We start from the raw sequence: 44790 nt of genomic DNA on the forward strand, positions 1-44790 counted from the left end.
ACCGTATCGCCGGGCAAAACGTTGCGCCGGAAACGGCAATTCTCAATACCCACCAAAAACGGCCAGTAGTTTTCAGGGTCAGGTACCGTACTAAGCACCAAAATACCACCCGTTTGTGCCATTGATTCGAGCTGCATCACGCCCGGCATAACCGGATTTCCGGGAAAGTGTCCTGGAAAAAAAGGCTCGTTCATGGTAACGTTCTTGATACCCACTACGCTGTTTTCATCCAGTGCGATGATTTTGTCAATCATCTGAAATGGGTAGCGGTGGGGCAGCAACTGCGAAATCCGGTTGATATCCAGCACCGGCGGTTGGGTTGGATCATACTGGGGAACCTGATTCGCTGCGTTCTTCTGAATCTGCTTCTTGATCTTTTTAGCAAACGCTACGTTGGCTGCATGGCCAGGGCGGGCCGCCAGAATCTGCGCTTTAATGGGCCGACCAATTAAGGCCAGGTCACCTACCATATCCAGCAACTTATGACGTGCCATTTCATTCGGGTAGTGTAACTGAATATTATTCAGAATACCCTCCTGCTTGTTTACGCTCACTTTTGGCTTATGCAGCAGGTCGGCCAGATAATCCAGCTCGCCGTCTTTAACATCGCGATCGACAATAACAATGGCATTAGTCAGATCACCGCCTTTAATGAGATTCTGCTTGTAGAGCGCTTCGAGTTCATGCAAAAACACAAACGTACGGCAATTCGCAATCTGCTCGGGAAACAGGCTAATATCATTCAGATAAGCATGCTGGCTGCTGATAACCCGTGAGTTATAATCGACCATCACCGTCAGTCGATAGTCATTCAGGGGCAGCGCAGCCAGTTCAATATCTTTCTCAGGATTGCGGTAATGAACCGACTCTGTCACCTCATAATAATTGCGTGTAGCGTTCTGTTCTTCGATACCCGCTTCACGTAACGCGTTAATGAATTGAATCGAAGAGCCATCCAGAATGGGCGGCTCGGGTCCATTCAACTGAATCAGTACATTGTCTAACTGCAAACCCACCAGCGCAGCCAGCGTATGCTCCACGGTATGAACGCGCGCACCGCTTTGCTCGATGGTTGTGCCCCGCGAAAGGTCAACAACATTATCGACGTCAGCATCGACAATAGGTTGTCCGGGCAGGTCAATACGTTGAAATTTATAGCCGTGATTCGATGGGGCAGGCAGGAACGTCATCGTTGCTGAAACGCCCGTGTGCAACCCCACCCCCGATACCGAAACGGCCTTCTGAATCGTCTGTTGTTTGGTATTCATTATACGTCTTTAGTCGTCAGTCAATAGTCGACAGGTACCAGTCATTCTTATACGTACCTAACGACGGCCCATTTACGACTTTTTTTCACTTTCGTTTTTCTTTTCCAGGTTTGATAGCCGCTGTTCCAACGATGGCAACCGCCGGAAAATAGCCAGGGAACGCATGCTTTCTTTGAGTCCGAACGCAGGCGAACTATTGATCGCCGTTCCTTCTTCTTCAATACTTTTTCCTACACCCGACTGAGCACCCACTTTAGTGCCATTAGCAATGGTTAAGTGACCGGCAAAACCAACCTGACCCGCAATAACACAGTTATCACCGATTTTTGTCGAACCTGAAATGCCCGTCTGACCCGCGATGACCGTATGTTTACCAATCTCAACATTATGCCCAATCTGAATCAGGTTGTCAAGTTTGGCGCCGGTCCGAATAATAGTTGAGCCCAGTGTTGCACAATCAATGGTCGTACCAGAGCCAACGTTCACAAAGTCCTCCAGAATGACATTTCCAAGTTGCGGAATAGTTTTGTAGCTGCCGTCGGGTTGGGGCGCAAACCCGAAACCTTCGCTACCAATCACCGCGTTGGGATGAATGACACAATATTGGCCAATCACGCAGTTGTCCAGAATTCGGACACCGGCATGAATAATCGTGTTGTCGCCAATACGAACGTTATTGCCAATGTAGGCATGAGGATATACCTTGACGTTGTTTCCGAGCTGGCAGTTTCGACCAATATAAGAAAACGCACCCCGGTAATGCTGCTCACCAATTTGACAATCTTCGCCGAGATAAGACGGCTGTTCGACGCCAACCCGGGCAAAACTCAGTTGTTTGTGATATTCTTCCAGCAGGCGGGTAAAAGCTGAGTAGGAATTTTCTACAAAAATAAGGGCAGAGAATACCGGCTTTCTAGGTTCGAACGACCGGTCAACAATGACCGCCGAAGCTTGTGTCGTATAGAGATACGATTCATATTTAAGGTTCGACAGAAACGAAATATCGCCTGGCTTTCCCTCTTCGATCTTAGCTAATCCGGTGATTGCCAGTGTATCATTTCCGGCGACTTCGCCCCCCAGCAGTGTGGCAATCTGCTTGACTGTAAACTTCATATACGTATGACGGCCGTCGCAATACACTCTTTTTTAGCGAGTGATCGGGGCGCTAAGGTAACTAACAAATTGCACTTTTCGTATAAAACAACCTTAAATAGTGATTAAGGCAAATGCGACAACGTAGTAATTGACGAATCAGCGGCTGCTTTAACGTATCAGCAACCCATAATTTTACTCTATTTACAGCCTTAATTTATCCAGACCTTTTGCCCAGCAAACGTAATATCGGCGAACAATCGTTGTCAGCACCTGAATATTCGATAAATCCGAAGCATCAGCGATGTCAATCACCTTACCGGATTTCAGCTTGATATTAATTCGATCCCCGGAAGGCAAATAAGCCGCATTCGTCGCCTGGCCTTCAACCAGGAAATAAGACAGTACATCATCAGGCAATCCCGTCCGACGAAGCTGTCCTTCCAGTTCATTCAATAATTCGCCCGCAAATGGTTCTGTCGATAGTATAATTTTAAATAATTTCCGGTCAAGCAGCATCTGACAAATTGTCGAAAGCACCGGATCACTGTGCAGCGCCCATTGTTTTATGCAAGCCCAGACATCAAAATCATCTAACGTAGTAAACGCATCGAGATAGGTGCGATTGGTCCGAAAATCAGCTAATGAGATGCTTTCACCCAAAAATAGTTTAAACGCATCCGGGGCAAAGATCGACTCAGCCCCTTTGTTCGACGACCCGGCCTGCCGGATAAGAAACCGCGCCCGGCGCAGAATTTGGATCAGCATCGACTCGCAGCAGATCGATGTTTTGTGCAGGTAAACCTGCCAGTACATCAACCGCCGGGCATTCAGGAAATTTTCTACACTCAGGATTCCCTTAGCCTCCACAACCAGTTGATCGTCGACCAGATCAAGCATCTTAATGATTCGTTCAGCACCAATAGCTCCTTCTGCAACGCCCGTATAATAACCGTCGCGGTTAAGGTAATCCATTCGATCCATATCTAACTGGCTCGAAATGAGTTGATGGAAAAAAGGCCGCTCATACGTTCCTTCAAACATGCGGATAGCCAATGACAACGCTCCACCGAATTGCCGGTTGAGATCGTGCATAAGCAGCAGCGAAATCTCTTCATGTGGTACGTTGTCTAACAAACAGCATTCCAGTACGTGTGAAAACGGGCCGTGACCAACGTCGTGGAGCAAGATGGCAATCTGAGCCGACTCACACTCCTCGCTGGAAATCGAGTGACCTTTACTTTGCAGCGTACTCATGGCTTCCCCCATCAGGTGCATAGCCCCCAGCGCATGGTGAAAGCGTGTATGCAGCGCCCCCGGATACACATACTCCGAAAGTCCCAGTTGTTTGATCCGCCGAAGCCGCTGAAAATAAGGATGTTCCACCAGATCAAAGAGCAATTCGCTCGGAATGGTGATAAATCCGTAAACGGGATCGTTGAGAATTTTTTTCTTATTGGACTCTGCCATTGAACAAAGGTAGTTAGACCAGACTACCCAATCAGCAGGATTATGTTCTGAAAATTTGGCAGCTTCTGTGCTGATGTCCAAAAAATTCGTAATTTTGCATCGCTGAAGTAGATTCATCTAGCAGCAAAGGGCTTGTAACTCAGTTGGTTAGAGTACCTGACTCATAATCAGTAAGTCGCAGGTTCGAGCCCTGCCTGGCCCACATTGATAATCAAGCACTTACATCTAAAATCGTAAGTGCTTTTTTTATTGTTTACACATCTCCCCTATTTCTTGCGAAGCTGCTTGTTGTCAAAACCGTTTATCAGACCCCTTATATACGGCCCGCTTCACCTGGTTCTGCTTGCCTGTCTGAGTCAGTGTAAGCAACCATCCATTCCTGTTCCGGCCAATACCACACCCACCCGCGACGATAACATAGCGCGGGAAAATCCCGACGGAGCCTAACGCTTATTTGATCCACCTATTTGTAATTGGCAAGCTTATCCTAGTATTTGCAACTCTGATTTTACCCTAAAATAGTAGTCTATATGCCTTTTTTTTATTCATCTAAAGTATATCTGTTTCAACTACTTGTGTTCATCTTCTTACCTCTTAGCAGTTATGCCCAGGAGATGAGCAATTATGTTGCTAATGTAGCGAATGCATCTTCGCCAGGTTTTGAGAATACACTGGTTGGCCCACTGACTGGTAATGCTACAATGATAAACGGGGGTGGTCACACCTTCGTTGGATATGAGGCAGGCCATGCTCATACGACTGGAGCAGTCAATACCTTCATCGGCAGTGGGGCTGGTAAGTCTAACACGGCAGGTAGTTACAACACTTTTCTGGGAGGCAGAGCAGGACAAGCCAATACTACTGGGAACTATAATGCCTTTGTCGGGATCTATGCGGGTGTTCAAAATAGTTTAGGTTATAGAAACACGTTTGTAGGAAGCTGGTCGGGTGCCGGAAATACCTCCGGTGCTAACAATGTGTTTATGGGTTATAGTGTAGCCAGTAGAAATAAAACGGGCGTCTATAATGTGGCATTGGGTGTACGCGCATTGGATAGTAATGAAAGTGGCAATTCCAATGTCATGATTGGCGATTCAACGGGTTTCAATAATAGTGCTTCACAAAACGTATTCATCGGCAGTCAGTCTGGAGTTAGTAATACGACTGGTAAAGTAAATACCTTCCTGGGTTATCAATCGGGCTATACTGCTGTGGCTGATTCCAATACATTCATGGGGTATCGATCAGGTTACACCACTACATCAGGCAAGGGTAATAGTTTTTTTGGAGCCCTCTCAGGTCGGGGCAATGCCACAGGTAATCATAACACATTTGTAGGAAATAGTGCAGGGCCAACCAGTAGCAGTACGGATGACAACGTGTATATCGGCTTTAATACGGGTAACCATGACAGTGGCTCACGTAATACATTTCTTGGAACGGGGGCCGATGCTATAGCCCAAAACCTAACTAACGCTACAGCAATCGGTGCAGGCGCTACGGTAGCTACCAGCAATGCCTTAGTACTTGGCAAAGAGGCTAGTGTGGGCATTGGTACGTCGGCTCCTACAGCCCGGCTAGAAGTCGTGAGTGAAGCTCCTGGCATTAGCGGCATACGCATAACGAATCTAACCAACAGCAGCCCGGTCACCCATTCAACCGATCAGTTTCTGACCGTTAATGAACGAGGAGACATCATCAAAGCTCGCTATCAACTCCGCATTAATAATACGGGTGAATGGAGCGATAAAGTCTTCGACCCAACGTATCAACTTCGTTCCCTCCCATCGGTAGCTGGCTACGTTAATCAGCATGGGCATTTACCGGGCATACCTTCAGCTGAACAGGTCGTTCAGGACGGAATGGATCTGACGAAGATGAACGCTATGCTATTGGAGAAAGTCGAAGAGTTGACCCTGTATAGTATTCAGTTAGAGAAAGCGAACCAGCAGTTAGAACAGAAACAGCAGACCGATCATCAACAACAGCAGGTTGAGATTGACGAATTGAAGAGACTGGTTAAGCAGCTAGCTAAAAAACAGTAGTCTTGACAAACTCTGGCCGCTGGTTTAGCGGGCGCTGGTGCAGGTGGTTTAGCCGGTGGCTTGATCGGCGCTTTAGTCAATTCGGGCATTCCAGAAGAAACAGCCAAAGCCTACGAATCCGGTCTTAAAAGTGGGGGTATCGTTGTAGGTGTGCATCCTCGGGATGAAGCCGACAAGGCGTATTTGACTCAACAGGGTTTCCACTAAGACCAAGCCCATCGTCGGACGACACGTCTTTTTGTGAATAGTACAAATTGACAACTACTTTTTTCTCACTAAAGACAGAGCGGTATCCTATGCCGCTCTGTCTTTAGTTGAAAGAATGGTATCAACTAGTACTTACCTTCTTAATCATAAAACGAATAGCAAGCCCCATGTAGATAATGGGTGCTGAGGATTTCTATAAATCCTCCCCTGGGTCAGTGACATATAGTCCTGTAACCAGTTAATGAACACAAAGCAGTATCCAGTGAAGCAACTTAAAGTAACAATAAGAAAAAGACACAACGACACCTGCGGTTTCATGGTTTAATAGTGTCTCAGTTTGAATTTCTGTGTGGACTCTCCTTCATAAGAAGAAAAAATTTACATATCGTTTTTAGGAAGGGCAAGGTGTTTAATCATGAATCAAACGGCTAACGTCGTATAGATGAGAAGTGCCAACGTTTCCTAAAAGACTTCCCAGTGATCAAGTGCATATACGTCTATTTTATAGGCTTGTACCCAATCAGTTAACGCCCAACAGTAACCAGCAAAACAAGCTAACGTACCCCAAAAAAGATTAACTTTTTATCCTCTACGCTTATTTTGGTTCACTCTCCCCGTAGCAAGCCAGCCATCTATGATGCCTTTTATGTACTAGCGTGAGCCACCCTTTTTGAATGAGTCCAGCCCTAACGTTCGGTAATAACTGAGCGTGTCAAAATCTCGGTTGAGAAACTTGGCAAGTTTCCTCTACAAACGTATGCTTGGTACCTTTTACCTTTAGACGGATTCGTTTCCGCAGTTAATTTCAATTCATATTTCTTGTAGTGTCGTCAATGTTGTTTATCGGCCAACTTCTTCACATCGTCACTATTGACTAGTTTCGACGTCTGGCACTTATCTCCATCGGGCTGAACTTTGAGTTTGCCCGAGGACATCCAGGCAAGCACAGTGGCTTTGTACGATTTACGCGTAATGCCATTTTTGACAGGTGTGACGATCACCCGGTCACCCGGCGCAATAACTCGGTTCATACGCAAGCTGCCTCATTTATTATTTAGCTGTCAATATATCATCCCAACGTGTCGTACACCTCGGCGATAAATACTTTTTGCTTCATCGGACGATCGGGGCAGGTGTTCGTAATAGGAGCAAGCCCTGCTACGGCTAAAGTATGAAGAAGAGGTAGCGGGAGGAGATTGCCCGGCTTCAGGGGATGAGTCCGAGTGCGGTCAAGATGCAGCTAAAGCGCAGTCGGGACAAGATTGAGCAGTTATAACAAGTCCATATCACCCACTAGGAAAGAGTGTCTAGGCTGAATTTATGAAGGATTTTATCCAACTTGTGAACAATCCTATGGCGCATGTGACCTATCACCGCCTAGCCAGTTAATAGAATATTGATTTACATGGATAAGCCCTGGCCAATCGGTTGAGGCTTGTTTGTTTACTTTTTAATCAGTGGTTTGTGACCTTACCAATAGGTTTACAGTCAAGGTGGATGCTAGTACTAGTAAGGGAGGCTCGGCGGCTGTGGAGGTCTGCTTGAGCTTCCCCCATTGAGGTCCATACTTATTGAGGATGAACTCGCTTTTTATCTTCGTTTCCCTAGGCTCACTGACGAATTCGGTCGGAGCTGCTGGATAGGATTTTATCGGCTCTAACGAAAAAATTCTTGAGTAAAATGGTAAGAAATATAGCCATTTAATAAATTTTGATCTATCAACCTAGCAATCAAAAAGGCTATACCTGATTTATCATTACAGACTCCTGACAACTAGTTAAACACAGAATTTTATAAAATCCAGTTCCCCTATCATTGAAGTAACGCTGAGCATTTATTTTCTTATTTTAAGCCTATTGGTCAGAGTTGAGCATTTTGAACTGAGCTTGATAAGGAGTCGGTTAATCCATTTTATGGCTAATTCCTTATCAATTCGTGCATTATGAGATCATGTTTTCTTCAAATCCACTTGTGGTTAGTTGTAGGAGCGGTTCTGCTCACAGTTACCCAAGGAAAGACTCAAAGCTGCTCAACGGTTAAAGATGGTAGTTTCACCGATCCAACTACCTTTACCTGTACAGGCACTACGTCCCCACCCAGTCTTACTTTTACCGGTACGATCAACATCACCCACATTGTGGAAATTCCCCGGGGTATAACCATAAAATTTGATAATCCGACCCGTATCAATGTATCAGGTGGCGGCCAGATTACCATAGGTACAGGGGGAGGGTCAAATGGGCTGGATCTCAATAATGCGGGCTCATCGATTAATCTGGCTAGCTTTGATAATGATATCCGTGGGGTAATAATCAGTCCTTCCTTAAAATAGGTACCTCCACCTGCGGTGGACCTTTTCAGGGCAATCAGAATAACCAGGGCAATGGCACTCATATCTTCGGCCCTAAAATCCTGACCCAGAGTACAGGTTGTGCCGGTGGAGCTTTACCCGTTTCCCTTGTATCATTCACGGCTAAAGTTGTCGGACCGCAGGTCCTTCTTTCCTGGAGCACGGCTTGGGAGCAAAACGCCGAACGCTTTGTGCTCGAACGTAGTGCTGACTTAGGGGAATTCAATGCGGTATCGGAGGTGCTGGCGAAAGGCAATACGATCTCCACGCAACAGTATGGTGCGACGGACACTAGCCCCTTGGATGGTCCTAACTATTACCGGCTGAAACAAGTCGATGGGGACGGATCGGTCCATTACTCTCGGCTTATCTCAGCGGTTGTGCGCCGGGATGCCGTTGGAATGGTCGTGTACCCTAATCCGAGCATAGCCTCAGGTAACCGAGTGCATTTGCAACTTTTTAACGCCGAAAAGGCGACCTTCCAATTGCATACCCTGACGGGTCAGTGCATACCGGGTCATATCGTGAGTACATCCAGGGGTGAGGTTGACTTTGTCGCTGATTCCCTTTTAGCCACCGGCCTATATATACTGGAAATGAGTAGTGGGCCTATTCGACAGACCGTACGGGTAGCGGTTCCATAAAGTAGCCTTGTTGCCAAAATTCGCTTGCGAGTGGCAGCGTTGATGAGGGCATCCGTTATTGTACGCTCACATGAGGTACTGGTGAGCGCGTTTTTTTATCCCTGTAGGTTTGGCGCCCCCTATTCGCCTATTCTTAACTGAGTATAAAGAACTACAGCCAGGCATTAGTAGATGCTGGCTGTAGTTTTGTTTTTCAGAGCGTCTAGTCGACCTCCCGGCAAAACCGGCAAAAGGGGTATGTTTGGCAGACTACAGAACATACTAAGCATACCCAAAACGCGACTATAAAAGGGCATTTTGCCCGTAATGACCTGCATTATGTCTGCCCACAGAAAAGGCCCCCTATACACTCCTTTTTAACCTTATCCACAGCCATTCCCTCGGTCCTGTGAATAAAATTTCCTAAAAAGGCGAAATGCCTGAATTGGCCCGGCTGAAGGTACTGATTCAATGTACTCAATGCGCTCCGCCTGCGACCCTATAAAAGGAAAATGCGGGAATTCGGGCGTCTATTACTTTCATTATTTCCTGCCAAATCCGGCTAAAAAGGGGCTTTTGTGATCGTGGGAGGATATGGTCAAACGGGCAGAAGGAAAGATGTTGTTGAGACTGCTTTTTCTACCAATCTATATGGGAACTGTGATATGGGCATAGGAGTTATCAAAACAGCCACTCCCCATTGGAAAGTGGCTGTAAACGATCCTCTTTTTCTAATTACTCTTTCTCCTTTTCTCTCTGTCCTTACTTACTAAAGTATTCCAATTGATCGGCATCGGTGTTGTTGGTCATAGTAACCTCTCCGCCACTGCCGCCTACTAGTGTAGCCGTGACGCTGAGATTGCCCTTGTTTACACCGGGTGTTAAGAGGCTACTTAGCCCCACCGATAGCTTGCTTCCCGCTTCAATGGCCTGGGTCGTAGTCAGGATGTAGGCATCCGTATTAGAGGTGGCATCAAACGTCCACACATTATTCTGCACTGGACGCCCCAGAAAGCTAGTCGCACCCGGATCGAAACTCAGGCTCATCAGCAATGACTTGGCGATGTGCACCGTGATAGTGCCATTAGTCGAAGTTGAGTTGATCTCGAACACATCCACCACCAGACTGCCGGTCGTGGTGCTGTAAGCCAGAGAGGGCGTCACATATAGCAGGGGAATCAGATCAGGCGGCAACATAGCCTTGACGTCCACCGTTAGAGTCTGGCTACAACTACCCTCGGTAACCACAACAGTAAAGGTTTGCAGGCCAGCCGTTGTCAGGGTGGCCAATACGTCGGGACTTGTGGCGGGGCTACTCAGGCTAGCTCCATCGGAGGCACTCCACAAATAGGCGCTACCGCCTGTGGCACTCAGGCTAACGACACTCCCTATCAAAGCCGAACTTAATGAAGCGCCCGCTGTGGCAGCAAGGGTATTGTTGAAACTAATGACCTGAGAATCGGTAGCCGTACAGCCATTGGGCGACGTCACTGTCACTGAATAGGTGCCTGCCGTGGTGATTGTCCGTACCGCATCGATGGAGGCATCATCCCAGAGGTAGGCATCTCCCCCCGAAGCCGTTAGCGTAACGGACGTGTTGGCGCAAGTCAGCGGACCGTTGTTGGTCAGGCTAGCCGTGGGCAAAGCCGAAACCGTCAGGGAAAAAGCTGTGCTGGTTACTGAGCTGCAACTGCCGGTTACCACCACCCAATAGGAGTCAGCATTGGCCCGTTGCACGTTGGTTAGCCTTAGGGTGTCCGCCTGTTGGGCGGTCCCTAAGGAGGCCCCGTTCTTGTACCACTGATAGGTGGGATTGGTACCACTCGCTGAAACGGTGGCCAAGACGTTAGTCCCTATACAAACACTCGATTCATTAGTCGGTTCTTTGGTGATCTTAACAGGAATGCTACCCAACAAGACCGAAGCACTAGAGCCATTGCCAGTAATAATATCTAAATGATCATCCTTATTTATATCACTCACTGTCAATGAGTGAGGACTACCTCCGACAGAATATTCAGTAGCCGCCAGGAAGCTTCCGCCTGCTTTCCCTAATAGCACCGACACACTTCTCCCGCTATAATTTGCCGTGATGATATCCGAATAGCCATCCCTATTTACATCGCTTATCGCCACCGAAAAAGGGCCCCATCCTGCTGAGTAGTGGATGGGAGCACCAAAACCACCACCCACTTGCCCCAGCAACACGGATACACTTCTATCGCCTAAGTTGGCCGTGATGATATCAAAATAGCCATCAGCATTGATATCACTCACCGCCACCCCATATGTTCCATTCCCTGCTGGATAGCTAACGTAAGATCCAAAGCTTCCGTCTCCCTTTCCCATCAACACCGCCACCGATGCGTCGTCGATACCATTATTGGCCGTAATGATGTCGGAATGGCCATCAGCATTGATATCACGTACTACTAAATGCCCGCTCCCTGCCGGGTATAGGGTTGGCGTTCCAAAACGTCCATCTCCATCTCCAATCAATATTGAAACTCTACTAGTTGATGCATTGGGTCCGGTTGGGGCTATATCAAGGCGACCATCTGTGATTATGTCAAGGTGGCCATCACCGTTAACATCGCTCACGGCAACATAATTTGGTGTAATTTCTGCGAAATAGAAGCTAGGAGGTCCAAAGCGCCCGCCCCCCTGAGCCAACAAGACCGTGACGTTAAAACGATATTGATTAGTCGTGATGATATCAGGCCGCCCATCTTCGTTGACATCACCTACCGTCACTCTATAAACTGCCGTCCCCGCGGGGTAATGTTGAGGCCCTAAAAACTTTCCCCCCTCCTGACCTAGAAGAACCCAAACTACATCGCTACCGCCGACGATAATGTCGGCGATACCATCAGCGTTAACGTCGCTCATTACCATCGAGAGACCCCACCAGATGGATAGCTAATGGCTGGTTGGAAACATTGAGCCCTCAACGGAGATTGAGCCATGATTACCTCACCCGTTAATAAAAAAAGAAGCCCATGAGAGTAGTATACCACCACCCACTTGCGGAGAGCCAAGTGTAGAAAATGGGCCATAAACTAAAGTTGAGTTGAAGAGGTGAGTGTCTGGTTAAAGCATGAAACGATTTGAAAAATCAAGGCAATAGGCCATCGCCGATTAGTGTGTATTTGCCAACGGTAGTGAAAAAATGTGAAATAGCAGTTCTATATAATTCACAACAACAGATTTTGAATAGGCTACATAGATAGCACATTTGTTACTATAAGTAAAAACAATTTAACTATAATTTATCATTAAGACATTTAATAGTAAAAAGGTAAATAAAAACTAATGCAATGTATAGCTATAAATAGTAAATGTAGGGGGCGGTTAATACCCAGCCTCAATACCCACTAGTCTTTCTAAACTGCATTCAGACCAATAAACTGCCGACTTACTCCCTATTCTCCAATACAGAAAAAGCCCCGCACTACGAATAGGCGGGGCAATGACCCAAGGGCTGGTTTCGGGGTGCTAGGAGGCCCTATAGGTATGGGAGAATGGGCTTTGAGTCTGTCGAGTGGCATCTTCCGCTTTGGAAGGTTACTCTAGCAACTCAGCCGGAAATTCTGAAAACAACCGCTTAGGCCGGGTCTTTCGATAGAGTGTTAACTCTTTAGCTGATTTCTGCCCCATGGCTACGATGGTAGCCTCTTCCGACATGTCCAACTCGTTTATGCACCAAGCGGCAAAGGTTTTTCGAGCGGTATGGGATGTAATGCGTTTGTTGATGCCCAGCACGAGCATAATTTGACGGAGCAGTAGGTTGTAGTCACCCAATGGAGGAAGGGGCATATTAACACCATTATACTTGTCCATCAGCTCCCGGACTCTTTTTGAGATGGGAATATAATAATCCGTACCCGTTTTTATTCGTTTCCCAGTGATGCCCTTCGATTAGTCTAACCGAAGCCGGTGTAAGGGAACACATGTCCTGATAGGCAAGGCCCGTATGACAAGCAAACTCAAAGCAATCAGCCGCAGCCCGTAAGGCGGGCAAGAGCGTTGCTTCACGAATGACAGCAAGTTCTTCCTGGGTCAAACATTCCAGGTTGGGGCTTTATCTACATGAATACGAACGTGAAGCAGCGGGTTCTTCATGATTATTTCACTTTCAGCCGCCCACAGAAGTAGGGTTTTGACAACCTGGCGCGTCTTGTCGGCGGTCTGCTCGGAGTTGCCCCGTGTGGTGATCAGATAGACCCGAAATCGCTTTAATGGGCCGGGGCTAAAATCTTCAGCCGCTTGCTCGTAAATACCTTCAGATCTAAGAAACTCAACCAGCGGTCTAAACTTAAATCTATAGGTGCCTGTGGTAGACAAGTTCGCTTTTAGCGCTGTCTTTTCGGCCAAGAACTTTTCAATCAAATCAGGAATGGATGGTCGAACCCTACCACCATTGATAACCGCCCGCTTAACCCCCAAAGCATTCATAATAACATCATACCTTTCGTGCTGATTGTAAATCTTATTGAGTTTGTTTTCACATTCAACAATTGCCTTGTTAATGATGACCGCCTGTGGATCATCTCGCTTGACCTTTTGCTTGTGCATATCCCAGCTAGCAATTGGAATCATAATTATTGACAGCACTGTATTCAACATACCCTTTACTGAGGGCGTAATTCATCAGCATTTTCAATAATGAAATTACCTTGTCCACCGTCGCGGGGCTGTAGTGCTCACCATTGGGCTTACGCTCCCATTAAGCCATTCTTTTAGATTGGTGGCAAACTCATATCGAATGGCCCGAAGTGGTATCTGAGTGCACTTTAAATGCGTCAAATACCCATAAATCAACTCCCACCGCTTGGGGTACGTATGTCGTCAGTGCAATTTGGTCACCCGTCCTTTTCCTGCGGTCAGAAATAATAACAGCTCTTTTGGCTGCCATAAACTCATTGTAGATGCTCAGTAAAGTAGCCTTCTTTCCTACAACCTCGCCACTTCGGATGGCCTTCATAATGATTTGCCCATCGATCGGTTTATCCAACTGCCTCAAGGCCTGATAGCCTCGATGCTATTCTTACAGTCAGATAAGACTTTTATTAACGCCTTACTTTCGGGGCCAACCGCTTTGCTTTGCGACCATGCCAAATAGCCTCAAAGCTGTTGATACCCGTCGAATAGGGGCCGTAGAACCCCGTATATCGGCCGAATAGCTGCTGAGGGGCGAAGACCCCTTGCGTAATCTAAGCGCCCCTGCGGCCTTAAACACGGTTCAGCAGCTACGGCAGTTTCAGGTGCAGATGAATGAATTTGTCGAAAGTAAAATAAAAGAACTGGAAGGCAAAGCCGCCTTTCTTATAGAGTAGGTTAGTAAAAACCAGGTGCTGCTAGTGCCGGGTCTTTTTGTGGTGTTACTCGTAGACCTACCGCACGATAAATTAGTTGGCTACTGGTTATTTATCCACGCAGAATTCCTCTAACCGTGCACTAACTTTCTGGTTTTACATGCTTCCTTGACGTAGACTTTATGAAAAAATATTACGTTCTGTTGACTTTTATAGTTACCAATCCACTCTTGGCTCAAACTAACTACATTCAACGGCAAGCCAACTCCTCAACACCTACTACCGCCAACACATTCGTAGGATCCCAGTCGGGCAATTTAACGATGACTGGTTTTAACAACTCTTTTTACGGTTTTCAGTCCGGAAGCCTTATTAGCTCAGGTGGTAACAACACCTTCATGGGTAGCAATGCGGGCGGTTCGACAACCTCGGGTGGCTTTAATACATTTATGGGCAGCACAGCGGGTCTGTTTACAGATGTGGGCAAGAACAATACGTTTGTTGGGGCCGTGTCCGGTCAGCAAAACACAACGGCTTCGGCTAACACATTTGTGGGGAGCTATGCCGGGTCAAAAAGCCGGACAGGCCCATCTAACTCATTTCTTGGGGCTTATTCAGGTTTTTCGAATCAAACCGGTTATAGTAATACCGCCCTGGGCGCCTATTCAGCCTACAAAAATGAGATGGGTGTTTACAATATTATGATTGGCGATTCGGCGGGCTACAACAATACGGTGAACGGGCAGGTGATGATTGGCTCAAAGGCCGGTTATAACACGACCACCGGCGTATTTAATACCTTTATCGGCCTTCAGTCCGGCTATACGAACACCACGGGGGGCTTCAATACGGCGCTGGGCTATGGCACAGCTACGTCTAACACGACAGGGAGTAGTAATGCTTTTTTAGGCAGTTCAGCCGGTTTACAGAACACCACGGGCTCCTACAATAGCTTTCTGGGGAATCAGGCAGGGTACAAAAATCAGACGGGCAATTCCAATATTTATATAGGTCATCAGGCTGGTATCAATGCGACTACGGGCAATAACAACATCATTATTGGTCCTCAGTCCGGTACGGCCATTACCGACGGAAGCGATAACGTCCTGATGGGCTACAACAGCCAAGCAGAAGATGGGCTGCACAATGCCACCGCCATCGGTGCCGGATCGCGGGTAGCGATGAGCAACGCCCTCATTCTGGGCAACCAGGTCAACGTGGGCATTGGCACGTCTGCGCCTAGAACCCGTCTGGAGGTGGTTAGTGAATCACCCAATGAAAGTGGTCTCCGACTCACGAACCTAACCAGTCGGAGCCAGTTAGCACAAGCCACGGATCAATTTTTAACCGTCAACGAGCAAGGCGATGTAGTCAAAGCGCGGTATCAACTTCGCATCAATAACGCTACAGAGTGGAGTGACAAAGTATTCAGTCCAGCTTATGCGCTTCGCTCCCTCTCCTCAGTTGCCTACTACGTTAGCCAACATGGTCATTTACCCGGTATTCCCTCAGCGGAGGAGGTGGTTCAGAATGGAATGGATCTAGCCAAACTAAACGCTACGCTGTTAGAGAAGATTGAAGAACTAATCTTATACAGTATTCAACTGGAAAAGAAAGTGAATCGGCTGGAAGATCAACAGGCAGAAGTAAATGAGCTGAAACAACTGGTCAAGCAGCTACTGGAGAAGAAATAAAGCGTCTACTGGTTAGTCCAAAAACGCAAACAGGCGCTTCAATTAAATTACGGCTTAGTGATTGACCATTAAATAAGGATCGTGCTTTAAATCGTATTTATGAGCTTTATTGGCTGAGGCAATAAAGTAGACCGTAAAAAAACTTACGGTCTACGCAACTTGTTGACTATCTTTAGGTTCGGTTTATGAGTGGTTTAGATTAACCCCGCCTGATCCGGCGAAACGAAATGGCGAGCGTGTGTAGAGAACAGTCTAAATTGACCAGAATCAGGCTTTGTAGCCTAGACATTAACCCGTTAGGTATAAACTGATTAATTTTGGCTAAAAGGCTGAACACTTTTGTCACTTAGGGTGATTTGTAATTATGAAGAATAAGTCATCCAAAAAGCATCCATTCGACAATTTAATGGCCCAATATAAAGCCCTTGTATGGCAGCAGGTGATAACTCCGACGCTACTTGAGCACCCTGTGCAGGCCCGACTCTTTGCGGAAGTAGGCTTTCGCCCTTCGCCCCATTGAATGGCTCCCCTACCAGCTAAGCAGTCCATTGTCAAAAAACACCTCCCTGAGCCGATAGCTTACTAACCATGAAACCTAAACGCACTGTAGGATGGTATACCATCTCTTGTTGTCCATATCCCCTTAAGCGCTAGGAAACTCTACGTCTACCACTCAGTTGGATCTGACTGTCCATTTTTACTAAATGCACGGAGTCAAACCAACTTAAGGTTACAAACTTATCGGCCTTATGATTGGGGTGATTAAGAAAGCTAACGAAAGCTTTCTGCTGATCTGGCGTAATGAAATGAATGTAGAGCTGTTGTGGGATGTCTACAAAGGTAGGGTATGAGTACTGGTAAAGCCCCAACGCGGGGCAATTAGGTGAGGGAGACATGTAGGCTGTATAAGTTCGGTGGCCTCAAATATGCCTAAAATAATTTTGCGAAAACTATATACCCTCCTTAGTTTATAAAAAAAATAACCAATCTTAAAAGTAGTATAATTATTGAAATAAGTAATAAATCAGAAAGTCGACCGATTAGCAAATTCATCTTTATCGCACTAAAACATGGAGATGAATCTTGCCCCATCGCTGAAAAGCCTCCTGCTAGCCGAAGTTACTTAGTAATATACTCTTCTATGTTCGCAGGCTAAGTTCATGGAACTATAAAGCCCTGCCAATCGCTCAGCAGGTTGTTTCAAACTCCTTCTACAATGGGTGCTAACTCCCAAACCACTAGCACTTATTCTAAGCTCAAGAGTGTCAGTAGGGAAGCTTTCTCCCTTTGAAAATTATGTTATTTTCACCTCAATTGACGGTATTGACCGTTTCCTAAAAAGGAGAATTAAATAGTGATTAAAACGTTGGTTATCAGTACACAAGAAAATAACTTGATCCTACTATCCGAGAGAACTCGGTTTCTTTAACCAAGTTTTACCCTTCCTAAATCCTTTAACAATGGAAAATGTTGATATAATCAAACAGGAAGATATATCTGTACCACCAAGCGAACTTCACCCTCCTATTACCGTCATTGCTCAGGGCGCAACCGAAGCTCCGGAGAAGTCATTAAGTCAGATAACCAAGATTATTGTGGCGGTACATGGCATTGGGGACCAAAATGCATTTGGGACCATTCAACAGGTTGTCAATCAATTCTGCACCTTTTACAAAGAACCGGCGGCTATTCCTCTAGGTATGTTTCACACTAATACCAAGCAGGTGGCTTTTTCTATTCCTCCACTTTTCCCCCCAAAACACTTCAAAGAGCTTGCTTTTGCAGAGGTCTATTGGGCTAAAATCCCGCGCGCTGTTGTTAGTGATCAGCATACACTAGAAGAAGCAAAGGCCTGGGCAGCTACTATCGTTGAGCGGTTACGGCTGCGGTGGAAACAGAAGCACAACCCGAGTAGTTTCAAGGATGTCGATTTTAATCGAATAAAGATCGTATTGCTGGAAATGATTAATACAATTGCCATTTTGGAACGGTTGTGCTTTCTGGCGGATAGGGCGGGGCTATTCACGTTCGATTTGAAAAAACTGCTTGACGACTATTTGGGTGACGTGCAGGTGGTGGCCGAATTTGAGCCCAGTCGGCATGATATTCTTAAAACGTTTAATGAGGTGATGAGTAGTGTTCACAAAGCTCATCCCGATGCGGAGATACACATAATTGCCCATAGCGAAGGCACCGTCGTTTCTTTTCTAGGCTTACTAAAAGCTGCCAGCAAGTTAAAACCAGCGCCCTGGCTGGATAAGGTCAAGGGATTTATGACTTTTGGCTCACCGATTGATAAACACCTGGTATTGTGGCCAGAGCTTTTCCCGGAGAATTCAACACCCGGAAAGCAGGTAAAAAAAGTACCAATAGAATGGCGTAACTATTACGATAAAGGGGACCCAATCGGTTTTGAGTTAGACGATGCTCGGGCCTGGTTAGAAGAAAATAAATGGCATGGGTTATTTAATTTCACCGATAAGGATGATTTTGGTTTTATACGCTACCCTTTTCCTGGCAAAGCCCACGTGGACTATTGGACCGATGAGGATGTATTTGGCCACTTTATTCACACCGTAGTTAAACCACCTTTAGATAATCAGCCTAATTTTCCCCCTCCTGGTGATAAAAATTTGAATAAATGGCTGAGCTATATCCTTCCCTATATAGGTGTATTTGCTATTTTACTTTTAGGCGTTTATGTGCTGTTTAAGGGGATATTTAGCTTAAGTCCCGCCAATGGAGATGATAGTAACGATGATTTCGTTTTTGTAAATGTCCTAGGGTCGGCAATTCTCTTATCCGGCATTATGGTTATTTCCCGTATCCCTCGCCTAACACGAGACGTCTGGTATCAACTTTATGCCTTTGGTTATTTCACACTAACCATAATCCTGTATTTATATTTATTACATAGCGAGTTTGCCATTGAGACATGGTTCTATAAAAGAGTGGGGCTCGATATTATTAATAAATTAGATTACGGGTTTGCGTACGGCCGCATTTTTATAACCTTGATTGCCATCAGTATTCTGTACTTTTCCCACCGGATATTCCCGAAACTAGGTATAGAGCCATTTCTGATCCTCGGCACGATCGTTATTGTTGTTTTGACCTCTTTTTACGTTAAGGACAACAATTCAAAAACGGACAAACCGCTCTGGCCTCTTTTCATAGCAACAGCAGCCTTTTTCTATTTATGCTGGTTAGCCGCATTAATCTTTGATCTTGTCTTTGTCTGGCACGTACACATTCGGAGTTCGTTTGCATTAGCCAAAATGAAAACGGTACGCCCCCAAAGTACCGAGTTAGAAATGTCGTAAGCAACTGGTTTACGACAAGGCTACTGCCTTTCAGTCGATATAGTTCTATCATTCTTTTGGCAGAATTACATTCACTTATGACGTTCCTTGGCCGATTTACAGGCGTGGCAGGACTTGCATAAACTCATCACGTTATTCTCATCCAGCGGTTCTCCTCCAAAGCGTATGGGCTTAATATGATCGCCCACCGTAGCTACGGTCAGGATCTTCTTTTGCAGGCAATGTTCGCACAAGGGCTGCTTTTCGAGCTGACGCTTGCGCAGGTGTCGCCACAGTGCGTTTCGGTAGAACTGGTTGGGTACCCCGCCCTGGGCTTCATTGGCCCAACGGGAGACAGGCTTGTTCTGGGTCATCATCCAGGGGCGAACGATCTTCTTTATTGTGGTCATACGAAAATTAAAAAGTACTTTGTCAATAAAAGTAAAAATAAGATAATATGACTGATAATCAATCAATAAGAGTATAAATATTTAGCCAGATAGACAATGATGAGGCCAAGGTGCTACTCTTTGGCAGCTACCTGACTTGGCGTGGGAGAATAGTAACGCAGAGAAAAATGTTACCACTATAACAGTTAAGAATATTTTATATATTGTATTAAATAAAAATATTAATTTACATAAAATGATACGCCATGCCCCCACGTTACCAACTCATTCTTTTTCTGGGAATTACCCTACTGTTTACTTCCTGCCAGGATCACCAGCCTGCTGAACCCCAGCCTACGCGAAGCCGACTTAAGCAGATGCTGGGTAGTTGGGATACTGGTCGAGATACGGCCCATTATTCAATAACCTATGAATATGATGAATCTAATCGGCCCAAGCTACGTCGTCGGTTGAGCGGGGTTAATTACTACTATATCATTGACTATGAGTACGATGCACTGAATCGACTAACGCTGATCAATTCAGAAACGATTCGTGCTTATATGCCGGGCTATGATCTGATGGGGTACAAGCTAAAGCTAACATATAGCCCTGCAGGCAATTATGCCACGAGTTGGTTCATAACAGCCTATGACAGTACTGGCTATACGTATTCGCTCTACGACTCGATTCGCTATGAGCTCAATGCCGCTCATCAATTAGTTCGGGAAGTAAAGTACGCTCAGTTCACTGGAGTAAATAGTTACGTTAGAGACTCAACCGTCTATGTTTATACAGGTGAGAATCTAACTCAGACTAGGGAGTACCAGACAGCGATAGCCAATCCACAGGCTTTTATTACGACGTATGAATACGATACCGGACCAAACCCTTACTTCGGATTAAGCGGTGACTTGGTGGATCGTCCGGAGCTTTACCATAGTAAAAACAACAAGACTAAACGGATAGACCAGTGGATATTTTACCACTCAGGCCAGATCATATCAACCAGTGTACGCACGTATGTCAATAGCTATGACGCTCGAGGGCGGCTCAGCCAGGTCTCAAGCCGAGACAATTTTGATAGCGCCAAGGAATCCTATCACTACGAAGACTATTAAGACTATTATTGGGCATGACACTCCTCTTGATGCTAGAGAGGGGCACTAAAAATCTCTAATTACTTTTGGCCCGCGAATCGCTGTCCTAGTCTTTCACACGTGCCGTCAAAATTGGGGAGGGGGGTGCACATGGTTTTCATATGTTAACAACTTGTTATATGAGTTGCCAAAATGGTTTGCCTGACGCGAATCGCTAGCTAGTTTTAGGCATACACCGTCAAAAGTCGGCAGGGGGCTCCGTAGTTTTCATATGTTCGCGTTCTACGGTTTGGTTATACTCTGCAATAACAATGACGAGTTGGGGCAGGTTAGACGTAGAGGTAATTCAACTCAACGTATGAACAACGCAGGCATTAAACAACAGATCAATTCGGAAATTCAGGCATTCCGAACCTTGCCCCCCAGCGTGGACAATGCCACCGTTCGGCAGCAATATCATCAGATTAAGGAACTGGTCAATAACTTATCGGGCAGCACCGCCGACGAAAAAGAACTCTATTTGCAGGCGGCCAATGTGGTCAATTTGTTTAGTCAGAAGGATGAGGGCTATTTTCTTACTGCCAATGGCAGTGACGTTTCGCAAAAGACAGCCGTCTTGCTCCGGTTACAGGAATGGGCCAAGCGGGCGGGTGATCTCTTGCAGGATTCGTAAACTTGTCGTCGTCTACGAGAAAAGTTAGCCTGAGCATTACTTGCTGGGCTAACTTTCTGGTTTCACACAACGGCTAAGCTACTTTGAATACCCCCCGCTGAGCGCCCGTTTTATTCATTAACTTACTTAGCTTACTTTCGGTCGGCTTTTTCTTGACGGCAGGAATGTTCTTTCTCGACACGGGCGTAAAGCCAAACTGACTGGCCCACTTCATGGCCTGGGTGCTGGCTTCGTTGTAGATCTTCAGCAGTGGCGGGGTTTCAGCGTAGTAGATCTTACCATCTTCATCCCTGCATTCCCGTACGACACCTTTCTTTAACTCCTCGGCCGCTTCTTCCGCAATTTGCAGGTGCATGCAGTAGAGTCCCAGCGAATACAGGTCCGTTTCTACCAATAACTACTCAGTTTGGAGCACTTTTGTGTACTTTTTCCAGGCTTTTCGCCCCGTTTTGTTGAGGTAGGCGGGTGGTTAAGGCAGGGATTATAAAGCGATACGCTCAACAGAATCGGCTCCTACGCGGTCCTTTCGGTCGGTTCCGGTCAGTTTCTTCTCTTCCTGGGTCTTTTTGGGCATTGACATAGTGGTAAATTTTAGTTGTGAAATGACACCGTTTTTTTTGACTAGGCAGCGATTCGTGGCAAGGGTCCTGTTTAGAGATTTTGGGTACCCCTCCCCTGGGGTCTGCTCTGGCTGGTTCAGGAACATATGAAGGTTTAGAAACCCCCTATGGAGTTTTACACGCATACAGATGAAAGGGAACAGCGATTCGTGGTTAGCAAGGTGCTGGATTCTGTTTATACCCTCCCAGGCTCTAGTTACTGGTACTTAGTGGGTAGTCTGTCAGCATTGAGATTACACTTTCGTTCTCACCGTAATAGTCACCGGGAAAGCTTAGCCGCAGCATAGCATCTAACCGTTCTAAGTCCTCAGCAAAGACCAGCAGTGCCCGCAGGGTTTTCAGCGAATCAATGAGTTGTTTGATCTGATCCTGGTTGAGTTCGTAATTCTCTGTTTCAGCGATCAGCTCCCAGGTCAACATGTGCAGTCTATTCGCATAGCGCCGGATGATGGGATCGGTAATGCGTTCTGGTTCGGGGCTTTCATCGGTCTGATCTAAAGCGATAAGCATAGCTTTACTTGGAAAGTAATCGAGGTAGTATTCGTATTTGTCGTCGTAATGGGTCTTGACCATGATTGCTTTGTGGTTTGCAGGGTTGCTAATCCCAATTGATTGAAGGGTGGATACTTACGCTGCCACTCAAAGAAGGTTAGCTCTTTGATCTGGGGCACAGCACCGGGCGGATTAAGTCCATCTAGTTCGGCAGGATAGCTGTCGACGGGCTCACCAGTAAGTCGTTCTAATTGCGATTCATCCGGCTTGAAAATAGTGTTTAGACTAACTGTTGTCTCTGTGGCAATGATCGGAGCTATTTCAATGATGCCAATTGCCAAAATGCTTATAGGGGGTTTGGCAGTTGGCAGTATCGTTTTAGCGTAAAAGGGCTGGGCTGAGAAGTAGCTTTCGCGGTCGGGTTTCTCATCTGGATAGACAGGACTTGTAAGCCCGTAGCGTATTCCGTCACGAATTGTCTTTTGAGATTTACTCTTGTGATGGAACATTTCGTACGAATGTGGGCGTCCCCTAAATACTCTATACGAAAGTAATGTACCAGTTATGCAGGATACTCCAATATGCCATTTTTAGACAATTCGAGTTTAGAAAGGGCAACTCAAGGTGGAAAATTTGAATAGGATACTCCAATATGCCATTTTTAGACAATCTCTTACTTCTTAAACTATTACTATTAGAAAGCTATGTTTCACGATTTAAAAATAACCGGTTAATAAATAATCGGTTATTAATTTAGCCCGGATCATATATTAACTTACCTGTATTCAAAGTATATAATTCATTCCTTTTTGCTATGAACCATAAAAATAGGGCAACTGATCGATTTATTAGTTTAACCGAAACGATCTGTTTCGTCGATCATAATTCAATCATGCCGGAACGAAGTTCCCGGAGCTACAAACTGGTCATTTGCTTTGAAGGAAGTTATTCAGCGGTCGTCAATGGAGAGGCCTTGTCCAAATTGACGGGTTATATACTGGGAAGTAATGTCAAACATGCTGCTGATGCTACGGGGGCGAGTGTACTTGTCTTCTTTATTGAGTTGGAAAGCCGAATCGGTTGGGCCATTCGATCTCTGCTTGGCGATGCCAAATACCTCGATCTTTCTCCTATATTGGCTATCGATCCGTTTCAACAGTTGCTGGCCAGCGGCCTCCCAGCCCTACAAGCCGGAACCATAGCTGATTTTGCGGATGAGGTTGTCCTGACACTTTTCCCCACGCTGCGCAGTCAACCCATGCCGGTTCTAGACAGGCGAGTCTTTCAAGCGCTGGCCTACATCGACCTCAACCTGCATCGAACCGTTATGCTAAAAGAGATTGCGGACTTGATTAGTTTATCGCCAGAGCGAACCCGTCATTTGTTTAATGAACAAGTCGGTGCACCCTTCAGCGAATATATCCTCTGGAAGCGTATCAAGTCAGTGGTCTGCGCCGTTAAGCGGGATAAAATGGACTTAGGGGATGCCGCCCTGCGGTTTGGTTTTGCCGATCACTCCCATTTTGGCCGCGTTTTCAGGCGTCTATTTGGCTCGCACCCGTCTTTTTTGCTGAAAAATTTGCCGAATATCCAGCTTATCTCACCCTCGTTGCAGAAAGCGACCGAACATCCGGTTTAGTAAACGGTAGGGGTATCTAACATATTTAGGGTAAATCCGCCAGATTACTGGACATAGAGCCAACCCGACCAGTAATCTGAAAGTATTGTACCAGTTATACAGTATACCCGATAGCTGTGATCTGTTTCACCGAGTTTGATAAGTGGCTATTTAAAGAGATGGGGTTACTCCTTAAATGACACAGCCCAATAGATCCAGGATATTACGTTGGCAGCAATACCCAGCCAGGGATTAACAAATGACAGTCCAAAGCATATAAAATTAACCAGTATACCTATTTGATAGCTTTTTGTTACTGCCGATACGATTTCATCATTTGCTGATGAATGGAGAAGCGCTCTGGTTTTACTGGAAGCTATTTTCCAGACTAACAAAAAGGCAAAATTTACCAGTAAAAAATAACCTGTGTAAAATTCTACAGCAACATTTCTAGCCGATGTCTCGATAAACTGACCAACCGTTTTCGTGGGAAAAGGCACTAAAGCGACAATAAGTAACAATAGTCCGTTGGACAATATCAGTTTACCACTTGGCTTTTTGATAAACTTGAACATCTGATGATGAGCCAGCCACATCAGCAACACTGTCGCAAAGCTGTTAAAATAGGCAACGTATTTAGGCCACAGCTCAACAATGTGATGTAAAAGCGTGGCATCCGTAGCACCTTCGTATTCCTCAACACCTATTTCCAGGGCCAGTAACGTAATGGCTACACCAAAAATACCGTCGCTGAAGGCTTCTACCCGACTCGTACTTTCGCTCGATTCGGTATTCATTACAATTGCTTGTTCAGTCTTCATCAATTTCTTCTTTATTGCTTTTGAATATATTTGTGATGGTAAGCCCAAAGGAGACAATAAAATCATATTTTGACTTTTCCACCAGCACCACGTTTTCATGGATGTACTCCAGATTTCCCCGTAAGGCAACCTTACGACTAATTGGAAATTCGGCACCAGCCAGGGCATATACCCGATTGTTAGGCCCCTGAAAGGCGGGCTGCCAGTTAACCTCATAAACGAGCCGCATTCGCTCACCTGGCAACGTCTGGGTACCAGCTACGAAGGCCTGCAGGCGCCATTTGTTAATCACATCACTTGTTTGAGCATAGTTTTCAAAATGATCGCCTTCGTACTTACTGCTTTCGTAAATGACAGCACTGCCTAAACGCATGTAGCTGTTTTGATTCCCTAAAAGGCGGTATGCAACACCTGGCCCTACTTGGTACTGAAAATCGATACCTCGTCGTAAACTTTTAGCCAGTGAGACAATAACAAAGGGATACACACGCCCTCGTTGCCCATAGGATAGGATGTTCCGGGACGTAACGTCATTAGTTGTTATCTCATGGTCACGGTTTTTATAGGTATAGGAGGTACCAGAGAAAAGCCCCCAGTTGTGGCCATTGTGTGCTAACTCGGCCCGCGATGAAGAGATAAAATCGTTAACATTACCGCCTAATATGATGCCGGTTGTTGTAACCCGGTATTGCCAGCGGGTAGTATCCGCTTCGTTAAGTTGGCCAAAAGCAGAAAAACAGTAAAGCAGACAAAAACAAATAGTAAGGAAACGCATAATTTAAGGTTTGAAAGTAAAGACGACAGCTATTTAATAGCCTGGCTCATAATCAACCCTAAAACAGATTTCCGTCGGTGTTGATACAAGTGTAGGACTGGGTTATTTTTGTTAATTCTAGGTTACATACAGCGACAAAAAAACTAATTGGTTACTCATTGAGTAGGCATATCTTATCTACCATGAGTCATGAATACCCGCTTTTCAAATCAGGTTATGTAACAAGCTCACTTTGGGATCAGAGTCGTTCATTCGTTAGCTTGGCTTTGTCGGCAGAAGTTCGTCGTCATCACTACGATCAGGTTACTATTACCCTTTCCGATTTCTTCAACTAGTCAATCGAGGGGCAGAAATCAAAGAGCCTGCGAAGTATTACCGCGAATCGGAGCGTTCCGTATGCATTCTCTTGTGCTTATTTTGTAGGTACCCTATCAGTAAAAGCTTCTACAGAACTCTTTTCTTTTTCCCCTATTTCTAGCTGTGAAATTATCCCCATGCCGTTTTAGCTTTTGAAATGAGGCAATTTTTTAGCCGATACAACCTTTATAAATTGTATGATTTATTGCGATTTGAGACGCTGTGTTTTCACAAAGTCACCTATTAAAATAAAAAAATTCTATTCGTAAATGAGTTACTATAATTTAGAAAACTATTAATTTACTTTATCTGAAAATTTGGTGACTAGGCGATCGACAAACAAAGATATCATGTCGCATTTCTGATATAATTGCACAAAAAGGCTAGGCTGATTGCGTGTCACAATCTTATGTAGTTTAATGAGTATTCCTTAGTGGGGCCTTATCGTTTCGACTACCAGGGAATACGGCAGATCCATTCCTTGTCTAGCGGGTCGGATTCTGGCCATCTCGCCTGATTGATTTTTGCAGAAGATCGACGTATTGCGCACCCACCGCTACTTTGGTCGTATTAATCCATACGCATCTGGCTTCAACGGCTGTAATATGATTCAGATTAATAATGAAAGACTTCTGAACCCGCATAAATTGAGTGGCCGGTAATTGTGCCTCCAGGGCAGAAATCGCATGACTGACGACCGTTATCTCCTGAAGAGTATGAATTTTGGTATAGGTGCCGTGGGCTTCGATAAACTGAATATCATTGAAACGAAATCGTCTCTGTTGGCGGTTCGTTTGAAGAAAGATACTGTTTGCGAATGGATTATCCAGGCCCGTCCGGCTTCCGCTCAAGGCCCGGTTTATAGCTTTATACAAGCGGAATCTTTCGAAAGGTTTAACCAGAAAACCAACAACATCAAGTTCATAACAGCGTGCCGCATACTCCAGGCCCGCCGTTACCACAATGACAGGTGGCTGGTTGGGCGTGTCGTGCAGGAATTCGATGCCTTGCTGGTCGGGCATGTGCATGTCCAGAAAAATCAGGTCGTAGGTCGTGGTCACCAGCCGATGGTAGGCATCGGCCGTTGTCTGACTCCAATCCATTTGTTGAAACAAAGCTTGCTGTTTCAGCATCTCCATCAACAGTTGAGCGTCAAATTCATTGTCTTCAATCAGCAAGCAGGAAAGTTTCTTCATAGTAAATTAAACGATAGTAATAGAAGGAATTTAAAGTCGGACTCGCGTATGGGCGAGGTGCTACGTACTGCATTTGATGTATAAACAACTAAATCGCAGACTAAATGAGCATTAAAGTGCTGATTGGCAATACCAAAGATATGTATATACTACTATATAAAAGTACAGTACTTACTATTACGTTAGAATAAATCAACGTTTTGACGGTCGAAAATGGGTTTGTGACCGGTTTGACCTGTTTACCTATTAATTTATTAGATACTATACGTTAGCTTTAACAAATCAATTCAGGGGTTACAAGAAGATAAAAAGTCAGGTTTGGCTAGAGAAAAGAGACGGTGGCCCCTGTGCCCACCGCAACCTATTGATACACCAGCGAGCCTCTGCATTCAGCCGCTAAGTCTACAACGCTTAACTATATCAAAACTATGATACCATTTATACTGTCTTACCCGCTCCCTGGTTGTGCTTACAAGGTGACGCCCGATCAACAACGCTGAGCCTTTACTCAGCTTCTATACCCTGCTTTCTGTATACCTTTCACTAGAGCGATATGTTCACTTGAGTGAAACCGCCGGCCCTATGTCGCCATAGGCAAAGGCGTACATCGTCAATGTCTCCTCTAACGTGCTTACCGTGCCCTATCTTACCAGAAAAATTCTATTTCTCGCAACGTATAACACGAGTTTCCCGCCGAACCGATTTCAGGGTATAAAACTGGTCGTCAGTGTTGAAGGTACCTTTACCTGCGTGGTAGAAGGACAAACCTTATCGAAGCTCAATGCTCTGGTTATCAATCGGAATATGGTTCACTCCCTTACAGCCACCCAGGCCCGTTTGCTGATCTATTACATTGATATTGATAGTCTGCTGGCCTTTAGCATCCAGCGCACCCTGGGCGATCAACCCTGGCTGGACCTGTCGCAACAACTGGCGGCCCCTTCTTTCTGGCAGCAATTTCCCAATCGGCCAGCCGTTTTGCTGGATACGTTGCCGGATGTCGTTGCCGACCAGGTATTAACCGCGCTGTTTCCGGCGCTATCGCCACCAGTGATGCCCGAAGGCGATTGGCGGGTCGATAAATTAGTGGATTTTATAGACCGTCACCTTGAAAACCCACTCATGCTGGCTAATCTGGCACCCGTTGTATCGCTATCGAGCGAACGGGTCAGGCATCTGTTTATCGAGTACGTAGGGGTAACCCTTAGTCAGTACGTGGCCTGGATGCGGGTGAAGCGGGTCATTCAGCATAATCTGGAAGAGGCCGTACCGCTGGGTCAGGCTGCACATCAGTTTGGCTTCACCGACCAGGCGCATTTTAATAAGATCTTCAAGCGCATGTTTGGGCTAAATCCATACGTCTTACTCAAGAATAAACGTATCAACTGGGTAAATTGCCCCACTGGCTGAAAAACAATCATCTTTTTAACTTCTTAGACGAAAATAGCCGATATATACTATTTTGTTATTTTTTCAGGAAAGACCTTTGTCAGTTTGCCCACACGGTTTACGTATACCTCTAACCGTTATAGATATACGCATCGTTGCAAGGAGTCCTTAGTATTAATCTTATTGAACTTCTTCCCGGTCCATAAATTGTTGGCAGGAGGCTTTAGCTATCGACTAATAGGCGGAGGCTAAACTAACCTGACTACGTACCATCCTGCTTGTTATCCAGCCTGCTCCCTGCGTCCTGGTACCGCCCGATGTAGGATAGGCGGCTGGCTATTTTAAAATTACTTACTAAGTAAACAATATTATTTAAAAATTATATTTAATCATAGAAAAGTTAAAAGTCAGCCGATTTGTTCTAGTTTGCCATATTGGTACAAGCGTACTTTGCCTAGTAGAAAAATATATTCTACGTATATAGGTACCCGTTAGAAGGCTTATGCTCACTTTTCAGGCAACTTTATTGAGCTATACCAACGACAAATGGCAATCAGGCAAATGACGCATTTTATTATTTTTGACGTGTCAACCAAACGCCCTATCTGTTGATGATGGTCCCCTATCGGGGGTGAGCAGGCCAGCCAGTTGACTGAATCCTTCCAGAGAGGGCTGAAATAAGTAGTCAGCACTGCCTTTAAAATAGCTTTTTTTGCCGACCAGCCGACTTATCCGTACATACCTCAAGCGAGGATGATTTAGCCGTACCCGCCATTGTATTACCGATACGCTATACGTAATTTTTAAACGTATGGCAGACTCGTAGCCAGTGTACTAGACCGCTACGGATTAAAATCCTTACAAGTTTAATGAATACCCGAAACGCCACGCAAAATCAGCCGGAATGTCCTATTTGTACTCCGTTTCATGCACTTTCTTTGCTGGCTCGCAGCTTTTAGTATACACTTTGGTTATGTTAGTAAAAGAAATGTTCTGTTTTTCGGCCTACGACACCCACTTTCTGTCCAGTTATTTCCCCGGCATTAAACTCATCATCAGCCTGGAAAATAGCTTTAGCGGTGTTGTCGATGGACAATACCTACAGAACGTTACCAGCCTTATTATCAATCGCAACATTACGCATTCGCTGGAAGTGGCCGATGCGGGGGTGCTTATCTACTACGTTGATTACCATAGCGTGCTGGAGCCCGCACTGCTGGTCCGCCTGAACAATCGGCCCTGGCTCGTTGTAGAGCCAACGGCGAGCGGGATGCCCAACGTGATCGATCAACTCCAGGCGAGCCTGTTCCCCAAATCGAGCTTACCAATACGCCCTGCTGGCAACTGGCAGCTCGAACCCATATTCCGTTATATGAATACCCACATTCGGGAAGCAATCACGCTGGCCGATCTGGCCCCCCTGATGTATCTGTCTACGGAGCGAACCCGGCACGTGTTTATCGAGCAGGTAGGGATGCCGTTCAGCCAGTATCTGATCTGGATGCGCCTTAAATTGGTCATCAAGGCCGCCATTGAGGAACCCCAGTCCCTGGGCGAACTGGCTACGTATTACGGATTCGTCGATCCGTCTCATTTTCAGCGGCTTTTCAAGCGGACATTCGGGATGAATCCGAATCAGTTGCTCAAACAATCGTGGCAAAGTCTGCGGATGATCCGATAAGCAACGGCCAACCCCGTCTTTTGCCTGAGCACCCTTATTTTACCCATTTATTAGCCGTTCCATTCTAGTTTTCCAATGCACGGACCAAGACCTTTGTAGGTTTTGCTATGCAATTTACGTATATAGGCAAGCGTTAGCATTGAATTGTAATGGATTTAGCCCTGGAGCGGCCGAACGGCGGCTGGCAGGGCTATGGCACGATAGACGTGGCCTGCCACTGAATCGATCCGTTCGGTAACACGAACGAGCCAACCGGTACCAACATCTTCCCGAGTAGGTACTAGTATGGAGAACAAAGTATGCCTGCCACCATTTTCTGTACCCTATAAGTAGCAACAATGGTTGTATATACATCATATGAAACCGATTTAATCAACGTATTACTTACTATTTTCCTTAAAATTGGCCTGGTTACTACTAAAGTTAGCCGATTTGTACAAGTTTTGGCCCGTATAACTACCTACTTTTGCTAGCACATTTCTACCTACTTCTAGTCGAAGGATTTGGTAGAGCATCAGGATTATTTACTCGACATCCCATAATTAATCAGAACGATCGACCCGGCACGGACTACCCCTCACGGCCTGGAACAGGTGTTTTTTGTCCGGTAGCCGGTCAGTAGCCTAACTCAGGCGCTCTGCTACGTGAGCCGTTACCCTGTCGACCTACTGAAACTACCCATCTATGCGGAGCCGATTCATCGGATGACCCGTATGGCTGACGGTGAAACAGGGCCCATGAACGCCCTTTTGGTAACAAAAGAAGAATCGGCTAAATGAGCCTGTGTTCATGCAATTGGACTTAATTAATAATAAATAGTAAAAAATGTGACGGACTACATAAACCCCTGTCACAACCAGACAATTTCCAGATACGCAGATCGGGTGACCCGAATACTATTTCCCGCCAGCCCGCCCCAAGCGGGCACCGGCAGGACGATGGCAGTTCATTTTATTGTTCGTTCATTTCGTACCCAAACATAACCCGCCAATGCCGCACGAGTGCCCAATGGTGGCAGCCGGGCAAGCCAGCTTTACCCCGGCTGCGCGCCAATGTAGTACCCTATGTTTAGTAAAACAGTTAACCAGCTTCTCACACGATGCAAAAAGACACCCGGCACACACGCCGACCAATCACAATCCGTATTTCTTTAAACACACAAATCATGAGACACGTATTTACACGAATGCAGGCCACCAGCCGCTGGCTGCTCGTCCCCCTGCTGGTATTTTTAACATTTACAAGCCTTCGAGCCCAAACTTATCCAGTTATCGATAGAGGAAGTCCTTGCGCTTTCTGTGTAGCAGCAGGTTGGACGACGGTAGTTGGGACACCGGATATTGTACTTGGAAATGGGCAATATCCTAACAATCCTACAGCGACGGTATCTGATATCTCAGGTACATCCCCTTCTGGAGGTAGCATGGCATTGCTGTTGGCCGATCCCCCAAATGGAGATGAGGCTATCAGTTCTACCATTACCGGACTTACTACCGGCATTCAGTACCAAGCGCAGGTCTACTGGCAACAAGCAACTGTGACTAATGGTAGTTTTCCTTCGTTTGCTGGTGGTAGCTTCGACATGACTATCAACGGGGTCAAACAAACGTACACGTCCGCCGGGGTTACCGATTCATGGAATGTAGCTACACTTGTTTTTACTGCTACGGCAAGCACGGCAACCCTAAAACTGCAAGTAAATAAAAATGGCAATGTTAACCCTGGGTATGCAGCAATTGTCGTTGATGATGCTGGAATTTTATCGGTTACGCTTGCATGCACAACACCCGCAACACCCTCCATTTCAGCCACCAATCCAACCTGTTCGGTTAGTACGGGCAGCGTGACAGTTGCCTCGCCGGTCAGTGGCGTAACCTATACCCTTTCACCAGGGGGCACCACCAGCACAACGGGCTCATTTACGGGGCTGGGCGCCGGCACCTATACGGTAACCGCAACGAATGGAACCTGTGTTTCAGCGGCTTCCAATTCGGTTACCGTCAGTGCTCAGCCAGCCACCCCATCGGCCCCCACGTTTGGGGCGGCCACCCAGCCCACCTGCGCCGTGCCAACGGGCACCATCAACCTGACGGGCCTGCCCGCTTCGGGCACCTGGACGCTGACCCGCTCGGGCACCAGTAGCGCCACCCTCACCGGCAGCGGCACGACCTATGCCAACACCGGGCTGGCCCCAGGCAACTACACCTACACCGTAACCAATGCGTCGGGGTGTGTCTCTACCGCGTCGGCTACCCAAACCATCAATGCGGCTCCGGCTGCTCCAACCATTGCGACGCCCCCCGCTCCTCAATCCTATTGTGCTGGGGGGAGTGCTACGTTCACGGTTACGCCTTCGGGCACCGGCCCCTTCACCTACCAGTGGCAGGTATCGGCCGATAACGGCGCAAACTGGTATAACGAAGCGGCTAGTAATGCCGGACCGCCCGTCGTCTCAGGTGGCACCAGCCAGACCCTGACCTATACCAATATCCCCGCTTCGTTCGGGAGTCGTCTTTACCGGGTGGTCGTCGGCAGCACTACGGGGTGTGGCTCGGTTACTTCCACCTCCACCACCCTGACCCTCAATGCCGCTCCAACCATTGCGACGCCCCCCGCTCCTCAATCCTATTGTGCGGGCGGGAGTGCTACGTTCACGGTTACGCCTTCGGGCACTGGCCCCTTCACCTACCAGTGGCAGGTATCGGCCGATAACGGCGCAAACTGGTATAACGAAGCGGCTAGTAATGCCGGACCGCCCGTCGTCTCAGGTGGCACCAGCCAGACCCTGACCTATACCAATATCCCCGCTTCGTTCGGGAGTCGTCTTTACCGGGTGGTCGTCGGCAGCACTACGGGGTGTGGCTCGGTTACTTCCACCTCCACCACCCTGACCCTCAATACCCCGTCAACGCCCACGTTTGGGGCGGCCACCCAGCCCACCTGCGCCGTGCCAACGGGCACCATCAACCTGACGGGCCTGCCCGCTTCGGGCACCTGGACGCTGACCCGCTCGGGCACCAGTAGCGCCACCCTCACCGGCAGCGGCACGACCTATGCCAACACCGGGCTGGCCCCAGGCAACTACACCTACACCGTAACCAATGCGTCGGGGTGTGTCTCTACCGCGTCGGCTACCCAAACCATCAATGCGGCTCCGGCTGCTCCCGTTACACCAACCTTGAGCGGAACAACGGCCACCAACGCCTGCCCAGCCACGACGGCGAATCTGAGTGCGCTGGTTACCAGCACTGCTCCGTCGGGTGCTACGCTTGAGTTTCATACCTCGGCGACGCCAACGGCGGGGAATTTGGTCAGCACACCCGGCGCGGTCGCTGCGGGCACGTACTATGCTTTCTACCTGAGCAGTGGCGGTTGCTACAGCCCGGCTAGTGCGGCCATTACGGTAACGATCGCGACCTGTGGTACGCCTGATCTGACGCCGATCATGACGGTGCTGCCGTCTACGGTTTACGGAACGACCAACATCACGATCGTGACTGACGTCTACGAAGTAAACAGTGTGGCCACCACGGGTCCAACCTCCATTTATATCTCCAAAGATGCCCTGATCACGGTGACCTTCAATAGTGCCGCTACGTTCCTCAATGGCAAAATCGTGCAGAACAGTGCCTGGACATTCGACGCCGTCAGCAACAGCAGCTATTACATCCTGACGACTACGCAGTCGATTTCGGGGGGCGGCAAGCTATCCTTCGGGCTCAATGCGGTGCTGACACCCGGCGCAACAACCGGGGCAGCTACCGTAAGTTCGACGATTCTGGGGGGTAGTGGTGGCGAAACGAATGCGGGTAACAATACCGATTCGGAGAAGATCAACTACTTCGCTAACTAAGCCATCCTGAATTCATCCGGTGGTCCTGGCCATAGGGCCAGGACCACCTAAACGCAACTATTATGATTCGGTATAAAAGTATTTTGTTAGGTGTACTGGTCTGGCTGCTTCACCTGACCAGTTTTGGACAGGCGGATCCGGCCGTGACCAGCCGCAACCTGCTCCCCGCCCCCATTGTGGGGGGCATAGGGACCCCCCTGTCGATGACGTTCACCATCGGTAACAACGGTGCCCAGCCCATTTCAGGTGCCAATGTTATCAACCAGATGGGCTTTACCATTACCCTGGGCAATTGCGACCCCAGCCCGGCGGGTACGGGGGCGCTGTCGGGGGCCCTGCTGAACTATTTCGATATTATATACGTAGCGAGCAGCAATTCCTTTCTGGCCACCCAGAAAACCGGCGTCGTGCTGAATCCGTTATCGGTTTTCGATCTGGTCATTGCCGCTACCGTAACGCGGGCTTCGTCCTCGTCGGCAATCGACGACATAGGGGCTTCGTGTAATATTCAGCCGCCCCCGGCGCTGAATACCCAGCCAACGAGCAACGATTTTGCGTCCATTTATACCCACACGGTATCACCGCTGCCTGTTTCGCTGGTGAGTTTTACGGCCCAGGGCCAGACAGACCACACGGTACTGCTCAACTGGAGCACCAGCTGGGAGCAATCCAACAAGGCCTACGTGGTCGAACGGAGTAAAGACCTTACTACGTTTGAGGAAGTTGGCCGGGTCACCGACGTAGCGGGCACCAGCAAAGCCATCAATACCTATCATCTGACGGATGCCCGGCCTTATCGGGGCACGAGCTATTACCGGTTGAAGCAGCTGGACCTGGATGGCAGCAGCCGGACCTACCCGGCCGTGTCGGTGAATGTAGAGGGGGTATACGGCGTGTATCCTAACCCGATCAGCGCAACTGGGTTTACGCTGTCGCTGGACGAACCGGCCACGGCCATTCTGCACCTGTACAATGCATCGGGCCGGTCGGTTGACCTACAGAAAAACAGCCAGACCGAAAGCAGCGTCGAGTTAAAAACGACGGAAAGCCTGCCGTCGGGCATCTATCTGCTAACGGTGGAGGAGCGGGCTCAGGTTCGCAAATACCGACTGGTGGTGCAATAATCCGTTTACTTTACGAGTCGCCAACTTAGGTTCCCGGGGTCGCCCAAACGGTGGTACTACGTTGAATACGATCCATTTGCTGCCTTAACCATCCACCGGGAAGGCGACTCCGGGAAGGTAAATAAATCGGTTTGGGGCCACGTGGGCATTAGCTCCCGCGTGGCCTCCAGCGGATGGATTGATCGTAGGGCCGTTCCAACCCGCAAGCCAACAGCCGGGCCGTGTGGCCGCACCGATGCCACCAATGCAGGCAATCATCCCTTTCTCCCCTTAGCTTATGAGCACCAATCACGCGAGACGCCAGCGAGTCGGCCCGGATACCTTTACCCGGAACAGCGCCCTGCTACACTGGAAAAATCAGCCCCAATCCGACCCGACCGTAGCGGCAGACCCCACCTATCCGGCGGAAACGCATTCTTCCGCCGAGCCGGTAGAGGAAACGGCCGACGGCTCTATGGGCTCCGCCCCGACGGGTGATCCTGGCGAGGACATTCTTCGGCTACTCAGGAAGGGCGAAAGTGTAGAGCAGGTTTCGATCCTGTTGAATACCTCGAAAACCCTGGTCAAACGCTGGCAACGTCAGCTAACCCACCCCGCGGTAGAAAAAATGGATGGCCGACGGCTCTATAACGACGCCTTTAAGCTGGACGCGATTCAGCAAATCAAGCAGGGCGTCAGCGTCCGGCAGTTGTCGCTCAAATTAGGGGTGTCGCAGGTTACACTCCACAAATGGAAAAATAAGGAATTACAGGATCGTACCCACGACCAGCCCCTCACGCTCCCGCCCGCCGGAAGCCAGAGCATTGACCCGCTGATTACCGACGCTCCGGAGCCAATGCCTGGCAGCGACCCCAACTTACGGAAGGAACTTCAGAGCCTGCGGGAGGAGCGGGACATTTTAAAAAAAGCGTTAGTGATCTTACTACGATCGAGTTAATTATCGCCCTATTCCCAACCCATTAACCACTAGTCCTCCCCCTACAGGGGGCTGGACCGGCCCGGTTGATCCACTCACTTACCAGGATTACAGAAAGGCGGCTGGTTTTACAGACAGCCTTTTTTACCTGAGCGATGCGGATCGGTCCCCGGCAACGCGAACGTTTCCCGTGGATCTTCCCCAGCACACCGTTTGGATTGATCGTCAAGCGTACATCTTATTTTTCAGTAGCCTTATTGGGTCTTATTACCATGGAATATTTTTCGGATGAAGAATTAGTGCGTCTATACCTAAAAAATGAAGGGGCTCACTATTTAGAGCAAATTTATATCCGCTACCGCACGCTGGTGTATAACAAGTGTCTGTCGTTCAGTAAAGATCCGGTCGAAGCGCAGGACATGGCCCAGGATGCGTTCCTCAAACTCATGGGCAAACTGGGCACTTTTCGGGGGGAGGCCAAATTCTCGACCTGGCTTCACATCGTCATCCTTAATTTCTGCCGGAATCAATCCCAGACCAAACGCAACAGCCAAAAGCTGTTTTTAGACTGCAACTGGGAGCAGCTGGACATGGCCTCTGACGATACGGCTGCCGAGCAGGCCGAACAGGCCGCCCAACAACTGGAATGGTCCCTTCAGCAACTGTCCAGTCTTGAGCAACGGGTCTTAAGGATGAAGTATGAAGACAAGATCAGTGTGCGCGAGATTGCCCTCCTGAATGGGCTCACGGAGTCGGCTGTGAAGATGCGTCTCAAGCGGTGCCGGGACAAACTGCGGATCATGTATGCTGCACACGTCTAGCAGGCCTTCTTCTTCCCACGGACGGTTGGTTCGGAGTCGGCACTCCGACTGCTGCCGAATCTACACGCCAGAAAATGGCCATTCCATTCAATCAGAAGGGGCAATTCAACTAATCAGAACGGAATTTCTACTTGATAAGCCTTTACTAACAGCCTGATAAGCAGACATAAACTAGATCATTAGCGGCCGTCGGTGCGGTTTACTAACGTGTGAAAACGCCCGTTCACATAAAGAACGCCACTATCTACGTTTTAGTAAATAGTTGTGACTTAATTCGAAACACAATAGCGCTAAGAATAGCCTTATCGTACAATTTTTTCATGGTATTATGTGCCAATTTTGCTGCTTACCGCTACTAGACAACTTTTACACCAGATAATTTTCAATGGCCCTGGCTTGGCTAGGACTAATGAAAATAGTCCATTAGTTGGTTTTCGAAGCACTCAGACATGGATAGCCTTATTCGTTACCTTTTTTTAGTACGACGTCTTATCAAACCTACAAACCTATAATATATCATGCCGACAATTCATTTAAATGGACAAGAAAGAGAGGTGACTTCCCACCCGGATATGCCGCTTTTGTGGGTGATTCGAGAAGAGTTTAACCTCACGGGTAGCAAGTATAGTTGCGGCCATGGCGTATGCGGTGGCTGTGTATGCGAGGTTGACGGGGCTCAGGTGCATTTATGTAAGAATACGGTAGCCGACGTACAGGGAAAAAAAGTCATCACCATTGAAGGGCAGGAAGGCCCTGTGGCCGAAGCCGTATTTAATGCCTGGCTGGCGTTGGATGTGGCCCAATGTGGTATGTGCCAACCGGCACAGATCAACAGTGCGGTTATATTATTGAAGCAAAATGTTAACCCCACAGATGATGATATTGATGAAGCGATGAAGCATAATCTTTGCCGCTGTGCAACCTACCAACGCATTCGGAAGGCCATTCATCTAGCTGCTACTTCACTACGTAGCAACTAGCCAACGCATTTTATTTTTTACACTCGTAAAAATCTGTCTTTATGAACCCCGAACAAGCGCCTTCACAGGATACATACATTTTTCCCGCTGAGCCAAACCCGCTAGCCTTTATCATCATAAATGCTGATAATACGGTAACCGTTATCAGTAAGCACTTAGAAATGGGCCAGGGTATTTATACCGGTCTGGCCACCTTGGTAGCTGATGAACTGGATGCCGCTTTTGACCAGATGCGGGTGATCACGGCCCCCGGCCAGCCTACGCCCCAAGGCCCTTATGGCAACGCTCTTTTTGGGGGTATACAGGGAAGTGGTGGGCAAACGGGGATTCATTCCTCCTATATGATCTATCGCACGGCAGGCGCAGCGATGCGACAAATGCTTCTATCGGCTGCCGCCAAAAAACTGGGGACTACTACGAATAACCTGACGATTAAGGCCGGTGTCATTACCGATAGTACAAGCGGTAAAAGCCTAACCTTTGGTGACATTGCCCAGGAAGCTATGGCCGAGCCGGTCCGTAAAGATGCCGCGGTGAAAGATCCCAAAGATTTTACCTACATAGGCAAGCACTTCCCCCGATTGGACGCCAACGATAAAATACACGGTAAGACGCAGTTTGTACAGGACATAAAGTTACCGGGTATGATTACTGCCGTTATTAGACGGCCTACCCGCTTTGGATCAACCGTCAAAAGTTTTGATGCTACTGAAACCCTCGCCTTCCCGGGGGTACGTCAGGTCGTGGAGTGTCCGTTTGGCATTGTTGTCGCTGGCGATAATTTTTGGAGCGTTTACGAAGGTGCTGACAAGCTAAAAGTGGAATGGGACTATAGCAAGGCGTATGATTTCAGCAGCGACAGCATCCGAGCCTCTTTCCGGGAATTGCTCAAGCAGCCAGGCACCACAGCCATTGATTATGGCGACGTTGACGCTGCCTTGGCCGGTGCTGCCAAAAAATTGACGTATGAGTTTGAAGTGCCCTACAGCGCTCACATGCCATTCGAGACCATGAACAGCATTATGCAAATTCATGAGGATGGGACGATTGAGATGTGGGGTCCTTCACAAATATTTACCATTGATGGGAATACGGTTGCCGGCATGATGGGCATTAGCCCCGATAAAGTGAAGTTAAACATGACGCAATGTGGCGGTTCCTTTGGTCGTCGAAGCGGCCCCCACGCCCTTTGCTGGGTGGAGAATCTGGCCATTATCAAAGCGCTGGGTACGAATAAGCCCGTAAAACTGATGTACAGCCGCGAAGACGATGTAAGCAGCCCCGGCACGGTCTTGCGCCCCGGCTTCATCCATCAAATTGAGGCAGGTCTTGATCAGGATGGAAAACTGATTGCCTGGGCACACCGGGCTGTAGGCCAATCCATATGCAAAGGCACCGCTTTTGAAGCCTCCGTCATCCATGACGGAATTGACTTTATGAGTGTAGAAGGCTCGGTCGATCAGCCGTATGATCTACCAAGTCACCGCCTGGATCTTCATTCACCCGAATTACCGATTACGGTTAGTTGGCTGCGTACATCCGGAACCTTCCACAATGGGTTTGCTCACGAGAGTATGATCGATGAATGCGCCCAGGCCGCTGGCCAGGACCCTTTTGCCTACCGGATGGCTCTGATGACGGACGACAAGCGTGAAAAAGAATGCCTGCGGCTGGCTGCGGAAAAAGCCGAATGGCACAAACCGTTAGCGCCTGGCGAACCGGGCACACGCCGTGGACGGGGTATAGCTGTAGTGCCGGCCCACCGGAGTTATGCCGCCTGTGTGGCCGAGGTAACCGTATTTTCTAACAACGATTGGCGTATTGACCGGCTGGTATGTGTTATGGATTGCGGGATGGTGATTAACCCGGATAACGTCATCGCGCAAATGGAAGGAGCCGCGTTATTTACCCTTGGCATGGCTCGTTACAGTCGAATTACGTTTAGCAATGGGGGTATCGACCAACGTTTTTACAGCGACGTACACATCACGCGTATGCACACATCACCTAAAAAAGTAGAATGCTATATCGTGCCAAGCACTCAGGGGCCCAGTGGTAGCAGCGAAACCATGGGTGCTTGTATAGCTCCTGCCTTGGGTAATGCCCTTAAAATGGCAACTGGCGAACGCATCACTACCGTTCCCATGATGCTCACCGGCGAACCGGCGGAAGAACACTGGGATGTACCGGCCATTCTCAATACGTTTGAGGGCGCTCTCAAAACAGAACTGGTGTAATCTATCCCTGAATTACCTAAAGTTTGTTTCTAACTACAGATAAGTGGCGATGTACCAAAGCCTTTGGTACATCGCTAAACTACCGTATCCTAGGTAGATGAACGAGTTTGAATTGCTCCATGAAAGAGATAAGTCGTATAGTTGAGGTCTTTAGACACGTTGATTTTACCCACCGCAAAGCAGCCTTGGCAACAGTTGTGTGGGTTGAAGGCTCCTCCTACCGTCGGCCGGGGGCGCGGATGCTCATCACCGATGATGGCCGTTGGGAAGGCGCTATCAGCGGTGGCTGTCTGGAAGGCGATGCGCTACGCAAAGCCCGCCAGGTCATGCTCGATGGAGTACCGATCGTCGTCACCTACGATACGATGGACGACAATGCCAACAGCTTCGGGGTAGGCCTGGGCTGCAACGGGATTATTGATGTATTCATTGAACCCATCGATCCAGATGATCCGCTCAATCCGATTGTCCTGCTGGAGACGTTTACGCAGCAACGGGTTGTTCAAGTCATGGCTACGATTTTAAAAAGCCATCCGGAAGGGGACCAGCTACAGGTTGGAACCCGCTATATAATGTCTGAATCCCATACCGAGGCTTTACCCGACTGGTTACAGGCTGATATGGAGGTTGTACTTGCGACGGGAAGGCCTATAAGTCAGGAGTATGCTAGTCCATCAGGAATGGTCAACGTATTTATCGAACGGATTGACCCCAGTATTGAGCTTATTATTTTCGGAGCCGGGTATGATGTGATCCCAGTCGCTAAACTGGCCAGTGAGTTGGGTTGGCAGGTAACCATTACAGACGATTGCATTGCCCATCTAGCACCCAAACGGTTTCCGGTCGCTACCTGCGTGTTACACGCCGATCGCCAGGCTGTACTCGATAAGTTAACGATTACCAACCGGACGGCCGCGGTGCTGATGTCCCATAACTTTAATTATGACCGGGCCGTTTTGAAAGCCTTACTTCAGACCGACGTTCCTTACATTGGCATGTTGGGGCCACGCACACGGTTTGACAAGATGCAGGACGAATTTGAGAAAGAAGGGTTTTTCAATAGCGTAACCAGCCAAAACCGGGTACATGCGCCAATTGGGCTTGATTTGGGCGCTGAAGCACCTGACGAAATTGCACTTTCGATTATTGCTGAAATAAAAGCCTTATTTGCCAAGAGATCGGGCGGCTTTCTTAAAGATAAGTCCGGTCCCATTCACAAACGACTTACCAGTCCTTCGCTGGCTTAGAAGTAGTACCAGTCTAGTTATGTTAACTAGGCTGGTACTTACCAAAGGCCTTTATTGTCTCTATCTGCATCAGTACAGTCGTCATCCTATTTTACAAAGGGGCTAGACTTAAATTCATTGCTATTTCGTTTTGCTCGTAGCGCTGATAAGTACGGCTATGGCGTTTTAATCGGTTTTAAGAATAATCAGGCCTAGTATCGTCTGTGGAAAGCGTGCACCTTGTGGAGAGATAGCGAATAAAAGCCGCAGCCAATAGACAGTTACCTTCGGCAGTTGAGTGTCTCAACTAATATTTATTAGACCGTCTCAGAAAACAGCCTGATCATATTGGGCTGTTTTCTTTCAAGTGTATATGTGCTTGTAACCTACAAGCACATATGGCCTAACAAAATGCCTTGAGTAAATCGAGACTAAGCCCGAAGGGGTCCCTCATCTCTATTTTACCTCATCTACTATACGGTTCGTAAGACCGAATAAATCTCGAACTCTTTTAGTAAAAAACAAATGATTTACGATAATCACAATCGTCCCATTACCTATCTCCGATTGGCCGTCACAGATCGCTGTAATCTACGATGCTTTTATTGCATGCCTGAAGAGGGCATTAAGTATCTGCCGAAACGGCAAGTGCTGACGTTCGAAGAAATGGAGCGTGTTGTTGCTGTGCTGGTCAGCTTAGGCATAAACAAAGTGCGCATCACAGGTGGTGAACCCTTTGTGCGCGCTGGCCTAATAAGCTTTATGCACCGATTAAGCTACTTGAACGGACTCAATGACCTATCCATAACTACAAATGGGGTGTTAACGGGTCCTCATGTAGCGGATATGGTGGCATTGGGCATTAAATCGGTGAATTTAAGTTTAGATACACTCAATCGGGATCGGTTTCGTCAAGTCACCCGGCGTGACGAATTGCCGGCCGTTCTGAAAACACTAGATAGTTTGTTGGCCGCTGGTATTCAAACAAAAATAAACACGGTTGTTATAGAAGGCCAAAATATACAGGATATACAACCATTGGTTGAATTAACCCGAACGTTGCCCGTTGAAGTTCGCTTCATCGAGGAAATGCCCTTCAACGGCGAAGGAAGCCATTACCCGAGACTTTATTGGACTCATCAACGTATCATAGCCGAAATTCAGTCTTATTACCCTACTTTACAAAAACGGACAGATAGTACATTTTCGACGTCGGCAGGGTACCAGATTCCAGGTCATCAAGGAAGAATAGGGGTGATTGCAGCTTTCAGCCGAACGTTTTGTGGCACTTGCAATCGCATTCGCCTAACCGCCCAGGGGTCGCTCAAAACCTGCTTATATGGTGATAGTGTTTTGGACGTCCGTGCGCTGTTGCGGGAAGGCGTCTCCGATCAGGAACTGGCAGACGCTTTCCTACTCGCGTTCGCCCACCGACCAGTCAATGGCTTCGAGGCTGAACAAAAGCGCTCTATCCTTAGTGAATCGATGGCTACCATTGGCGGGTAAATTTCATCGTTTCTTACTCCCGTGACCAGTGAAAATAGAGGGCTTTTTTTAAGCTATTATATCGTACCTCACGAGTAAAAGGCAAAGCATAACGAAACCGCACTATGCATTCATAGAACAGCGGTCACATTTTTTCAGAAATCAGATAACCTATGAATGCGTCTATTTCCGTGTTGTTATTTGGTATGACCCGTGACCTAACGGGTCAGTCAAATGTATTGGTACCCATTCATGAGCCAATCCGGGTTCAGGATTTACTTAACCAATTACATCAGGCCTATCCTGAGTTGGCCGGTCTCCGCTCACTTTTAGTGGCCGTGAATGGCGAGTATGCCGAAATTGATCAGTTCATTGGACCTTCCGACGAGATTGCTCTCATTCCACCTGTAAGTGGAGGTTAATTTCAGCGAGGTACGATCCGTTTTGTCGCTTTACAGCATTTATACTTGAACATCGCTTGTTGATGCCAGGCGTTCAACCGCTCAGGGGTAACTACAAACTGATTAAATAAACTGATTGATGATAGTAATAACAACAGATCACATTGATGTCGCGGCTGCCTTAAAATCCATAGAATCAGAGCAGGCGGGTGCTATTGATTTATTTTTGGGTGTAGTCCGTAACAAAACTCACGAGCGTTCAGTAAACAGGCTTGAATACGAGGCCTACGACCGAATGGTTATTAGCGAAATGGAGAAGATTGCTGAGGAAGCCAATCGGCGCTGGCCCATTCTACGGTACACCATCATCCATCGAAAAGGTATCCTGCAAATCGGTGAAATAGCGGTCTTAATTGGGGTAGCCACCGCTCACCGAAATGATGCATTCGTGGCTTGCCGTTACATCATAGACACCATCAAACAGACCGTTCCCATCTGGAAAAAAGAAGTATTTATAGATGGAGAAGAATGGGTAAATACGCATCCTTAGAGCGTGTTGGGGAATTGAGAAAGGTGGAGAGTCGTGTCAACTTTGTATCGACCAAGATGCAAAATCATGACCAAACAGTGGAAGCCACTGACCGACCCTCAATGAGCCGCAATTTCACCTTTTTTCGATCTAAAACGCAAGCGAAAACACGAATTGCGACAAATTATCAACATCATTCTGTGGCTGTTGCGAACCGGTTGTCAATGGCGTAATTTACCCCAAGAATGGCCTAACTGGCAGGCCGTTTACTGGAACGCCAGCCCGGTATTATTTTGAGCAGTAGAAACAGGATGGCACCTTTGAGCGAATCAATGCCGCCTTGAATCGAATAGATCGAAAACAAGTCGACAAAGAAGCTTATCCGTCTGTATTATGTGTTGATGCACAGGGCCGGTCCGCCGGTGCGGTTAAACTCAATCCCATGATTTGCGAATATCGAGGTATAGATGTCAATAAACGGGTCAACGGGCGAAAACGAGAGTTTGTTGTGGACTCGGATGGGCGGCTATGGGTGGCCGATGTGCATGCAGCTAATGAAGCGGAAGGCCCGGCGGCCATTCCCCTGATCGGTACTATCCTCTGGCGGGCAGGAGAACGCCTGGAAAAGGTTTATGGTGATCAGGCCGCTTCGGCCTTTAGATTTGAGCCAGTGTAAAATTCCAAGAATGTCCTACCTTGGAAAGCTCTCAGAATGAGAGTAAACCAGTGCCAGTGGGGATG

41 protein-coding genes, 1 tRNA gene and 2 pseudogenes (1 of these 44 cut by a window edge) are annotated in these 44790 nt (G+C 47.5%); 26 read left to right on the plus strand and 18 right to left on the minus strand.

All coding sequences use genetic code 11. The features are described 5' to 3' along the window. From ACYVEA_RS24000 to ACYVEA_RS24010, 3 genes are all read right to left on the minus strand, one after another. Positions 1-1268, minus strand: the 5' portion of a protein-coding gene (locus ACYVEA_RS24000) for a bifunctional UDP-3-O-[3-hydroxymyristoyl] N-acetylglucosamine deacetylase/3-hydroxyacyl-ACP dehydratase (protein WP_461115962.1). Its footprint begins 127 nt before the window's first position; 1268 of the gene's 1395 nt are visible here — the first part of the coding sequence; the start codon lies at positions 1266-1268; the stop codon falls past the left edge of the window. Positions 1269-1340: 72 nt separating this feature from the next. Further along, positions 1341-2381, minus strand: coding sequence for a UDP-3-O-(3-hydroxymyristoyl)glucosamine N-acyltransferase (lpxD, locus tag ACYVEA_RS24005; protein WP_461115963.1), 1041 nt, complete (start codon positions 2379-2381; stop codon positions 1341-1343). 183 nt (positions 2382-2564) lie between these two features. Then, a complete protein-coding gene (locus ACYVEA_RS24010) occupies positions 2565-3830 on the minus strand; it encodes an HD domain-containing protein (protein ID WP_461115964.1) in 1266 nt (421 codons plus the stop codon). Positions 3831-3958: 128 nt separating this feature from the next. Between ACYVEA_RS24010 and ACYVEA_RS24015 the strand changes: the two genes are divergently transcribed. From ACYVEA_RS24015 to ACYVEA_RS24030, 4 genes and pseudogenes are all read left to right on the plus strand, one after another. Further along, positions 3959-4032, plus strand: a tRNA-Ile gene (locus ACYVEA_RS24015). A 71-nt stretch (positions 4033-4103) separates the two neighbouring features. Continuing rightward, positions 4104-4277 (plus strand): hypothetical protein, encoded by a 174-nt coding sequence (locus ACYVEA_RS24020; RefSeq protein WP_461115965.1) that lies wholly within the window; start codon positions 4104-4106, stop codon positions 4275-4277. Between the two features lie 83 nt (positions 4278-4360). Then, a complete protein-coding gene (locus tag ACYVEA_RS24025; protein ID WP_461115966.1) occupies positions 4361-5875 on the plus strand; it encodes an autotransporter outer membrane beta-barrel domain-containing protein in 1515 nt (504 codons plus the stop codon). Between the two features lie 12 nt (positions 5876-5887). After that, a pseudogene (locus ACYVEA_RS24030) lies at positions 5888-6082 on the plus strand (hypothetical protein); the annotation flags it as partial. An 830-nt stretch (positions 6083-6912) separates the two neighbouring features. Here ACYVEA_RS24030 and ACYVEA_RS24035 read toward each other — a convergent pair. Both ACYVEA_RS24035 and ACYVEA_RS24040 read right to left on the minus strand, forming a co-directional pair. Further along, positions 6913-7113: a hypothetical protein gene (locus ACYVEA_RS24035; protein WP_461115967.1), complete on the minus strand. Its 201-nt coding sequence runs from the start codon at positions 7111-7113 to the stop codon at positions 6913-6915. Between the two features lie 19 nt (positions 7114-7132). Next, positions 7133-7192, minus strand: a pseudogene (locus tag ACYVEA_RS24040) (DUF4113 domain-containing protein); the annotation flags it as partial. Positions 7193-8024: 832 nt separating this feature from the next. Between ACYVEA_RS24040 and ACYVEA_RS24045 the strand changes: the two are divergent. Both ACYVEA_RS24045 and ACYVEA_RS24050 read left to right on the plus strand, forming a co-directional pair. After that, positions 8025-8414: a hypothetical protein gene (locus tag ACYVEA_RS24045; RefSeq protein WP_461115968.1), complete on the plus strand. Its 390-nt coding sequence runs from the start codon at positions 8025-8027 to the stop codon at positions 8412-8414. 209 nt (positions 8415-8623) lie between these two features. Continuing rightward, complete coding sequence (locus tag ACYVEA_RS24050; protein WP_461115969.1) at positions 8624-9076, plus strand: T9SS type A sorting domain-containing protein; 453 nt, start codon at positions 8624-8626, stop codon at positions 9074-9076. Positions 9077-9817: 741 nt separating this feature from the next. Here the strand turns inward: ACYVEA_RS24050 and ACYVEA_RS24055 are convergent. From ACYVEA_RS24055 to ACYVEA_RS24070, 4 genes are all read right to left on the minus strand, one after another. After that, complete coding sequence (locus ACYVEA_RS24055) at positions 9818-11944, minus strand: FG-GAP-like repeat-containing protein (RefSeq protein ID WP_461115970.1); 2127 nt, start codon at positions 11942-11944, stop codon at positions 9818-9820. A 675-nt stretch (positions 11945-12619) separates the two neighbouring features. Continuing rightward, entirely contained in the window at positions 12620-12895 is a 276-nt protein-coding gene (locus ACYVEA_RS24060; protein ID WP_461115971.1) for a site-specific integrase, read from the minus strand. Continuing rightward, positions 12882-13118, minus strand: coding sequence for a hypothetical protein (locus tag ACYVEA_RS24065; protein WP_461115972.1), 237 nt, complete (start codon positions 13116-13118; stop codon positions 12882-12884). The genes ACYVEA_RS24060 and ACYVEA_RS24065 overlap by 14 nt, the downstream gene beginning before the upstream one ends. Beyond that, positions 13115-13654, minus strand: a complete 540-nt coding sequence (locus ACYVEA_RS24070; protein ID WP_461115973.1) for a phage integrase SAM-like domain-containing protein — start codon at positions 13652-13654, stop codon at positions 13115-13117. The genes ACYVEA_RS24065 and ACYVEA_RS24070 overlap by 4 nt, the downstream gene beginning before the upstream one ends. Positions 13655-14259: 605 nt before the next feature. On the opposite strand from ACYVEA_RS24070, the gene ACYVEA_RS24075 reads away from it, so the two are divergent. The 3 genes from ACYVEA_RS24075 to ACYVEA_RS24085 all read left to right on the plus strand — a co-directional run bounded on the left by ACYVEA_RS24075 (position 14260) and on the right by ACYVEA_RS24085 (position 19387). Continuing rightward, positions 14260-14391, plus strand: a complete 132-nt coding sequence (locus ACYVEA_RS24075) for a hypothetical protein (protein WP_461115974.1) — start codon at positions 14260-14262, stop codon at positions 14389-14391. Positions 14392-14552: 161 nt separating this feature from the next. Beyond that, positions 14553-16064, plus strand: a complete 1512-nt coding sequence (locus tag ACYVEA_RS24080; protein WP_461115975.1) for a hypothetical protein — start codon at positions 14553-14555, stop codon at positions 16062-16064. 1460 nt (positions 16065-17524) lie between these two features. Continuing rightward, positions 17525-19387: a hypothetical protein gene (locus ACYVEA_RS24085; protein WP_461115976.1), complete on the plus strand. Its 1863-nt coding sequence runs from the start codon at positions 17525-17527 to the stop codon at positions 19385-19387. A 71-nt stretch (positions 19388-19458) separates the two neighbouring features. Here ACYVEA_RS24085 and ACYVEA_RS24090 read toward each other — a convergent pair whose 3' ends face one another. Beyond that, positions 19459-19776: an HNH endonuclease gene (locus ACYVEA_RS24090; RefSeq protein WP_461115977.1), complete on the minus strand. Its 318-nt coding sequence runs from the start codon at positions 19774-19776 to the stop codon at positions 19459-19461. Positions 19777-20021: 245 nt separating this feature from the next. Between ACYVEA_RS24090 and ACYVEA_RS24095 the strand changes: the two genes are divergently transcribed. Both ACYVEA_RS24095 and ACYVEA_RS24100 read left to right on the plus strand, forming a co-directional pair. Continuing rightward, the gene (locus tag ACYVEA_RS24095; protein WP_461115978.1) at positions 20022-20876 is read left to right on the plus strand and encodes a hypothetical protein; all 855 of its coding nucleotides are present in this window, start codon (positions 20022-20024) and stop codon (positions 20874-20876) included. Between the two features lie 337 nt (positions 20877-21213). After that, on the plus strand, positions 21214-21528 hold the full coding sequence (locus ACYVEA_RS24100) for a hypothetical protein (protein ID WP_461115979.1): 315 nt from the start codon (positions 21214-21216) through the stop codon (positions 21526-21528). A gap of 73 nt (positions 21529-21601) precedes the next feature. On the opposite strand, the gene ACYVEA_RS24105 is transcribed toward ACYVEA_RS24100, so the two are convergent. From ACYVEA_RS24105 to ACYVEA_RS24115, 3 genes are all read right to left on the minus strand, one after another. Continuing rightward, complete coding sequence (locus ACYVEA_RS24105; protein ID WP_461115980.1) at positions 21602-21922, minus strand: P27 family phage terminase small subunit; 321 nt, start codon at positions 21920-21922, stop codon at positions 21602-21604. A gap of 418 nt (positions 21923-22340) precedes the next feature. Next, a complete protein-coding gene (locus ACYVEA_RS24110) occupies positions 22341-22658 on the minus strand; it encodes a hypothetical protein (protein WP_461115981.1) in 318 nt (105 codons plus the stop codon). Continuing rightward, positions 22643-23149 (minus strand): hypothetical protein, encoded by a 507-nt coding sequence (locus ACYVEA_RS24115; RefSeq protein WP_461115982.1) that lies wholly within the window; start codon positions 23147-23149, stop codon positions 22643-22645. The genes ACYVEA_RS24110 and ACYVEA_RS24115 overlap by 16 nt, the downstream gene beginning before the upstream one ends. Positions 23150-23454: 305 nt before the next feature. Here ACYVEA_RS24115 and ACYVEA_RS24120 point away from each other — a divergent pair, with 305 nt between their 5' ends. Continuing rightward, positions 23455-24279 carry a helix-turn-helix domain-containing protein gene (locus ACYVEA_RS24120; protein ID WP_461115983.1) on the plus strand — a complete coding sequence of 275 codons (825 nt, stop codon included), beginning with the start codon at positions 23455-23457 and terminating at the stop codon, positions 24277-24279. A gap of 164 nt (positions 24280-24443) precedes the next feature. Here ACYVEA_RS24120 and ACYVEA_RS24125 read toward each other — a convergent pair whose 3' ends face one another. The 3 genes from ACYVEA_RS24125 to ACYVEA_RS24135 all read right to left on the minus strand — a co-directional run bounded on the left by ACYVEA_RS24125 (position 24444) and on the right by ACYVEA_RS24135 (position 27407). After that, the gene (locus ACYVEA_RS24125) at positions 24444-25055 is read right to left on the minus strand and encodes a TMEM175 family protein (protein WP_461115984.1); all 612 of its coding nucleotides are present in this window, start codon (positions 25053-25055) and stop codon (positions 24444-24446) included. A gap of 13 nt (positions 25056-25068) precedes the next feature. After that, positions 25069-25854, minus strand: a complete 786-nt coding sequence (locus tag ACYVEA_RS24130) for a DUF481 domain-containing protein (RefSeq protein WP_461115985.1) — start codon at positions 25852-25854, stop codon at positions 25069-25071. 842 nt (positions 25855-26696) lie between these two features. Then, a complete protein-coding gene (locus tag ACYVEA_RS24135; protein WP_461115986.1) occupies positions 26697-27407 on the minus strand; it encodes a LytR/AlgR family response regulator transcription factor in 711 nt (236 codons plus the stop codon). A 636-nt stretch (positions 27408-28043) separates the two neighbouring features. On the opposite strand from ACYVEA_RS24135, the gene ACYVEA_RS24140 reads away from it, so the two are divergent. Both ACYVEA_RS24140 and ACYVEA_RS24145 read left to right on the plus strand, forming a co-directional pair. Continuing rightward, positions 28044-28817 (plus strand): helix-turn-helix domain-containing protein, encoded by a 774-nt coding sequence (locus ACYVEA_RS24140; protein ID WP_461115987.1) that lies wholly within the window; start codon positions 28044-28046, stop codon positions 28815-28817. A 952-nt stretch (positions 28818-29769) separates the two neighbouring features. Then, a complete protein-coding gene (locus ACYVEA_RS24145) occupies positions 29770-30477 on the plus strand; it encodes a helix-turn-helix domain-containing protein (protein WP_461115988.1) in 708 nt (235 codons plus the stop codon). Between the two features lie 155 nt (positions 30478-30632). Here the strand turns inward: ACYVEA_RS24145 and ACYVEA_RS24150 are convergent, their stop codons facing one another. After that, positions 30633-30773, minus strand: coding sequence for a hypothetical protein (locus tag ACYVEA_RS24150; protein ID WP_461115989.1), 141 nt, complete (start codon positions 30771-30773; stop codon positions 30633-30635). Positions 30774-31642: 869 nt separating this feature from the next. Here ACYVEA_RS24150 and ACYVEA_RS24155 point away from each other — a divergent pair. Both ACYVEA_RS24155 and ACYVEA_RS24160 read left to right on the plus strand, forming a co-directional pair. Continuing rightward, positions 31643-34330 carry a beta strand repeat-containing protein gene (locus ACYVEA_RS24155; RefSeq protein ID WP_461115990.1) on the plus strand — a complete coding sequence of 896 codons (2688 nt, stop codon included), beginning with the start codon at positions 31643-31645 and terminating at the stop codon, positions 34328-34330. 62 nt (positions 34331-34392) lie between these two features. Then, on the plus strand, positions 34393-35454 hold the full coding sequence (locus ACYVEA_RS24160; protein ID WP_461115991.1) for a T9SS type A sorting domain-containing protein: 1062 nt from the start codon (positions 34393-34395) through the stop codon (positions 35452-35454). Positions 35455-35538: 84 nt separating this feature from the next. On the opposite strand, the gene ACYVEA_RS24165 is transcribed toward ACYVEA_RS24160, so the two are convergent. Continuing rightward, positions 35539-35712: a hypothetical protein gene (locus tag ACYVEA_RS24165; RefSeq protein WP_461115992.1), complete on the minus strand. Its 174-nt coding sequence runs from the start codon at positions 35710-35712 to the stop codon at positions 35539-35541. Positions 35713-35731: 19 nt separating this feature from the next. Here ACYVEA_RS24165 and ACYVEA_RS24170 point away from each other — a divergent pair, with 19 nt between their 5' ends. From ACYVEA_RS24170 to ACYVEA_RS24215, 10 genes are all read left to right on the plus strand, one after another. Beyond that, entirely contained in the window at positions 35732-36391 is a 660-nt protein-coding gene (locus tag ACYVEA_RS24170) for a transposase (protein ID WP_461115993.1), read from the plus strand. A gap of 134 nt (positions 36392-36525) precedes the next feature. Beyond that, complete coding sequence (locus ACYVEA_RS24175) at positions 36526-37191, plus strand: RNA polymerase sigma factor (protein WP_461115994.1); 666 nt, start codon at positions 36526-36528, stop codon at positions 37189-37191. Between the two features lie 518 nt (positions 37192-37709). Then, complete coding sequence (locus tag ACYVEA_RS24180; protein WP_461115995.1) at positions 37710-38171, plus strand: (2Fe-2S)-binding protein; 462 nt, start codon at positions 37710-37712, stop codon at positions 38169-38171. Between the two features lie 41 nt (positions 38172-38212). Then, on the plus strand, positions 38213-40408 hold the full coding sequence (locus ACYVEA_RS24185; protein WP_461115996.1) for a xanthine dehydrogenase family protein molybdopterin-binding subunit: 2196 nt from the start codon (positions 38213-38215) through the stop codon (positions 40406-40408). Positions 40409-40527: 119 nt separating this feature from the next. After that, positions 40528-41655 (plus strand): XdhC family protein, encoded by a 1128-nt coding sequence (locus tag ACYVEA_RS24190; protein ID WP_461115997.1) that lies wholly within the window; start codon positions 40528-40530, stop codon positions 41653-41655. Between the two features lie 504 nt (positions 41656-42159). Continuing rightward, complete coding sequence (gene moaA / locus ACYVEA_RS24195; RefSeq protein WP_461115998.1) at positions 42160-43140, plus strand: GTP 3',8-cyclase MoaA; 981 nt, start codon at positions 42160-42162, stop codon at positions 43138-43140. Positions 43141-43292: 152 nt separating this feature from the next. Beyond that, positions 43293-43541, plus strand: a complete 249-nt coding sequence (locus tag ACYVEA_RS24200) for a MoaD/ThiS family protein (protein WP_461115999.1) — start codon at positions 43293-43295, stop codon at positions 43539-43541. Positions 43542-43659: 118 nt separating this feature from the next. Then, positions 43660-44070, plus strand: coding sequence for a molybdenum cofactor biosynthesis protein MoaE (locus ACYVEA_RS24205; RefSeq protein ID WP_461116000.1), 411 nt, complete (start codon positions 43660-43662; stop codon positions 44068-44070). A 186-nt stretch (positions 44071-44256) separates the two neighbouring features. Next, entirely contained in the window at positions 44257-44346 is a 90-nt protein-coding gene (locus tag ACYVEA_RS24210) for a transposase (protein ID WP_461116006.1), read from the plus strand. Between the two features lie 43 nt (positions 44347-44389). Then, on the plus strand, positions 44390-44725 hold the full coding sequence (locus ACYVEA_RS24215) for a hypothetical protein (RefSeq protein ID WP_461116001.1): 336 nt from the start codon (positions 44390-44392) through the stop codon (positions 44723-44725). Positions 44726-44790: the final 65 nt, after the last annotated feature.

This window comes from Spirosoma jeollabukense, from assembly GCF_054777855.1.

Excerpts from the sequence above, each read along its gene's own strand:
- ACYVEA_RS24115 (WP_461115982.1), bottom strand. The coding sequence starts at position 23,149 with ATGTTCCATCACAAGAGTAAATCTCAAAAGACAATTCGTGACGGAATA.
- ACYVEA_RS24095 (WP_461115978.1), top strand. The coding sequence starts at position 20,022 with ATGCCCCCACGTTACCAACTCATTCTTTTTCTGGGAATTACCCTACTG.
- ACYVEA_RS24090 (WP_461115977.1), bottom strand. The coding sequence starts at position 19,776 with ATGACCACAATAAAGAAGATCGTTCGCCCCTGGATGATGACCCAGAAC.
- ACYVEA_RS24160 (WP_461115991.1), top strand. The coding sequence starts at position 34,393 with ATGATTCGGTATAAAAGTATTTTGTTAGGTGTACTGGTCTGGCTGCTT.
- ACYVEA_RS24185 (WP_461115996.1), top strand. The coding sequence starts at position 38,213 with ATGAACCCCGAACAAGCGCCTTCACAGGATACATACATTTTTCCCGCT.
- ACYVEA_RS24010 (WP_461115964.1), bottom strand. The coding sequence starts at position 3,830 with ATGGCAGAGTCCAATAAGAAAAAAATTCTCAACGATCCCGTTTACGGA.
- ACYVEA_RS24130 (WP_461115985.1), bottom strand. The coding sequence starts at position 25,854 with ATGCGTTTCCTTACTATTTGTTTTTGTCTGCTTTACTGTTTTTCTGCT.
- ACYVEA_RS24145 (WP_461115988.1), top strand. The coding sequence starts at position 29,770 with ATGTTAGTAAAAGAAATGTTCTGTTTTTCGGCCTACGACACCCACTTT.
- ACYVEA_RS24135 (WP_461115986.1), bottom strand. The coding sequence starts at position 27,407 with ATGAAGAAACTTTCCTGCTTGCTGATTGAAGACAATGAATTTGACGCT.
- ACYVEA_RS24100 (WP_461115979.1), top strand. The coding sequence starts at position 21,214 with ATGAACAACGCAGGCATTAAACAACAGATCAATTCGGAAATTCAGGCA.
- ACYVEA_RS24110 (WP_461115981.1), bottom strand. The coding sequence starts at position 22,658 with ATGCTTATCGCTTTAGATCAGACCGATGAAAGCCCCGAACCAGAACGC.
- ACYVEA_RS24045 (WP_461115968.1), top strand. The coding sequence starts at position 8,025 with ATGAGATCATGTTTTCTTCAAATCCACTTGTGGTTAGTTGTAGGAGCG.
- ACYVEA_RS24070 (WP_461115973.1), bottom strand. The coding sequence starts at position 13,654 with ATGATTCCAATTGCTAGCTGGGATATGCACAAGCAAAAGGTCAAGCGA.
- ACYVEA_RS24025 (WP_461115966.1), top strand. The coding sequence starts at position 4,361 with ATGCCTTTTTTTTATTCATCTAAAGTATATCTGTTTCAACTACTTGTG.
- ACYVEA_RS24125 (WP_461115984.1), bottom strand. The coding sequence starts at position 25,055 with ATGAATACCGAATCGAGCGAAAGTACGAGTCGGGTAGAAGCCTTCAGC.
- ACYVEA_RS24205 (WP_461116000.1), top strand. The coding sequence starts at position 43,660 with ATGATAGTAATAACAACAGATCACATTGATGTCGCGGCTGCCTTAAAA.
- ACYVEA_RS24060 (WP_461115971.1), bottom strand. The coding sequence starts at position 12,895 with ATGGACAAGTATAATGGTGTTAATATGCCCCTTCCTCCATTGGGTGAC.
- ACYVEA_RS24180 (WP_461115995.1), top strand. The coding sequence starts at position 37,710 with ATGCCGACAATTCATTTAAATGGACAAGAAAGAGAGGTGACTTCCCAC.
- ACYVEA_RS24035 (WP_461115967.1), bottom strand. The coding sequence starts at position 7,113 with ATGAACCGAGTTATTGCGCCGGGTGACCGGGTGATCGTCACACCTGTC.
- moaA (WP_461115998.1), top strand. The coding sequence starts at position 42,160 with ATGATTTACGATAATCACAATCGTCCCATTACCTATCTCCGATTGGCC.
- lpxD (WP_461115963.1), bottom strand. The coding sequence starts at position 2,381 with ATGAAGTTTACAGTCAAGCAGATTGCCACACTGCTGGGGGGCGAAGTC.
- ACYVEA_RS24200 (WP_461115999.1), top strand. The coding sequence starts at position 43,293 with ATGAATGCGTCTATTTCCGTGTTGTTATTTGGTATGACCCGTGACCTA.
- ACYVEA_RS24170 (WP_461115993.1), top strand. The coding sequence starts at position 35,732 with ATGAGCACCAATCACGCGAGACGCCAGCGAGTCGGCCCGGATACCTTT.
- ACYVEA_RS24165 (WP_461115992.1), bottom strand. The coding sequence starts at position 35,712 with ATGATTGCCTGCATTGGTGGCATCGGTGCGGCCACACGGCCCGGCTGT.
- ACYVEA_RS24080 (WP_461115975.1), top strand. The coding sequence starts at position 14,553 with ATGAAAAAATATTACGTTCTGTTGACTTTTATAGTTACCAATCCACTC.
- ACYVEA_RS24120 (WP_461115983.1), top strand. The coding sequence starts at position 23,455 with ATGAACCATAAAAATAGGGCAACTGATCGATTTATTAGTTTAACCGAA.
- ACYVEA_RS24175 (WP_461115994.1), top strand. The coding sequence starts at position 36,526 with ATGCGGATCGGTCCCCGGCAACGCGAACGTTTCCCGTGGATCTTCCCC.
- ACYVEA_RS24155 (WP_461115990.1), top strand. The coding sequence starts at position 31,643 with ATGAGACACGTATTTACACGAATGCAGGCCACCAGCCGCTGGCTGCTC.
- ACYVEA_RS24055 (WP_461115970.1), bottom strand. The coding sequence starts at position 11,944 with ATGAGCGACGTTAACGCTGATGGTATCGCCGACATTATCGTCGGCGGT.
- ACYVEA_RS24085 (WP_461115976.1), top strand. The coding sequence starts at position 17,525 with ATGGAAAATGTTGATATAATCAAACAGGAAGATATATCTGTACCACCA.
- ACYVEA_RS24190 (WP_461115997.1), top strand. The coding sequence starts at position 40,528 with ATGAAAGAGATAAGTCGTATAGTTGAGGTCTTTAGACACGTTGATTTT.